The sequence below is a fragment of the Streptomyces sp. NPDC004610 genome (assembly GCF_040609715.1).
Lineage (GTDB): Bacteria > Actinomycetota > Actinomycetes > Streptomycetales > Streptomycetaceae > Streptomyces.
In genome coordinates, this window is the sequence record NZ_JBEXLA010000050.1 from 1 (window position 1) to 55519 (window position 55519).

The following is a 55519-nucleotide window of genomic DNA, read 5'->3' on the forward strand; positions in this document are numbered from 1 at the left end:
ACGGAGGAACTCCCACTCCTCATCAGACAGCTCATGACGACGTATCACCCGACCATGATCCACCACGCAAGATCAATTGAAGACACGCCCTAGGGGCGCGGGGAACTGCGCAATCTTTTGGGGGCGCGGACAGACGCCGCGATCTCCCAGGGTCGCGGGGAACTGCGCAATCCTTTGGGCACACGGGCAGACACCGGGACCTCCCAGGGGCGCGGGGAACTGCGCAATCCTTTGGGCACGCGGGCAGACGCCGGGACCTCCCAGGGGCGCGGGGAACTGCGCGACCAGCCACACCCCACCCGCACCCACCCCACAACCCGCCCCTCCCTTGATCCCGACAGATGCAGACCCCGTCCCCCACCCCTCCGGTGAAACAATCCCTGTCATGGCGGAAATCATCCAGAAGGACGGCACCTGGGAGTTCGACGGCGACGCCCTACGGCTGACACCCGGTCGGGACAAGTCCGTCGGTCTGCTGCGCAGAACCCTCGGGGAACTCGTCGTCCCGCTGGGCGCACTGGCCGGGATCTCCTTCGAGCAGGGACGCAGGTCCGGGCGGCTGAGACTACGACTGCGGGACGGCGCCGACCCGCTCCAACTCGCGACCGGCGGCCGACTGACCGAGCCGCACGACCCGTATCAGCTGGTGGTGGAGTCCGACCGATACGGGGTCGCGGAGTACTTCGTGGACGAGGTGCGCAACGCACTGCTGCTGGACCAGGTGCCGGGCGACCCGGTGGACACCTATCTGCTCCCCGGCCCCGGGGTGCCGCTGTCGTTCTCGGCGGGGGACGCCACGGCGAGCTTCGACGGGGAGCGGGTGCGGCTGGAGTGGAACTGGAAGACGGAGGAGGCGAAGTCGGCGTCTGGTACCCGGATCATCGCGATCAGCGAGATCTCGGCGGTGGAGTGGCATCCGGCGGTGGGTCTGGAGAACGGTTTCCTGCGTTTCACCGTGCGCCACGCGCCGACCAAGGCGCCACCGAAGTACGACCCCAACTCGGTCGATCTCTGGGGCTTCAAAAAGGATCCGCTGATGGCACTGATCGCGGCGGCCGTACAGTCCCGACTGGCCCATCCGACCGCCGCCACCACCACCGCCACAACCACCACCCCGGCAACCACCACCCCGCCCGACACCCGCCCGCAGCTCACCAAGGCCCCCACCCCGTCCGACGACCACGACGCACTGCTGCGACGCCTGCGCGAACTGGGCGAACTGCACCGCTCGGGGGTACTGACCGACGAGGAGTTCACCCAGGCCAAGCAGGCCGTCCTACGCCGAATGTGAGCGGCACATGAGCCGCACATGAGCCGACTGTGGGCCGAACGGGAACCCTTAACTCACCCCCCTGCCCGAAATCGGGCAGAATTCTTGCGAAACCCTCCCCCGTACTCCAGGATCAAGCGAGTGCACGACGAACTCGTAGATCACCTGACCCGCTCCACCCCCCTGAGCCGGGGTGAGGCACTGCGGGTGATCCAGGACGTGCTCGCCTACTTCGACGAGACGACCGTCGACTACGTCCGCCGCCGCCACCGCGAGCTACAGGCCCAGGGCCTGGTGAACGCGACGATCTTCGAGCGGATCGAGACGGACCTCAAGTACCGGGCGGTGGCCCCCCCGGACCTGTCGCAGCGCCAACTGCGCCGCATCGTCTACGGCTGACCCTCAACACCACCCTCGCCCCGCCCCCTCCCCCTCCTCCCCTCCCTCTACGACTAGGAACATCCCATATGTGCGGAATCGTCGGATACATCGGGAAGCGTGATGTGACCCCGCTGCTCCTGGAGGGCCTCCAGCGTCTGGAGTACCGGGGCTACGACTCGGCCGGCATCGTCGTCACCTCCCCCAAGGCCGCCGGGCTGAGGACGGTCAAGGCCAAGGGCCGGGTGCGCGATCTGGAGGCGAAGGTCCCGGCCCGCTTCAAGGGCACCACCGGTATCGCCCACACCCGCTGGGCCACCCATGGCGCCCCGTCCGACGTCAACGCCCACCCGCACCTGGACGCCGAGGGCAAGGTCGCCGTCGTCCACAACGGCATCATCGACAACGCCGCCGACCTGCGCCGCAAGCTGGAGGCGGACGGCGTGGTCTTCCTCTCCGAGACCGACACCGAGGTCCTCACCCACCTCATCGCCCGTTCCCAGGCGGAGAAGCTGGAGGACCGAGTCCGCGAGACCCTCCGCCTGATCGAGGGCACCTACGGCATCGCCGTCCTGCACGCCGACTTCCCCGACCGGATCGTGGTCGCCCGCAACGGCTCGCCGGTCGTCCTCGGCATCGGCGAGAAGGAGATGTTCGTCGCCTCGGACATCGCCGCCCTGGTCACCCACACGCGGCAGATAGTGACCCTGGACGACGGCGAGATGGCCACCCTCAAGGCCGACGACTTCCGCACCTACACCACCGAGGGCACCCGCACCACCGCCGAGCCCACCACCGTCGAGTGGGAGGCCGCCTCCTACGACATGGGCGGCCACGACACCTATATGCACAAGGAGATCCACGAGCAGGCCGAGGCCGTGGACCGGGTGCTGCGCGGCCGGATCGACGACCGCTTCTCCACCGTCCACCTCGGCGGCCTCAACCTGGACGCCCGCGAGGCGCGCGCGGTCCGCCGGGTCAAGATCCTGGGCTGCGGCACCTCGTACCACGCGGGCATGATCGGCGCCCAGCTGATCGAGGAGCTGGCCCGGATCCCCGCCGACGCCGAACCGGCCTCCGAGTTCCGCTACCGCAACGCGGTCGTGGACCCCGACACCCTCTACATCGCGGTCTCCCAGTCCGGCGAGACCTATGACGTACTGGCCGCCGTACAGGAGCTGAAGCGCAAGGGCGGCAAGGTCCTCGGCGTGGTGAACGTGGTGGGCTCGGCCATCGCCCGCGAGGCGGACGGCGGCATCTACGTCCACGCGGGCCCGGAAGTCTGCGTCGTCTCGACGAAATGCTTCACCAACACCACCGTCGCCTTCGCCCTGCTGGCCCTGCATCTGGGCCGGGTCCGCGACCTGTCCGTCCGCGACGGCAAGCGAATCATCGCGGGCCTGCGTCGGCTGCCCGCCCAGATCGCCGAGATCATGACGCAGGAACCCGAGATCGAGAAGCTCGCCCGGACCTACGCCGACGCCCGCTCGATGCTGTTCATCGGCCGGGTGCGCGGCTACCCGGTGGCCCGCGAGGCATCCCTGAAGCTCAAGGAGGTCTCCTACATCCACGCCGAGGCCTACCCGGCGTCCGAGCTGAAGCACGGCCCCCTCGCCCTGATCGAACCGGCCCTGCCCACGGTGGCGATCGTCCCCGATGACGATCTGCTGGAGAAGAACCGCGCCGCGCTGGAGGAGATCAAGGCCCGCGAGGGCAAGATCCTCGCGGTCGCCCACCAGCCCCAGGCCAAGGCCGACCAGACGATCCTGGTCCCCAAGAACGAGGACGAACTCGACCCCATCCTCCTGGGCATCCCCCTCCAACTCCTCGCCTACCACACAGCCCTGACCCTGGGCCGAGACATCGACAAGCCCCGAAACCTCGCCAAGTCGGTAACGGTGGAGTAGCCCCCTCAGCCCCGCGCGCTCTTTCCAGGGGCGCGGGGAACTGCGCAGTCTTGTCGGGGGCGCGGGGAACTGCGCAATCTTTTCGGGGACACGAGGAACTGCGCAGTCCTTCCAGGGGCGCGGGGAACTGCGCAGTCTTTTCAGGGGCGCGGGGAACTGCGCGACCAGCCACACCCCACCCGCACAGGCCACTCAACCCAAACGAGCCCCCACATGACGCCACCGTCACAGGGGGCTCGCCCCACCTCACCGGCCCACAACACCAGGCCACCCAGCGGCAGCTACCCCGTAGGGGCCACCCGCCCACCCGCCCGCCGAGGCAACACCGTCGGCCAGTGCGCGAGCACAGCCGTGGCCCCGTACCAGGCCACCGCCCCCGCAACCACCGCGACCCACCCACCGACCTTGACCAGCCCCTCGTTCTCGGCGAAGAACGCGATGGCCAGCAGCAGCATGGAGACGAACAGCAGCCCGTACGCCACCTGCCCCAACTGATCCCCACCCGCGAGGGTCAGCGTGAGGGCGACAAGGGCGAACAGCAGCAGAAACAGTCCACCCGCGTTCGCGGAGACCGGGGCGTCCCCGGCGGCGGACGCGGAGACGGACACGGCCCAGGTGAACCAGAGCGCGCCGAGCACGGTGAAGGCCGTACCGGAGGCGCTGTCGCGGTCCCGGAAGGCCAGCAGACCGGCGACGAAGAGGGCGACTCCGCCCACGTACCGGGCGATTGACACGGCGTCGGCGGCCGAGACTCCGTCGAGCACCTCGGTGTGGGCGAGGCCGAAGGCCAACAGGGTGATCCCCAGGGCGAGTCGGCCGACCACAGTGGTGGTTCCGCTTCCCGCAGAGACGGCGTTGTCCACGGCGGGCTCCCTTCAGGCATGTGCAGTTGTGGTGCCCGCTATATGCCCTTCACAAAGGCACAAACACCTCTACGCACCAGTAGATTCAGCCTCGGAACACCCCGGCAACGGCGCGAAGTCGACTACGGCAGGGCGACCACCACCGCACGGCGACCCGACTACGGAATGACGACCACGGGCCGCTTCGCCCGCTTGGCGAGCCGCCCGGCCACCGAGCCGAACATCCGGCCCACCAGCCCGTGCGTGGAGCCCACGACGATCGCGTCCGCCTCGTACTCCCGCCCGACCTCTTCGAGTTCATGGCAGATGTCCCCGCCGCGCTCGACCAGGATCCAGGGCACCTCGGCGAGATAGTCCGCGCAGGCGAGTTCCAGTCCGAGCACCTCGGTGCGGTGGTCGGGGACATCGACGAAGACGGGGGGTTCGCAGCCCGCCCAGACGGTGGTGGGCAGCCGGTTGGCGACATGCACGATGATCAGACCCGCGTGGGAGCGGCGGGCCATGCCGATGGCGTACGCGAGGGCGCGCTCGCTGGAGGTGGAGCCGTCGAAACCGACGACGACGCCGTGCTTGAAGGCGGGGTCGCACGCGTGGCGTGGCTCTTCCGCCGCCAGGGGATCGGCCGCCGTGGGGTCGGCGACGGGCCGCTTGCGGTCCGCGGGTTCAAAGAATTCGTGACCGGCCATGGCTGTCTCGGCGTTGTGATCCTTCATCGGGGAGGGACGACCGGGTCGTCCGCGCTGTGTCCGGGAATCATCTTCCCAACCCCATACCCCCAAGGGTACGGCGGCACGCCTCCTTCGCCCAGATCCCGCACGGCCGCCCGGCGGGTTTCGTGGAGCATGCACGAGGGGGCGCCCGTCACGCAATGGTTGCTGCCCCGTACAGGCGGTTTGCACAGGATTCACTGCGCGGGAGGGTGATCGCCCGGCCGCTCGCTGACAGTGACCGTCCCGGGACGCGGGCGTTGAAGTGCGTGAACCACGCCACAGGGAGCACGCCATGTCCGCACCCCGCACCGTCCCCACCGCGCCCCGCGCCACCGGCGGGGAGCCGCACCGGACCCCGGCCCCGCACAACCCCCCGCCCGCCCCCGGGACGCCCCCCACCGGGCCGGACCCGACGGCGAACCCGGCGACGGACTCCACGGCGAACCCGGCAGCGAACCCGGCAGCGGACCCGACGCAGGACCCGGCCGGGGACGTGGTCCGCTGGGCCGTATTCAGCTGCGCCCTCGTCCCCCTGGTCCTGCTCTGGTACGGCACCTCCCTGGCCGGCGCGGCCGGTACGGCGCTGGGCCTCGCCGCGGTCACCGGGGTGTGCCGACTGCTGCTGCGCCGCGCGGAACGCCGGGCCGCCGCCGCCCCGCCCGCCGACGGGGAACTCCCGCTCCCGCACCGGGAGACGGGCGCGACAGAGCCCTCGCTCCCCCCGTACTTCCCTCCGCACTTTCCCCCGTACTTCCCCCCTCACCGGAGCACGGACGGAGAGGCCCTTCCGACTGACCGGTTTCCGCACCCCGGCCCATAACTTTTCAGCCAACTTCTGCATACCGCGCATCCACTGGTCTGACGGCCCCCCACGCACCGTTCGACCTGCACGGAAAGGGTCTCAGCCCGGCTCCGCACCCTACGCGGATTGGCCACCGCGACAAGGCGCACTTCCCTGTGCGCCGCGTGAGTGCAACGCTTCGTGATCGAATGCTTTACGCCAAGTTGCCAACTCGACCTCCGCAGGGGTGCCAATCCGGTCACCTCCGTGGTGCGGGACGCAGTAGATTCGATCTTGACTGTCGTATGGCGGGGGACTCGTGCAGGACCGAGGGGAAACGTGCAGGAGCGACACAACCGAGGAGCCGCGACCACCGAGGGGGGCTTAGCAGGATGAGCCACGACTCCACTGCCGCGCCGGAAGCCGCGACCCGGAAACTGTCCGGGCGGCGGCGCAAGGAGATCGTCGCGGTGCTGCTGTTCAGCGGCGGCCCCATCTTCGAGAGTTCCATACCGCTGTCGGTGTTCGGGATCGACCGCCAGGACGCCGGCGTACCGCGCTACCGACTGCTGGTGTGCGGCGGCGAGGACGGTCCGCTGCGGACCACGGGGGGCCTGGAACTCAGTACACCGCATGGCCTGGAAGCCATCGCGCGGGCGGGCACGGTCGTCGTGCCGGCCTGGCGCTCGATCACTTCCCCGCCCCCGGAGGAGGCGCTCGACGCGCTGCGCCGGGCGCACGAGGAGGGCGCGAGGATCGTCGGGTTGTGCACCGGCGCCTTCGTCCTCGCGGCGGCGGGCCTGCTGGACGGCCGCCCGGCGACCACCCACTGGATGTACGCGCCGACGCTGGCCAAGCGCTATCCGTCCGTCCATGTCGATCCCAGAGAACTCTTCGTGGACGACGGCGACGTACTGACATCGGCGGGCACCGCCGCCGGAATCGATCTGTGTCTGCACATCGTGCGCACGGACCACGGCAACGAGGCCGCCGGGGCACTGGCCCGCCGGCTGGTCGTCCCACCGCGCCGGAGCGGAGGCCAGGAACGCTACCTGGACCGCTCTTTACCAGAGGAGATCGGCGCCGACCCGCTCGCCGAGGTCGTCGCCTGGGCGCTGGAGCACCTCCACGAGCAGTTCGACGTGGAGACGCTGGCGGCCCGCGCGTACATGAGCCGGCGGACGTTCGACCGCCGCTTCCGTTCGCTGACCGGCAGTGCGCCGTTGCAGTGGCTGATCACCCAGCGGGTGCTCCAGGCGCAGCGGCTGCTGGAGACCTCGGACTACTCGGTGGACGAGGTGGCGGGCCGCTGCGGCTTCCGCTCGCCGGTCGCCCTGCGCGGCCACTTCCGCCGTCAGCTCGGCTCGTCGCCGGCCGCCTACCGGGCCGCGTACCGGGCCCGGCGTCCGCAGGTGGACAAGTCGTCCGACCAGGATCACGGGTCGTCGCAGCCGGGTCCGCCCACGCCTTCCCATCTCCCGCCGCCGCACTCCCTGCACCCGGATTCGCCGGTGCCGCTCCAGGCCCGCCGCACCCCGGCGACAGCGAGCGCGCTCGGCGCCGGAGCGCCCCTGGCGAGCCTGCCGGGCCAGCGGAGCGGGGCATGAGCGCGGGGCGGTAGGCCGTAGGCAGGGGTTCGTCCCTCAGCGATGACGGGGGGTGGGGGTGGGGGTCGGCCGACCCACACCCCCACCCCCCGTCCGCGTTCCCGTCCCCCGTCCGCGTCCCCGTCCGCTTCCGCCGGTCCGGGGAGCGACACGGGGCACCGCATATGCCGACCTCGGCCGTAGGGTGGTCGCATGAACGATCGCATGGTGTGGATCGACTGCGAGATGACCGGCCTCTCGCTGTCGGACGACGCGCTCATCGAGGTGGCCGCCCTCGTCACCGACTCCGAGCTGAATGTGCTCGGCGACGGCGTGGACATCGTCGTCCGTCCGCCGGACGCCGCGCTGGAGACGATGCCGGAGGTGGTCCGGGAGATGCACACCGCGTCCGGACTGCTCACCGAGCTGCCCGGCGGCACCACGCTCGCCGACGCCGAGGCGCAGGTCCTGGCGTATGTGCGCGAGCACGTCAAGGAACCCGGCAAGGCCCCGCTGTGCGGCAACTCCGTCGGCACCGACCGCGGCTTCCTGCTGCGGGACATGCCGGCCCTGGAGGGCTACCTCCACTACCGCATCGTCGATGTCTCCAGCGTCAAGGAGCTGGCCCGCCGCTGGTACCCGAGGGCGTACTTCAACAGCCCCGAGAAGAACGGCAACCACCGCGCCCTCGCCGATATCCGCGAGTCCATCGCGGAGCTGCGCTACTACCGCGAGGCGATCTTCGTCCCCCAGCCCGGACCGGACTCCGACACCGCCAGGGCCATCGCCGCGCAGCACGTTCTGCCTGCCCGGTAGCGGTCGGTCGGAGCCCCGGAAAAGCCGGGCGCGAGCACCCCTTCGGACCCTGTACACTTTTTCTTGGCCGGTCGGAGAGACGCCAGTTTCCACCGCCGGTCATGGTGGGTGTAGCTCAGTTGGTAGAGCACCTGGTTGTGGTCCAGGTGGCCGCGGGTTCAAGTCCCGTCACTCACCCCACCGACCAAGGGCCGGTCCGAGACATTCGGACCGGCCCTTGGTATGTCCCCACGCACCGCCACGATGACGACACCACCCCGGGAGCCCTTGTGATCGTCCCCTTCCTGGTCGGTACGGCCATCGTCCTGGCCCTCGCCGCCACCGCGGCCTGGACCGGCGCCGCCTTCTGCCGGGAGGTCCGGGTCCGGCGGCTTCAGGGCCGCCACTTCTCCCGGTAGCCGGGCCGGTCCGCGTAGGGCAGGGCCAGCAGGCGCAGCACGTGGTCCCTGGACGGGGACGGCGGCGCGGTCAGAGCCCAGGCGAGGACGCGTCGCTTGGCGTCGGTCTCGGCCAGGACCCGTGCCGGGTCGTGGCGGACGATGTGCGCGCCCACGGCGGCGTCGACGTTCTGCGCGAGATCGATCCCGAACTGCGGCAGCTCGCCGAAGTGCCGGGTGGGCCAGGTCTCCGCGCTGCGGAGGGCCACCACGACGCCCTCGCCCAGGTCCCCGCCGTCGACCTCGGTATCACCGCCGACGTACTCCCCGCGGTCAAGGTCGGGGACGACGGTCTCGTCGGTCTCCGGGTCCTCCCAGCGCCAGCGCACCCCGCCCGGCGGACCGGGCTCACCGTGCCGGCGGCTCGCCGCCCGTGCCGTGTGTTCGTCCTCGTCCAGTCGGGCGGACAGCCAGTGTGCCAGCTCGGGTGTCGGGTCTCCGGGGGTGTTCATGCGGAGGTGCGGACGACGAGTCGCGTCGCGAGGACGACCTGGTGCCCGGCGTGGCGGGAGGGTTGCGGGGCCGGGCGGCGGGCGGCTATCTCGGTGAGCAGCAGATCGATCATGCTGCGGCCCATCTCCTCGATGGGCTGGCGGACGCTGGTCAGGGGCGGGTCCATGTGCCGGGCGATGGCGGAGTCGTCGTAGCCGACGAGGGCCACGTCGTCCGGGATGCGGCGGCCCGCCTCGCGCAGGATGTGGCGGGCGCCGGCCGCGGTGACATCGGAGGCGGCGAAGACCGCGTCCAGATCGGGGCGGCGGGCCAGCAGCGCGGTCATCGCGCGGGCGCCGCCGTCCTCCGTGAAGTCGCCGCGCTCGAGGAGGAGTTCGTCCAGCGGGCGGCCGGTGTCGCGCAGGGCGTCGCGGTAGCCGTCCAGGCGGCGCTGGGCACCGTAGACATCGAGGCGGCCGGTGATGTGGGCGATCCGGGTGCGGCCCCGGGCGAGGAGGTGCTCGACCGCGGAGCGGGCGCCGCCGTAGTTGTCGGAGTCGACGGACGGCAGAGCCTCGGCCGCCGAGCGGGGGCCGCTGATGACCGCGGGGATCTCCAGCTGGGCCAGCAGATCGGGCAGCGGATCGTCGGCGTGCACCGAGACCAGCAGGACGCCGTCGACCCGGTGGGCCGCCAGATACTGGGCGAGGCGGGCCCGCTCCCGGTCGCTGCCCGCGAAGATCAGCAGCAGTTGCATCTCGGTCTCGGCCAGTTCGGCGCCCACCCCGCGCAGCATGTCGGAGAAGTAGGGCTCGGCGAAGAAGCGGGTCTCCGGCTCGGGGACGACGAGGGCAATGGCGTCGGTGCGGTTGGCGGCCAGCGCGCGGGCGGCGGTGTTGGGGACATAGCCGAGTTCGGCGACGGCGGCCTCGACGGCGGCGCGGGTGGTGGCGCTGACCCGGGGCGAGCCGTTGATCACGCGCGAGACCGTGCCGCGGCCCACGCCCGCCCGTGCGGCGACCTCTTCGAGGGTCGGCCGCCCGGCCCCTCGGCCGCGCGTTCCCTGGCCTGCCATCGGCTCGCCCTCCCGTCGTCACCCTGGCCTGGAATGTAACAGCGGCGCCCGTCACAGGAGCGGTACGGGCCCCAACCCGCTCTCCTGGCGAGGCCCCGGCGCCCGGCTAACGGGCCGATAACTGAACGCGGCCCGTCGCGTCCGGTCCCTTGACATGCCCACCGGGAGCCACGACCCTTCAACACATCATCGATGGGAGCGCTCCCACAGCCCTCACGATACCCACGCCCTACACATCCCACACGCACTCCCGGGCGCACTTCCAGACGCACTCCCGCACGTCTTCCCGCACTCCCCATCCCGCACGTTCCCCGCCCCTCAGGGCGACAGGAGGACGCACATGCGAGCACCCGCCCCTTCCCGGATCATCCGCCGTCAGGCGCTCGTCCTCGCGGCCGTCGTGTCGCTGGGCGCCGGTCTGCTGGCCGGCTGTGCCGACGACGGCGACGACGAGTCGGACACCTCGGACGGCGGTGGCGGCAAGACCACCATCACGCTGGGGCTGTTCGGCGCGATGGGCTTCAAGGAGGCCGGTCTCTACGACGCGTACATGAAGCTCCACCCCGACATCACCATCAAGGAGAACGTCACCGAGCGCAATGAGAACTACTACCCGGCCCTGGTCAACCATCTGACCACCGGCAGCGGACTGATGGACATCCAGGCCGTCGAGGTCGGCAACATCGCCGAGGTGGTGAACACCCAGTCGGCGAAGCTGCTCGATCTGTCGGAGTACGGGAAGGAGAGCGACTACCTGGAGTGGAAGTGGCGGCAGGCCACCACCGAGGACGGCGCCACCATAGGACTCGGCACCGATGTGGGGCCGATGGCGATCTGCTACCGCAAGGACCTCTTCGAGGCGGCCGGACTCCCCTCCGAGCGGGAGGAGGTCGGCAAGCTGTGGGCGGGCTCCTGGGACACATTCGTCGAGGTCGGACGGCAGTACCAGGACAAGGCCCCCGACGAGACCACCTTCCTGGACTCCCCCGGCGGCCTCATCCAGGCCATCCTGGGCAGCGAGACCGAGCGGTTCTACGACTCCTCCGGCGAGGTCGTCTACAAGACCAACCCGGCGGTGAAGGACGCGTTCGACCTGACCGCGCGGGCCGCCGAGGACGGACTCGTCGGCAATCAGACGCAGTTCCAGCCCGCCTGGGACACCACCATCGCCAACAGCCGGTTCGCGGCGATGTCCTGCCCGCCGTGGATGCTCGGGTACATCAAGGGCAAGTCGCAGCCGGAGGCGGCCGGGAAGTGGGACGTGGCCGCCGCCCCGCAGGCCGGCAACTGGGGCGGGTCCTTCCTCGCGGTGCCGAAGTCCGGCAAGAACGCCGAGGCCGCCGCCGAGCTGGCCGCCTGGCTGACCGCGCCCGAGCAGCAGGCCAAGCTGTTCGAGGTGCAGGGCAGCTTCCCCAGCGCCCCGGCCGCCTATGAGATGCCCGCGGTCAAGGACGCCACCAATGAGATGACCGGTGACGCGCCCATCGGCACCCTCTTCGCCGAGGCCGCCAAGAACAGTCCCGTGCAGGTGATCGGCCCGAAGGACCAGATCATCCAGCAGGGCCTGACCGACAACGGGGTCATCCTGGTCGCCCAGGGCAAGTCGGCCGAGGAAGCCTGGGAGACGGCCGTGAAGACCATCGACAACAACCTGGACAAGTGACCGGTATGGCCACCCGGCACGACACCGCCGCCGTGCCCCTCTCCCCGGAGGGGGGCACGGCCCCGGCCGGCGCGAGCGCCCTCACCGGGCCCGGCCGACGGCGCCGCGCCCGGCTGTCCCGCCGCTGGCAGCGGGACATGAAGTGGAGCCCGTACGCGTTCGTCTCGCCGTTCTTCCTGCTGTTCCTGGCGTTCGGGCTGTTTCCGCTGCTCTACACCGGCTGGGCCTCGCTGCACCAGGTGGAGCTGACCGCGCCGACCGACATGGACTGGGTGGGGCTGCGCAACTACACCCGGATCCTCGACGACGACTTCTTCTGGAACGCGGCCCGCAACACCCTGACGATCGGGATCATCTCGACCGTTCCGCAGCTGCTGATGGCGCTCGGGATCGCGCACATCCTCAACTACCGCCTGCGCGCCTCGACGTTCTACCGGGTCGTCATGCTCGCGCCCTACGCCACCTCGATCGCCGCCGCGTCACTGGTCTTCGTGCTGCTCTTCGGCCGGGACTACGGCATGATCAACTGGGCGCTCGGGGTGATCGGGATCGATCACATCGACTGGCAGAACGACACATGGCCGTCCCAGATCGCCGTTTCGACCATCGTCATCTGGCGCTGGACCGGCTACAACGCGCTGATCTATCTGGCCGCGATGCAGGCCATCCCCCATGACCTGTACGAGTCGGCGGCACTGGACGGGGCGAGCCGCTGGCAGCAGTTCCTGCATGTGACGCTGCCGTCGCTGCGGCCGACCATTCTGTTCACCTGTGTCGTTTCGACCATCGGTGCATCGCAGTTGTTCGGTGAACCGCTGTTGTTCGATGCGAACAAGGGTGCGTCGGGCGGCTCCCAGCACCAGTTCCAGACGCTCGGGCTGTATCTGTACGAGCAGGGCTGGATCAATCAGCATCTGGGCCGCGCCTCGGCCATCGCGTGGACGATGTTCCTGATCCTGATCGTGATCGGACTGATCAACTACGTCATCTCGCACCGGCTGCGCGCCAGTAGTGGCGGTGGCGGTGGCAGCAGTGGCGATAGCGGTATCGGCAGCGGCAGCGGCAGCGGCAGCGGCAGCAGTGGCGGTAGTGCCCGTGGTTAGGAGACCGGCCGTGACGACGACACTGACTCCCCCCGATCAGCCGGCCGCGGCCGAACCATCACCGCGGCGGCGTCGCCCGAGGCGCCGGCTCCCCAAGGCGGCCCGCGCGGGCGGCCAGCGCCACGCCGGGCCGATCGCGTATCTGATCCTCGCGCTGTTCACCCTCGGCTCGCTGCTCCCGCTGGTGTGGACGGCCATCGCCGCCTCCCGCGACAACCAGCGGCTCGCCGAGACCCCGCCGCCGTTCTGGTTCGGCGCCAATCTGCTGGACAACCTGGAGACGGCCTGGACGGACGCCAACCTCGGCGAGGCGTTCCTGAACACCACGATCGTGGCCGGGATCGCGTCCGGGGCGGTCGTGTTCCTCTCGACCCTCGCCGGGTTCGCCTTCGCCAAACTGCGGTTCCGGGGCCGGGGCGCGCTGATGCTGATCGTGATCGGGACGATGATGGTGCCGCCGCAGCTCAGTGTGATCCCGCTCTACATGATGGTCGCCGAGCTGGACTGGACCGATCAGCTCCAGGCGGTGATCCTGCCGTCGATCGTGAGCGCGTTCGGGGTGTTCTTCATGCGGCAGTATCTGATCTCCGCGCTGCCCGACGAACTGATCGAGGCCGCCCGGGTGGACGGCGCGAGCAGTTGGCGCGTGGTGTGGCACATCGTGTTCCCGGCGGCCCGCCCGGCGATGGCGGTGCTGGGCATGCTGATGTTCGTCCAGACCTGGAACGACTTCCTGTGGCCGTTCCTGGTCCTCACCCAGACCGGCAACCCGACCGTGCAGGTGGCGGTCGCGGGCCTGGGCCGCGGTTACACGCCCGACCAGTCACTCATCATGGCGGGCGCCCTGCTGGGCACGCTGCCGCTGCTGCTCGTCTTCACGATCTTCGGCAAGCAGATCGTGGGCGGGATCATGCAGGGGGCGGTCAAGGGTTGAGGGGGGTGGGGTGGGGGCCCGCCCAGGTGCCGGTGGTGGCCGGGGTGCGGTCAGCCTGGGTGCGGGCACCCCAGGTTCCGGTGGGCCAGGTCGCCGCGGTGGCGGGCGGGCGCCCGGGGTGGCGGTTCCCGCACTGCGAGGTGCCTGCCGTCGCGAGTCCCGGCGGTCCTTGTGGCGGGCGACTCCGGACCGGGCCGGTCCCCGCTGTCGCGGTGGGCGATCGCCGGTCCTCCACAGGTGGGCCCAACCGCCGTCCGGTGGCCGTTGCCAGCCGCCACCCGGGCCTGGCCCGGCCGTCGGTCGGCCCCACGACGGCGGGCAGATCCGGCCCCTCCCCCACGTGGGCGGTCTCGGCCGTCCCTTCTGTCGCGGCGCCCGTCCGCTCTGGCGAGGGCCGCCGGGCTCTCACGGCGAGCGGTTGCCGGGGGCCTCACCCGGTGGGCACCCGGGCAGGGCCCCGGCCTACCGACGCCGGGCGGACCCGGCCCCCGCCGTCCCCCGGGCCGACCGCCATCACGCCGATCCGGGCCCGCGCACACGGGCCCGACCGTGACCAGTCACCAGTCACCAGTCACCAGTCACCGGACGCCAGTCACCGGACGCCAGTCGCCAGTCGCCAGCCACCCGACACCGCGCAGAGCCCACCCCCGCACACCGACCCCGACCCCGACCGACACACCGGACGCCCCCGCCGTCACCGCCCGGCGGACCCGCCGCGCCCGCCGCCCCGTCCCCACCCCGTCCCCTCCAACCCACCCCTCCAGCCCCAGTAGTCAACAACCCCCTCACCACCCCCTATGGGAGCGCTTCCATGCCGTCCAAGTCATCCATGTCATCCATGTCGTCCACACCGTCTATTTCGTCCACGTCGTCCACGTCGTCCATGTCGTCCACACCATCCGCCTCACCCGTGCCGACGCCCCTGCCGTCCCAGAATCCGGCCGCGTTCCCCGTGGGGTTTCTCTGGGGTGCCGCCACGTCCGCCTATCAGATCGAGGGCGCGGCGCGGGAGGACGGTCGTACTCCGTCGATCTGGGACACCTTCAGTCATACGCCGGGCCGTACGGCCGGTGGTGAGCACGGGGACGTGGCCGTCGATCACTACCACCGCTACCGCGAGGACGTCGCGCTGATGGCGGAGCTGGGGCTGAACGCCTACCGGTTCTCGGTGTCCTGGCCCCGGGTGCAGCCCACCGGACGGGGGCCGGCCGTGCAGGTGGGGCTGGACTTCTACCGGCGGCTGGTGGATGTGCTGCTCGCCCGGGGCATCAAGCCGGCGATCACCCTCTACCACTGGGACCTGCCGCAGGAGCTGGAGGACGCGGGAGGGTGGCCGGAGCGGGAGACGGCGTACCGGTTCGCCGAGTACGCGCAGTTGGTCGGGGAGGCGCTCGGTGACCGGGTGGAGCAGTGGATCACGCTGAACGAGCCCTGGTGCAGCGCGTTCCTCGGGTATGGCTCGGGCGTGCACGCGCCGGGCCGTACCGATCCGGTGGCCGCGCTGCGGGCCGCGCACCATCTCAATCTGGCGCACGGACTGGCCGCCTCGGCGCTGCGGTCGGTGATGCCGGAGCGCAACACGGTCGCGGTCAGTCTCAACTCCTCGGTGGTGCGGCCTGTGTCGGAGGACGCCGCCGATCTGGCCGCCGTCCGGCGCATCGACGATCTCGCCAACGGGATCTTCCACGGCCCGATGCTGCACGGCGCCTACCCCGGGACGCTGCTGTCGGCGACCGCGCCGCTCACGGACTGGTCGTTCGTCCGGGACGGGGACCTCGCCGCGATCCGGCAGCCGCTGGACGCGCTGGGGCTGAACTACTACACGCCCGCGCTGGTCTCCGGTCCGGTGGCCGGTGACCGGGCGTCCGGCGCGCGGGCCGACGGCCATGGCGCCAGCGAGCATTCGCCCTGGCCGGGGGCGGACGACGTGGTGTTCCATCAGACGCCGGGCGAGCGGACGGGGATGGGCTGGACCGTCGACCCGAGCGGACTGCACGAGCTGATCATGCGTTACGCGCGCGAGGCGCCCGGACTGCCGCTCTACATCACGGAGAACGGGGCCGCCTACGAGGACGCGCCGGGTCCGGACGGCCGGGTGCACGACCCCGAGCGGATCGCCTATCTGCACAGCCATCTGTCGGCCGTGCGCCACGCCCTCGCGGACGGCGCCGATGTGCGCGGCTACTACCTGTGGTCGCTGCTGGACAACTTCGAGTGGGCGTACGGGTACGGGAAGCGGTTCGGGGCGGTGTACGTGGACTTCGCGACGCTGGAGCGGACGCCGAAGTCCAGTGCGCACTGGTACGGACAGGCGGCGCGGACGGGGGTTCTGCCGGGGGTCGGGGCCGTGTAGCTGGGGGGGGTGTTCTTTCTGGGGGAGGGGGTCTCTGAGGGGGGAGGGGAAGCGGGGCGCGACACCATATGGGGGGGAGGTGTCGCGCCCCGTCGACTCCCCTCGGGGTCCGGGCGTGTCAGGGCGCCTTAGCCAGGGGAGGTCGGGGCGCCGAGGCGATGCCCTCTTGGGGGAACACATCACACGCTAGCGAAGCGGAATCCAGCACATCACCTTTAACGGGCGTTAGTCGGGATCCTTAGGGTGGGCTTAAGGAAGGGATCGGGGCCGGTTAAGCGAGGGGACCAGCCGGCGGGGCCGGCGTCTTCGCATCCCCCCGCGATGCCCCCGCCGCTCCGGTCGGCGCCCGTCGAGCTGGATCCAGATCCGCACCTCGGTGCCGCCCAGCACGGACGACCCGATCCGTACGTCCCCGCCGGTGGACTCGGCGAGGCGGCGCACGATGTCCAGGCCGAGCCCGGTCGAGCCGTCGCTGCCGGAACCGCTCCCCCGGGCCATGGCCTCCTCGGGGTCGTCGATCCCCGGCCCGGCGTCCGAGACCAGCACGATCACCGCGTCCTCCCCGTTGTGCAGGTCGACCGCGAAGGCGGTGCCCTCCCGGGTGTGCCGGAAGACATTGCCGAGCAGGGCGTCGAGCGCGGCGGCCAGTTCGGCGCGGGCCACCGGTATCCGTACCGGGGTCTCCGCCCCCGCCACCCGCCACTTGCGGCCCTCGTCCTCGGCGAGGGCGGACCAGAAGCCCATCCGCTCGCGCACCACCTCGGCCGCGTCGCACCCGGCGCCCGGCCCGGCGGCGACGGTCTGCGGCTTCGCCTCCCGGGCCGTCCGGATGATGGTGTCGACCTCGCGCTCCAGCTGGGCGACGGCCGCGCGGGTCTGCTCGGCGGCCGGGCCCTCGCCCAGCGAGGCCGCGTTGAGCCGCAGCACGGTCAGCGGGGTGCGCAGCCGGTGGGAGAGGTCGGCGGCCAGCTCCCGCTCGTTGTGGAGGAGCTGGACGACCTGGTCGGCCATCGAGTTGAACGCGACCGCCGCGAGCCGCAGTTCGGTCGGGCCCTCCTCGGGGACGCGGGCGCCGAGCCGGCCGTCGCCGAGTTCGCGCGCGCCCTCGACCAGCCGCTGGGCGGGGCGGACCATCCGGGCGCCGAGCCGGTCGGCGACCGCGACCGAGCCGACGATCAGGGCGAGGCCGACCCCGGCGAGGACCGCCCACGCCGTGCTCACCCCGCGGCTGACGGCGGCGTCGGCGACGTACACCTCGACCACGGCGATCTGGCCGGAGCTGAGCGCCACCGGCTGGAGCAGCGCGGAGCCCTCGGGGACCTCGGCGGTGGAGGCGCGGCCCAGGGTGCGGGTGGCCTCGATGTCCTCGGGCAGGGCGCGGGGCACGCCGATCCCGGCCGTGGACGTACCGCTCGCGGTCGGCAGATGGACGGCCATCCGGGCGTCGGAGCCGGCCGCGGCCATCGCCCGCCGGAGCTGCTCGCGGTCGGTGGTGATGGACAGCGCGGGGGCGATCTCGGCCGCGTCCCGCTCGGCGTTGGAGAACGCGCGGTCACGGGCCATCTCCTGGATGACCAGGCCCAGCGGTACCGCGAAGGCGACCACGACCATGGCGGTGACCGCCAGGGAGACCTTGACCAGTGCCCATCTCATCGCGGCGGCTCCGCTCCCGGTGGTTCCAGCTTCACCCCGACGCCCCGCAGGGTGTGCAGATAGCGCGGGCGGGCCGCGGTCTCCCCGAGTTTGCGGCGCAGCCAGGACAGATGGACGTCGATCGTCTGGTCGTCGCCGTAGGACTGCTGCCACACCTCGGCCAGCAGTTCGCGGCGGGGCACCACCACTCCGGGGCGGCCGGCCAGGAACGCCAGCAGGTCGAACTCCCGCCGGGTCAGGTCCAGTCGCTCGCCGTCCAGCTCGGCCTGGCGGCGCAGCGGGTCGACCGTCAGCCCGCCCACCCGCAGCACCGGCGAGGGCGGGGCCTCCCCGGCCGTGGACCGGGAGCGGCGCAGCACGGCGGCGATCCGCGCGGACAGGTGCTCCACGGAGAACGGCTTGGTCAGATAGTCGTCCGCCCCGTCGTTGAGCAGCCGCACGATCTCCGTCTCGTCGTCCCGCGCGGTGGCGATGATCACGGGTACGTCGGTGATGCCGCGCAGCATCTTGAGCGCCTCGGCGCCGTCCAGATCGGGCAGTCCGAGGTCGAGGATGACCACGTCGAAACGGAAATGGGCGACCTCGCGCAATGCCTCCAGCGCCGTACCGACGCTGCGCACGGTGTGCGCGGCCTCCGTCAGATGCCGGATGAGCGCCGAGCGTACGAACTGGTCGTCCTCGACCACGAGCACACTTGCCATGCGCGGCACCGTACGCCATACGGGCGATACCCATCGGCCGCCTGTGGACAACTCCCGGGTTGTGGAAAAGCGTCACGGCGGCGGGACACCACCGGGGCGGGTGGGGCAGTATGGCCCCCGATGCTGCGAGGTCTCGTTCATGTTCTGGCTTGGTCGCTCGCCACGGGCGCGGCGGTCACGCTGTCCTGGTGGGGTGTCCACTCGGTGATGGTGGCGACGGCCTACGACCCGCCGCGCGCCCTGCCGGTGACGGTGGCCGCCGAGGCGGACGAACGACCGGATCCGCAGGTCACGCCCACGGTGCCGGAGTCGTCGGAGCCTCCGGAGGCCAGTGATCCGGCGCCGTCCAGCGAGCGCCCGGCGGCCCCGGGCACCACCCCGCCCTCCACCGGCCCCACCACCCGGCCCGCCGCTCCGAGCACCCCGGCCACGACCCCGCCCGCCGCTTCCGGCACGGTCCGCAGCTATGACACCGAGGCCGGGCGGGCGGTGTTCGACATGGGCGCGGCCTCCGCGACACTGGTCTCCGCGAAGCCCAACGCCGACTGGTCGATGCAGGTCTGGAAGACGGAGACCTGGATCCGGGTGGAGTTCTCCTCGGGCGCCGAGCGGGTGTCGGTGTTCTGCACCTGGCACGACGGACCGCCCCGGGTGGACGTGGGGACGTACTAGCCCTGCCCCGGGCCCTGTTGGTCGGTCGCGGTACGGAAATACGGTAAGCTGATCACAGAGCAGCCCACCGGGGAAACCCGGGCAAACTGCCCTCGCGTTGGTGGTCCAAGTCAGGACGCCCCGCTTCCTGCGGGGAAATGCAGGTGCAAGCCCTGCCCAGCGCTCCAGACGACGAACCCTGTCCCCAGGTCATCCATAGGGGACGGGGTTCTTCGCGTTTTCGGCCCATCACCTCGGACAGGGCGCGCTGTTCGTGGTCGCGGCGGGCGACGCCGGGGGCGCGGGGGCGGACGCCCCACGCCCGGCGCCGGGCCATGTCACCCTCGGCGGCGCCTCCATGGCCACCCCGCATGTCGCGGGCGCGGCGGCCCTGCTGACCCAGCGCCACCTGGACTGGAGCGGCGCCCGGATCAAGGCCCTGCCGACCGGTTCGGCGGCGCCCGGCGCGTTCACGGCGTACGAGCAGGGCACCACGCTCCACCGCGACGGCAGGCTCCTCGCCACGGCGGACCGTCCCGGCGAGCGTGATCCGCTACGGCCCCGCACTCGCCCTCGGCTCCATCGCCCCGGCGGGCGGATCGGTGTCCCTGCGGGCGGTGGTCCGGGACCGGGACCGGGACGGGAACGAGGTCGCGCGGACGATCGTGGATGCGTATCGGCCGGTGTAGGCGCGGAGCGCCTCCCCAGGGCTCCGTTTCAGCGGAACACCGACGGTGGTGGTGCCGGGGACGCCACCGCCGTCGTGTCCGTGACCGGGACGGCTCCGCCGGTGAAGTCGGTCAGGGAACGGCCGTGTTCGACGCGGGCGGGGTGGGGGTCGGAGGCGGCCCGGCGGGTGAGGTCGGCGAGGGGGAGGGGGTGGTCGGAGGCGACCAGTACGGCGTTGCCGAAGCGTTTGCCGCGCAGGACCGCCGGGTCGGCGATCAGGGCGAGTTCGGTGAACCGGGCGGCGGCGGTGGCCATCTGGCCGCGCAGATGGGCCAGCGGTGGACCGTCGGCGAGATTGGCGGCGTACAGGCCCCCCGGGCGCAGGGCCCGGCGTACCTCGTCCAGGTACTCGGTGGAGGTGAGATGGGCGGGGGTGCGGGCGCCGCTGAAGACATCGGCCAGGATCAGATCGGCCCAGCCGTCGGCGACCTTGGCGAGTCCTTCGCGGGCGTCCGCCGATCGGACGCGGATGCGGGCGCCGCCGGGCAACGGGAGGGAGCGCCGGACCAGTTGGACGAGGGGGGCGTCCCGCTCGATGACCTGCTGGGTGGAGCGGGGGCGGGTGGCGGCGAGATAGCGGGCCAGGGTGAGGGCGCCGCCGCCGAGGTGCACGGCCCTGAGGGGGGCGCCGGGCGGGGCGGCGAGGTCGATGACATGGCCGAGGCGGCGCTGGTACTCGAAGGAGAGGAACGCGGGGTCGTCGAGATCGACGTACGACTGGGGCGCCCCGTCGATCAGCAGGGTCCAGGCGCGAGGCCGGTCCCGGTCGGGGATCAGCTCGGCGAGTCCGCCGTCGACGGGCTCCACGACCGCCCCGGCGGGTCGGCGCCGGGTGCCGTTCCTGGACTGTCCCGACTTCCCCATGGGGCCATTGTCACAGGGGGTCGGGGGCGGCGCCCGCGCTGGGCGCCGGTTCGCGGGGCCGGGGACGGTCCCCGGTCGCCGTCAGCGGCAGTTGTCGGCCGCCTCGATCAGCCGGGCCGCCTCGCCGAGCGCGGCGCGCAGGACGGCGGGGTCGGTGGCGAGATCGGTGCCGTGGCCGGTGTCGGCGGGGGGCAGCAGCCAGTCGGAGCCCTCGACGGGGGGTTCGGGGGCGACGCGCAGACCGCGGCCCTGGGTCTCGGTACAGGTGCTCCCGGGGACGTCCCAGGCGGCGGCGGTGCCGGGCGGGACGAGGAAGCCGAGGGTGTCGCAGCCGTTGTCGTGCAGGACCGGCCCGACGGCGTCGCAGGCGCCGCGGCGCAGGATGTCGACGGCCTCAAGTCCCTGCCGCGCGGGGACGGTCACCAGGTCCCAGGCGGTGGGCCACGCGGTCGGTGGCCCGCCCCGTGCGCCGCACATCCCGCGCGCACCGCGGAAATCGATACTCTGTCTGGTCTCCATCCCGGCCTCCACCACGAACCTCCTTGGGCATGGGGTCGGGAGTCGGGGTCTCCCGGTCCGCAGGTTCAACGCCGCGGGGGCGTCAACGGCTACGCCGGAAGTGCGCCGCAAAGGATGGCAGTTCATGGCAGATCAAGGATGAGATATCCGGTTTGTAGCCAAACGCTGCGTGGCGGACCGGCCACATTGGGTACGTTCATGCCGCCGGACCGCAAGGGAACCAACCCGACAACCGGGTCAACTCCTCTCGAATCCGGCAGGGTTCGACGCTTCGTATGAGAGGACCCGGCCATGACGTCGTCAAAGGTGACCTCGTCCCAGCCCCGACGGCCACCGCGGCCGAACCTCGCCTTCCGCCGGCTGCGCGGACGGCGCTCACCGGCCGAGTTCGCGGCGGAGGTGCGCCGCGCCGCACGGGAGATCGGCGAGCAGGTCAGCTGTGACGCACGGTACGTCGGCCGGGTCGAGGCCGGCGAGATCCGCTGTCCCAACTACGCGTACGAGCGGGTCTTCCTGCACATGTTTCCCGGCCGCACGCTGACCGACCTGGGCTTCGCGCCCCGCTCCTCGGTCCGCGGCCGGGGGGCGCGGACGACGACCGCGGTACCGGCCCCCGCACCCACCGGGGACCCGGCGCGGGGCGCCCCACGGGACCCGGACGACTGGCACCACGACTACGAGGAGAGCGACGTGCTGCGTCGCGCATTCATGACCGGCGGGAGCGCCACCGCGGCCACCGTCTCGCTGGGCCCGCTGGGCCCGCTGGCCCTGGCACCGGACGCGTCCGCCGCCCAGCGCCCCGCCACCCGCCCCGCGCGGCGGGCCGGGTCGAGCGAGGCGGGCGCTCTGGAGGAGGCGGTCCGCCGGATCCGGCTGCTGGACGACCGGCACGGCGCCGACGGACTGTACCGGCGTGCCGCGGCGCCGCTGCGGGCCGCCTACGCGCTGCTGGACGCCGGGGCGACCCGGCAGGCCACCGCCGACCGGCTGCACGCGGGCGCCGGGGAACTGGCGATCTCGGTGGGGTGGCTGGCCCACGACTCGGGCCGGTTCGACGACGCCCGGTCCCACTACGCGGAGGCGCTGGCCACCGCGCGGGTCTCCGACGACGCCGGGCTGGAGGCGCACGCCTTCTGCAACACGGCGTTCCTCGCGCGCGACACCGGGCGTCCGCGGGAGGCGGTGCGCACGGCTCAGGCGGCGCAGCGGATCGCCCGGCCGCTGGGATCGGCGCGGCTGATGTCGCTGCTGGCGCTGCGCGAGGCGGGCGGCTGGGCGGGGCTCGCCGACCGCACCGGCTGCGTCCAGGCCCTCGCCCGCGCGCAGGCCCTCTTCGAACGGGGGCCCTGTGAGGCCGATCCGGAGTGGATGACCTTCTACGGCGAGGCCGAGCTGGAGGGCCTGGAGGCGCAGTGCTGGTCGGCGCTCGGGGACTGGCCCCGCGCGGCCCGGCACGCCCGGCGCGCGGCCCACCTCCAGGATCCGCACTTCACCCGCAACATCGCCCTCTACACCGCAGAGCTGGCCGACGACCTCGCGCGCGGGGGCCACCCCGACGAGGCCGCGCAGGCGGGCCTGCGGGTACTGGAGCTGCTGGGCCAGGTCCAGTCGTCCCGCATCCAGACGATGCTGGCGGCCACGGCCCGCGTTCTGCTGCCGCATCGGCGGACGACGGGGGTGTCGGACTTCTTGGACCGGCATGGGGGGTTGCCGCGGGCTGTTTAGGGGGTGGGGGCGGGGTTGAGGGCGGGCGCGGGTGGGTGGCGTGGCTGGGGGTGGTGTGTGGGGGCGGGCCTTGCGTGCGGGGGCGGGTGGCCGCGGGCGGTGGGGTGGGGAGCGGGTCTCGGGGGCGGCCCGGGTAGTCGCGGCGGTGTGAGGGGGCGGGCCCTTGAGAGCCGGCTCGGGTAGTCGCGGCGGTGTGAGGGGCGGGCCCTTGGGAGCCGGCTCGGGTGGCCGCGAGCAGGCGGGAGAGGGCGGGCTCCCTTGGCGGCTGACCCAGGTGACACCCAGGTAGCAGCGAGCGGTGGGAGAACGGGCCCTTGGCGACGGGCTCAGAGGGCTGGGGACGGGTGTCTGGGAGCGGGCTCCCGGAGGCGGGTCCGGGTAGCCGCGAGCGGGTGAAAGGGCGGGCCCTGGGAGGGGCCCAGATGCGCCGGGCGGCGGGAGGGAGCGGCCCTTGAGGGCCCGCCCAGGTGCCTGCAAACGTCGGCAGGAGCGGGCCTCTGGGAACCGGCCCCGGGGAGCGGAGAGCGGTGCGTGGGAGCGGACACCTGAGGGCTGGCCCGGTAGCCGCAACCGGTGTGAGAGGGGCAAGCCCCTGGGAGCCGCCCCAGGTAGCCGTAGGCAGTACGGGGGGCGCGGCCCTTGGCGGCGGGCCCAGGTAGCCGCAACCGGTACGAGAGAAGCGGGCCCCTGAGAGCGGCCCCGCGTAGCCGCAGCCGGTACCAGAGGGCGGGCCCCCGGGAGCGACCCCAGGTACCCGCAAGCAGTACGGCGCGGCGCCCCGGCGGTCGGCCAGGGCACCGCGAGTCGCAGCACAGGGTGGGTCGGTCGCGGCGCGGCTAACCCATATGCCCGCGGTCGTTCCAGCTGTCGATCGCCGGTTCGCCGTAGGCCCAGCCCAGGATGGACAGGGACGTGGGGGCCAGGCGGATGCGGGCGGCGAAGTCGAGGGGGAGGCCGAGCCAGCGGGCGCCAAGGGCGCGCAGGATGTGGCCGTGGGCGAAGACCAGGACATCGCGGTCGGCGGAGCGGGCCCAGGCCACGATCTCGTCCGCGCGGGCGGTCACCTCGGCGACGCTCTCGCCGTCCGGGACGCCGTCGCGCCAGATCAGCCAGCCCGGACGGACCGCCTGGATCTCGTCCGGGGTCATGCCCTCGTAGGCCCCGTAGTCCCACTCCTGGAGGGTGTCCCAGGGGGTGGCGCGGTCGGCGAAGCCGGCGAGTTCGCAGGTCTCGCGGGCGCGGACCAGCGGGCTGGTGCGGACCTCGGCGTCGGCGAGGCCCGCGAACGGCGGCCGGTGCAGCCGCTCCCCCAGCAGCTTCGCGCCGCGCCGCCCCTCGTCGAGCAGCGGGACATCGGTCCTGCCGGTGTGCTTGCCGGCCAGCGACCACCGGGTCTGCCCGTGCCGGGCCAGCAGGATGCGCGGTGCCATGGAGACCTTGGAGACCTTTCGGGAAATGCCGGGCGTCGGATGGGTGTCCCTGTCCTTACGGGAGTCCGAAGACCGGGCGGCGTCCCTCCATCATCGCCGACGCCCATATGGGGCAACCCGGCGGGCGATCCCTGCGTCTATCGGGGCTGGAGTGCCCCATCGCTGCCGCGGGTGTACGCCGTAGAGTGACCCGACCGGTACGCCGGCGCCGCTGACAGGACGAGGGGGAGGGCGATCGGATGCCGCATTCCGACATAGCGGGCACCGGGGCGTCCCCGCCACCCCGGGCGCGCTGGTGGACGGAGCTGCTGCTGATCCTGCTGGTGTACGGCTCCTACTCGGCGGGGCGGCTGCTGGCCCGGGGTGACGAGAGCACCGCCGTCGACCACGGCCTGGCGATCCTGCGTCTGGAGAAGGCGCTGTGGCTCAACGCCGAGCACCCGCTCAACCGGCTCTTCACGCGCGAGGCGTGGATCGGGATACCGGCGGACTTCTGGTACGCCTCGCTGCACTACCTGGTCACCCCGGCCGTCCTGATCTGGCTGTTCCGCTCCCGGGCCGTGCGCTACCGCGCCGCCCGCGCCTGGCTGATGACCTCGACCTTCATCGGTCTGATCGGCTTCACCCTGTTCCCCACCTGCCCGCCCCGGCTCCTCGACCCGGCCTACGGCTTCGTCGACACGATGGCCCAGTACAGCGCGTACGGCTGGTGGGCGGGCGAGGCGAGCGCGCCGCGCGGGCTGGGCGGGATGACGAACCAGTACGCGGCGATGCCCAGCCTGCATGTCGGCTGGGCGCTGTGGTGCGGGGTGATCCTGTGGCGGTACGGCGGGAACCGGTGGACGAAGGTCGCCGCAGTGGTCTACCCGCTGGTGACCACGGTCGTGGTGATGGGCACCGCCAACCACTACTTCCTCGACGCGGTCGCGGGCGCGGCCGTGATGGGCCTCGGGCTGCTGCTGACGCCGTATGTGCTGCGGGGCGCGGAGCGGGTGCGGACGCTGGTCGTCCGCCGGATCCCGGCGCTCACTTCGGGCTCTCCGGGCGCTTCGGCCCCGGTTGTCAGTGGTGGATGCCAGACTTCCCAGGGTGAACGAATTCCACGGCAGCGAGAGTCACGTACCGGACCGGGTGCCGCCCCCGCGGACCCGGGCGACGACGATGTCGCCGGATGGGGACTCTCCCGCAGCGGCGGCGCCGAGAGCGTGGGCAAGGCTCGCTGAGCTGCGCGGCCCCGGCGTCCCCGCCAAGGCGCTGGACGCGCGCGCCCTCGCCGCCCTGGCCGCCAACCCCGGCTGCGACCGCCGCGCGATCCTGGACGGCGCGGGGGTGAACAAGGCCGAGCTGGCAAGCGCGCTCGGCTCCCCGTCGGCGTTCGGCCAGTCGCAGTTCGCCTTCGCGCGCGGCAACGCCTTCGAGGCCCGGGTCAAGGCGGACGGCGGCGCGGAGTTGCTGTCCCTGGTGCACCGCACCCTCGACCCCGGCGCCGAGCCGCCGTCCGGCGCCGAGGTCCCCGACCTCACGGCCATCGGCCCCGAGGGCCGCACCGCGCGGACGTCCCTGGCCCTGCGCGAGGCGACCGGTTCCGGGGACTCCGGGAGTTCCGGGGACTCAGGGGATTCCCGGGATGCGACGGGCTCGGGGAAGTGGACGCTGCTGGACCATCCGATGCTGGCGCTGGAGGTCGCGGGCGCACCGGCCTTCCTGGAGCCGGACGCGGTGGTGGTGCATCCGGACGGGCGCTGGACGGTGGTGGAGATCAAGTCCTTCCCCCTGCTGGACGGTTCGGCCGACCCCGCGAAGGTCGGCGCCGCGGCCCGCCAGGCGGCGGTGTACGTGCTGGCGCTGGAGGAGGTCGCCGCCCGGCTGGACCCGGCCCCCCGGGTCGGCCACCGGGTGCTGCTGGTGTGCCCCAAGGACTTCTCCAACCTGCCCACCGCCTCCGCCGTCGACATCCGCAAGCAGCGCGCGGTCACCGCGCGGCAGCTGAGCCGGCTGACCCGGCTGGACGAGATCGCCGAGGCGCTGCCCCCGGGTGCCTGCTTCGCCCCCGACCTCCCGGCCGAGCAGCTCACGGCGTCCGTCGAGGCGGTCCCAGCGGCCTACGCCCCCGAGTGCCTGTCGGCCTGCGAACTGGCCTACCACTGCCGGGCACGCGCCCGCGCGTCCGGCGCGGTCACCGCCCTCGGCCGCCCGCTGCGCGCCGAACTCGGCGCCCTGACCGACATCGACACCGTCCTGGCCACGTCCCGGGGCACCCACGGCGACCCGACGGACCCCACGGTCACCGCGCTCCGCCGAGCGGCCCGGCTGCGGGCGGAGGCCCTGGGGGGCGCGGGGTTGCCGGTGGCCGACGTGGGGGGCGCGGGATTGCCGGTGGCCGACGCGGGGGTTTCGGTTCCGGCGTCGGCGGATGCCACCGGCACGGCGGGCGAGCGGACCGGGGCGCCGCTGAGCGGCGTACACGATCCCGGCGGGGCCGGGGCGGATCGGCTCGGGGCCGCCCGCTCCGCGCCGGGCGCGGGGGCGGCGACCGGCGCGGTGGGCGAAGGAGCCTCGCGGCTCACGGACCCGTGGACCGGCCCGAGGGGCGGGCAGAGTCCGCCCCTGAGTGGTGTTGGTGGGACCTCGCCGGGCGCGGGGACCGGCCCGGTGGATCGGCAGGGTCCGCCGCTCACGGACGCCAGGAGCGGTACCGGTCGGAACTCGCCGGACGCGGCTGCCGGGACCGGCACCGCAGGCGAAGGCACCGGCGCGGTACCGGAGCGAGCCGGGCCACCGCCGCTCCTGGGCGCCGGAGGCGATACGCCAGGCGCGGAGACGGATCGGCTCCGGGCCACCTCGCCGGGCACGGGCCCGGGGACCGGCCTGGGGCCGAGCAGGGCGGTGGCCTGGTCGTCGGCGCCGGGCGCTGGCCCGGTGGGCCGGCAGGGGCCGCCGCTCAGGGACGTCCGGAGCCATGGCGGTCAGGTCCCGCCCGGCGCGGGTTCAGGGATGGGCGGGGAGGCGTCGGGATGTCGTTGATCTCCGCCTTGGGGCGGCTGGAGGCCGTACGGAGCGGGCGGGCTCAGGCCGCGGCGACCGTGCGGCACCGGCAGGTGTCCCCGCACCCCCTGGTGTTCGTGCCGCTCACCACCGCCGGTGAGGCCGGGGCGCCGCTCGGCGCGCTGGTCGGCACCGACCGGGACGCGCCCCGGCTGCTGACCGTGCCCCAGCCGCGCGACCGCGAGCTGCGGTTCGCGTTCCTCGCCGAGCTGGCCGACATCGTGCTGCCGTACATCGACGCCTACGCCGAGTCCGTGGAGGCCGCCGAGCGCACCGAGACCGACCCGGAGACCGGCAAACGCGTCAAGGTCCAGGTCGACCTGTGCGCGGACGCCCCGCAGCTGATCGTGCCGAACCGCGCGGGTATCGCGTACGTCCGGCTGCTGGGCCGTTCGACGCGGTTCCGGCGGACCGCCGAGCAGGACCCCGAGGCGCCCTATCCGGCGCCCCCGCGCGTGCCGCTGCTCGGGCGCTGGCTGACCCACTACGGGGAGCGGGCCCGGGTGCCGGGCTCCTCGCTGCTGCTCGGTATGACCGATCTGCTGGCCCGGCACTGGGCCACCGGCCAGTCGAGCATGGAGGACCAGCACCTGGGCGCGCTGCTCGCCTGGCTCGACCCGCCCGGCGGCGCGTCCGGCGCCGAGGCGGCGCTCCGCGCGGAGCTGGACCGGGACCGCGAGGGCCAGCTGCGCTGTCCGCCCGCCGGACCGGCCACCGACCCGGCGTTCGACAACAAGCTGCTCGCCCCGGCCATCGACCGCTACGACCGCGCCCGTACCGCCTTCGCCGCCGCCGAGGACGGACTGGAGGCCGACGACCGGCTCCGGGAGGTGACCGCCGCCGAGCGGGACATCCGGGCCCTGGTCGAGTCCCGGACCCGGCCCACCTGGAACGCGGTGTGGCGGGGTCTCGACCTGCTGCGGGAGCTGCCGGAGGGGGCGCGGGTCGCCGAGCGGTGGACGCGCGACCGCTGGTCCTTCACCGGCCACCGCGACCGCGTGATCGCGGGCGAGCCGCCCCAGCCGCGCCACGACGACGCGGTGACCGCCGCGAACAAACTCGCCACCCGTGAGCGTGAACAGGCCCGTCTGGAGGCCCAGGAGGCGCTGGACGATCCGCTGGTGATGGCCGGGCGGCGGCTGGCCGGGGAGGCGTTCGCGGGCGAGGTCGTGGACGTCGTCATGGCGTACAGCGAAGGCAAGCGCCCCAGTCCGCGCCCGCTGGTCACGGTCCGTACGGACGACCGGCCGTATCTGGGCGAGCGGGCCAAGGCGTTCCGCTCGCTGGGCGGCAAACCGCAGGCGGCGGAGTTCGTCGGCTACGAGGCCGATGGCGATGACGATGACGATGGGGAGGACGGGCCGCTGCTGGTCGTGGTGCGGATCGTCGACAAGATGGGGCGGGGCAAGGAGCCCGAGGAGGGGTCGGTGCCGGAGAAGGGCGACCGGGTGTGCTTCACCCTGTTCGAGCACGAGCAGCGCGGGGGTGCGCGGCTCCCGGAGCCGGAGGACACCCCCTGGACCCATGGCGGACCGCCGGACGAGACGGCCGTCCCGGCGGCCGACCCGGTCACCGAGGAGGACGTCCTGTGACCACCGCAGCCCCGGCCCCGGTGCCGCTCGACCCCGGCGCGGCGGCCTCCCGCGCGACGGACGCGATCCTCGCCGACACCCTGCGTGGCACCGAGCGCGGTGTCGTGGTCGACTCCCCGCCCGGCGCCGGGAAGTCCACCCTCGTGGTCCGCGCCGCCCTGGAACTCGCCGACGCCGGACGCCCCCTGATGGTGGTCGCGCAGACCAACGCCCAGGTCGACGATCTGGTGCTGCGCCTCGCCGACAAACGCCCCGACCTCCCGGTGGGCCGCCTCCACAGCAGCGACACCGACCCCTACGACAAGGCCCTCGACCCGCTCGACCAGGTCCGTACGTCGGCGAAGGCGGCCGATCTGGCAGGGCTGCCGGTGGTGATCTCCACGGCGGCGAAGTGGGCGCATGTCACGGTGGACGAGCCCTGGCGGCACGCGATCGTCGACGAGGCGTACCAGATGCGCTCGGACTCGCTGCTGGCGGTGGCCGGACTCTTCGAGCGGGCGCTGTTCGTCGGCGACCCCGGGCAGCTCGACCCGTTCTCGATCGTGGGCGGCGAGCAGTGGGCGGGCCTGTCGTACGACCCGTCGGCCTCGGCGGTGACGACGCTGCTCGCGCACAATCCGCAGTTGCCGCAGCACCGGCTGCCGGTCTCCTGGCGCCTCCCGGCGTCGGCGGCGCCGCTGGTCTCCGACGCGTTCTACCCCTACACCCCGTTCCGCAGCGGCACCGGCCACGACGACCGGCGGCTGACGTTCGCCGTCCCGGCCGACGGTTCCGGCCCCGACCGGGTGATCGACGCGGCGGCCGAGTCCGGCTGGGGCCTGCTGGAGCTGCCGCCCCGGCACACCCCGCGCACGGACCCGGAGGCGGTCCGCGCGGTGGCCATGGTGGTCCGGCGGCTCCTGGACCGGGGCGGGGCGGCGGTGTCGGAGCGGTCGTCCGAGCCGGTGGCACTGACGGCCTCCCGGATCGCGGTCGGCACCGCCCATCGCGACCAGGCGGCGGCCGTCCGCGCGGCCCTCGCCGAGCTGGGCGTCACCGGGGTCACGGTGGACACGGCCAACCGGCTCCAGGGCATGGAGTTCGATGTCACGGTGGTGCTGCATCCGCTGTCGGGGCGCCCGGACGCCACCGCGTTCCATCTGGAGACGGGCCGGCTGTGCGTCCTCGCCTCGCGCCACCGGCACGCCTGTGTGGTGGTGTGCCGGGCGGGCGTGGCCGACCTCCTCGACGCCTATCCGTCGACCGAGCCGGTGCAGCTGGGCACGCTGGTGAAGTTCCCGGACGGCTGGGAGGCGAACCACGCGGTGCTGTCGCATCTGGGGGAACACCGGGTGACGTGGAGACCGTGAGACGCGGGGACCTCCCTCCGGTCGGCGTCCGGCCAGCGCCGGCGGGGTGGCGCCTGGAAGCCGCCGGGTGCGGCCTACGGGGACGGCCTCGTCGGCCACCGTCGCCGGCCGACGCCCTGGGCGTCTGAGCCGTGCACCACACGGTGCTGTCCCGTCTGGGCACCACTCGGTGCTGTCCCGTCTGGGCACCACTCGGTGCTGTCCCTCTGGCGAAAACACCAGGTGACCTGGAGACCGCGCCTCCGCGCCGGGCTCCGCCGACGGCCATCGACCCGGTCGGCTGCAACGCCGCCGCCGGGCCCAACGCCCCTGGGGTGGCCCCTGGCCGCCCTGGGGTCGGCCTACGGGGGCAGCCGCGAGGGGCCATCGACGTCGCCGGGGTCCGGGTCGCCGCCCGCCCGATGCGCGGGCCCCGGCATGGCCTTTGGGGCAGTCGCGACGGGACCGGCTCCGCCCGGCCCCGGGTGATCCCCGGCCGCCCCTTGGCGCGGCTGGGGACAGTCGCGACGGCCACCGCCCCGGGCGGCTGAGAGGCGAAGCGCGCGGTGCTGTCCCCTCCGGGGGAGCACCGGGTGACCTGGAGCGCCGGGCTCTGCCGACGGCCACCCTCGGCGCCCACCGCCGTCGCCGTCGCCGTCCGGCCCAACGCGCCGGGGTGGTCCCTGACGGCCCCGCGCGCGGCGCGCTCACCCAGCCGCGACGACCACGTCGCCGATCCGGCCCGCCCGGAAGCCGTCCCCAGCCGTCCCCCGGCGGTAACCGGCCTACGCCGGTCATAGGTACCCTCGCCGCCGCGCCCCCACGCACGGCCCACTGCCCACTGCCCCGGACAGCGGCACCCGGGACAACCCCGGAAGCCCCCGCCCCGCCGCCGTGTTGTGGCGGATGTGACGTGCGGGACGGCGGGCCCTCTTGCGCTCACGCGGGACAATGGACGGTGGCCCGTGACGTTCGCGTGCGGGTGCGCCCCTCACGCAGCACGAACAGCGGACCGGAGCCCCGGACCGGCGACCCGAAACCGGGCAGCCGGACCAGCGGCCCTGGACCAGCGACCCCGAACCGGACGCCCAGACCGGGCACCCGGATCGGGCAACCAGACCGGGACCGAACCGGACACCCGAACCGGACACCCGGAGCGGGCAGCCGGAGCGGGCAGCCAACCGGGCACCCGAACCGGGACGGCACCGCAGGCCCAGGCAAGCAAGACGGACAGACCGGCACCACCGAACCGAGCGGAAACGCGAGACCGGGAGGAACGACATGGCGGAGCCCACGCCGCGCCGCAAGGAGCCGCGGCTACGCCCCGCGCCCCTGCTCTTCGAACCGATGCAGGCGGCGGCCGATCCGGAGCACTTCTTCGACCTGGAGTCGATCGACGACCCGCGGGCGCTGCTGGCGCGGGCGACGGAGCTGACCCAGGCGTTCCGGGCGGCGACCGACCGGGCGGTCGAGTTCCAGGCGATGGCGGCGGCCCAGCTGGCCGATCCGCGCCGGTTCGACCGGCTGACCCCGGCGGACATCGCCGCGCGGGCCGAGTGGACCGAGGACTACGCGAAGAAGATGGTCGAGTTCGGCCGGGACCTGATGAGCGGCGCGGAGGGCGGGCGGGAGCACGTGGATCCGGTCTGAGGGGGGGGAGGCGTCCGCGCCTCGCAGCCCCCGGCAACAAGCCCCCCGCATATGCCAGCCGGGCAAGATACCGCCCCCAGGTGGGCCCTGTCCCGATTTTCGGCAACTCATGGAGACCGGCCGCTCACAGCAGGTAGATCTGGATGTCATGAGCCGCGCCGGGAATGAACCTTTCTGCACACCCCCCACCAGCACCGCACCCAGCACCGCGTCCAGCGCCATCTTCGCCGCCTTTCCCTCCCCCCTCGGCCCCTCCGGCCCCTCCGGTCCCCCCGGTCCCTCCGGTACTGAGGACGCCGACAGCAGGCACGGTGCCGATGTCGCCGGGGTCACCCCGGACGGTGCCGCCTGGCTCGCCTCCGCCGGGGCCTATCCGCGCAGCACGCTCGCCGTCTGGCAGGAGCATCCGGACGCACCGGTCGTCCTGCCCTGCGGGGCGCCGTCTTCGACGTGGTGAGCGCGCCCGTGGTGTTCGGCCGCCGGATGCTGGACCGGCTGTGGGACGACGGGCCCGGCTCCGGGCCGGTCGCCGTCTACCGGGGCCGGGTGCTGCTCTTCGCCGCCTCCGGCACGGCCCAGCGGCTGCCGTCGCTGCTGCACTGGGAGGAGTGGGGCGCCCGCGACGGCGACGACCCGGACGGGGGCGGCCGTACCGGAGGTATTCCGCCGCTGCTGTGTCATGGCACCGGCGACGCCGTGACCGTCCCGGCGCCCATCGGCGCCGACGGCTGCCACGGCCCCTTCGACAACCGCTGGCTGGTCGCCCCGGACACCCGCCACCCCTGGCTGCCCGGCCCCGAGGTGCTGCTCTGGGCCGCCGTACGGGCCGCCCGCGCCACCGTGCGGATATCGATTTCTCCTCCTCAGGAGCAGGGTGCTAAGGTCTACGACGTCAGCAGGCGCCGCTAGCTCAGTTGGTTAGAGCAGCTGACTCTTAATCAGCGGGTCCGGGGTTCGAGTCCCTGGCGGCGCACGACATCGGTGACGGCCGGTTCGCGGAAACGCGGACCGGCCGTCATTTTGCTGTGCGCCCAGCTAGTCGGCCGGGGTGATTCTGACCGTCCAGGCCCCCGTAGGGGTCCGGTCCTCCACCTTCACCGTGACCCGCTCCCCGGGGACCGTGAAGCTCTCGCCCGGTTCGACGGGCGCGTCCGCCAGGGGCGGGTAGACGGAGCTGCGCCAGCAGGACTCCGAGCCGGGGTGGGCGTCGACGACCCGGACCGGACCGGTGCCGGAGGGGGCGTCGGACTGGACGCGGTACACCAGGACGCCCTGGCGGCAGGTGGTGGCGTCGTTGCCGACCGCGCCGCGCGCCTCGAAGGCGAGCGCGCTGTCCGGGCCGGTGCGGACCACCGCCAGTTTGGTGCCGCGGCCGGTGCCGAAGGCCGGGGAGCCGGCGGTGGCCGTCGCCGGGGTGCCGGGGCCGGTGCCGAGGGACTCCAGGGTGAGCCGGGTCGGGCCGGTGCCGGGGACACAGGCCACCTGGCGGTCGTCCAGCCAGCCCAGTTTCCACTTGTGCCAGGCGAAGAGATCCGGGGCCAGTCCGAACTGGCTGCCCATCAGATCCCAGTCGCCGACATGAGTGTCCCAGTCACCCCGGCCGTCGACCGGGCGGTGGTAGAGGTCGGGCAGATCGAAGACATGACCGGTCTCATGGGCGAGTACCAGCCGGTCCGGCGGATGCTGCTCGAAGACGGTCACCACCCGGCGGATGTCGGTGCCGTCGGCGCGCAGCGGGGTGTCCAGGTTCACCACCTTGGTGGCGTCGGAGTCCACCCCGGGGGCGTCGGGATCCGCGACGAAGTAGACGACGTCGTAGCGGGAGAAGTCGACCCGGCCGTCGGACACGGCCAGGGCGTCGCGCAGATAGGCGGCCCGATGGGCGGCGTTCCAGTCACGCTGTATGGCGTACGCGGTGGAGGGGCGCGGCATACGGATCCACTGGCGCTGCGGGTGGGCGCGCAGGGTGAAGCGGCCGTAGGAGGCGCGGGCGAAGAAGTCGGAGGTGGCGGGGAAGTGATCGGCGGTCAGTTCGGCCGGGGTGGTGCGGGGGGCCGCGTCCGGGAAGGACAGGAAGATCATCACCGCGTCCAGGGCACGGGCCGGCTTCGGATAGGCCGCGTTCCAGGTGTCCAGGCCCTCGGAGTGGTGGGCGTCGGTGCGGCCGAGGGCGCACGGGGAAGCGGCGAACGGCTCGGCGATGGAGGGAGCGGTGATGAAGGAGGTGGCGGCGACGGCCGACAGGACGGTGAACACGGCCGCGGTGCTGCGCAGTCGGGGGCGCGGAAGCGGACGCGGCACAGGTACCTCCGGGAGCGGTTCAGGGGACACCGCACCCAGCCTGTGGGAATTTCAGGTTGTATGCCCTGTTTGTCTACCCCGGCCGGGTGAGGGGCCGGTCACACTCGCCGGGTCGACACCCCGGGAATGTTCACGGTCCGTCACAATCGGTCGGTGGTTGTGGAAACCGGTCCCCGCACGGGCAGAAACGATCTGTCAGGACAGTGGAGCAATCCGCGACACTGGACAGTGGCTGGAAGGGCCGGGGACCAACCTCTATGATCGGCACACTTTCCTGACACTTTCCTGCCCGGACAGAGATCGAGCGGATCGAGTGCACTGCGGGAGCGAGCGGTGAGCGGAACGTCCGAAGGGCCGACGCCCGCGGCAGACCTCATCCGGCCGGCCGTCACAGAGAGTGAGCACAAAGAGGCTCGACGTACGGGGGGTGCCGGAGTGAGCGCTGATACTCCCGCCGGAAGCCCGCGCGGGCCCGGCGACCCCTATCGTTCGGCGTTCGTGTCGTCGCCTCTCGCCATGGCCGTGGTGGACGGCGAGGGGCTGGTGGTCAGCGCCAATGACGCGCTGGGCGAACTGCTGGGCATCGTGCCGGAGCGGCTGACCGGGAAGACGGCCGCCGAGCTGATGGACCTGACCTCCGACGCCCGCACCTGGCACGCCTACCGCGAGGTGCTGCGCGGACGGCAGGCGCGGCTGCGCTGCACCCGCCGGCTCAAGCACCCCGACGACGGACACGCGGTCTGGGTGCAGATCACCGTGGCCCCGCTGCCCGGCGATCCGCACCGCGTCCTGCTGTCGGCGGGTGACATCAGCGCCCGTCGCGAACTCCAGGGCCGGCTGCGCCACTTGCAGATGCACGACCCGGTGACCCGGCTGCCCAATCGCACCCTGTTCTTCGAGCGGCTGACCGCCGCGCTGGAGGCCGAACCTGAGGTCACCGGCGGCACCGGGCGGATCGGGCTGTGCTATCTCGACCTCGACGGCTTCAAGGCCATCAACGACACCCTCGGCCACCGCATCGGCGACCGGCTGCTGACCGCCGTCGCCCAGCGGCTCACCCGCTGCGCCAACGCCGCCGGTCACACCCGGGCCAGCGCGCCCCTGGTGGCCCGGCTCGGCGGCGACGAGTTCGCGCTGCTGGTGGAGGACTCCACCGGCACCGAGCAGCTCGCCGATCTCGCCGAGTCCGTGCTCACCGCGCTCCAGGCGCCGTTCGACCTGTCCGGGCGGCGGCTGTCGGTGTCGGCGTCGATCGGGGTGGTCGAGCGGCTCGCGGCCGGGACCAGCGCGACCGGCCTGATGCAGGCCGCCGACACCACGCTGTACTGGGCCAAGGCCGACGGCAAGGACCGCTGGACCCTCTTCGACCCGGAGCGCAACGCCCACCGGATGACCCGTCAGGCGCTCGCCTCCACCCTGCGGCCCGCGATCGAGCGCGGGGAGTTCGTCCTGGAGTACCAGCCGCTGGTGGGGATGGCGGACGGCAGGCTGAGCGGGGTGGAGGCGCTGGTGCGCTGGAACCATCCGCAGTTCGGGATGCTGACGCCGAATCGCTTCATCACCCTGGCCGAGGAGGACGGCGCGATCGTGCCGCTGGGCCGCTGGGTGCTGGCCACCGCGTGCCGCCAGGCCCGCCGCTGGCAGCTCGACCACCCCGACGAGGAACCCATCTTCGTCAGTGTCAATGTCGCGGTGCGGCAGGTGTGGGACTCGGATCTGGTCGCCGATGTGGCCCGGATCCTCGCCGAGACCGGGCTCGCCCCGCATCTGCTCCAGCTGGAACTGACCGAGTCCGCGGTGATGGGCTCCTCCGGGCGCCCGCTCCAGGCTCTCCAGTCGCTCAGCGACATGGGGGTGCGGATCGCCATCGACGACTTCGGCACCGGGTACTCCAATCTCGCCTATCTGAGCCGGCTGCCGGTGTCGGTGCTGAAGCTGGACGGCTCGTTCGTCCGGGGCTTCCAGTACGAGGAGCGGGAGGCGGGCGCGGCCGGGACCAACCCCGCCGACGAGGTGGTCGTCGAGGCCATGATCCAGCTCGCCCACCGGCTGGGGCTGACCGTGACGGCGGAGTGCGTGGAGACCTCCGCGCAGGCCGGACGGCTGCGGCGGATCGGCTGCGACACCGGGCAGGGGTGGCTGTACTCCCGGCCGGTGCCGCCGGACCGGATCGCCGAACTGCTGACCTGCCCCAGCCCCAGTCCCAGCCCGAGCACGGCGGGGTCGGGGCAGGCGGCGGTCGGGAACGGGTAGGCGGGACGGACCGGCGGAGGGGTAGGCGGATCTCACTTCCGCAACTGGGTTGCGGAAGTGAAATTCACCTGTCGCCGCCGGGGAAGCCGTAGGCGTCGGCGATCAGCGCGTAGGAGCGCAGCCGCAGGTCGCTGTCCGGGGTGTTGCCGGTGATCATCAGCTCGTCGGCGCCGGTGCGCTTCTGGACGTCGTTCAGCCCGGCCAGCACCTCGTCCGGGGTGCCGTGGACGATGTCGGCGTTCCAGGAGTCGATGAAGTCCTGCTCCATCGGGCTGAACGCGTACGCCTCCGCCTCCTCGGCCGTCGGGATCAGCCCCGGGCGGCCGGTGCGCAGCCGGACCATGCCGAGCGCGGACGCCCGGATCTGGCGGCGGGCCTCGGCCGGGTCCTCGGTGGCGAGCGCGTTGACGCCGATCAGCGCGTAGGGCTCCGCCAGGACCGGGGACGGCTTGAAGGACTCGCGGTAGAGATCGAGCGCGGGGACGGTGTTGCGGGCGGAGAAGTGGTGGGCGAAGGCGAACGGCAGGCCCAGCATTCCGGCCAGCCGGGCGCTGAAGCCGGAGGAGCCGAGCAGCCAGACCGGCGGGCGGTGCGGGGACTGGACCCCGCCGGGGGCGGTGCCCTGGACCGGGCCGGGGACCGCGTGGATCCGGCGGTAGGGGTGGCCGTCGGGGAAGTCGTCGTCCAGGAAGCGGATCAGTTCCGCGAGCTGCTGGGGGAAGTCGTCGGCGCCCTCGTTCAGGGTGTCGGTGCGGCGCAGGGCGGCGGCGGTGGGGCCGTCCGTGCCGGGGGCGCGGCCGAGGCCGAGATCGATCCGGCCAGGGGCGAGGGCCTCCAGCGTGCCGAACTGCTCCGCGATGACCAGGGGGGCGTGGTTGGGGAGCATGACGCCGCCGGAGCCGAGGCGGATACGGGTGGTGTGGGCGGCGAGATGGGCCAGGATCACGGCCGGTGAGGTGCTGGCCACGCCGGGCATGGAGTGGTGTTCGGCGACCCAGTAGCGGTGGAATCCACGGGATTCCGCGAGGCGGGAGAGGGCGACGCTGGTGCGGAGGGCGTCGGTGGCGGTGCTGCCGGCGGAGACGGTGGCGAGATCCAGCACGGAGAGGGGCACCGGGGCGGTGCCGTGGGGTGTGCCGGGGATGTCTTGTGCCACCACGGGGGCCTCCGGGGGTGCGTCGGGTTCAGTTCCCCCGGCTAACAGGGGACTGTCTCCGTTTATTCCGCGCGCTACACCTGCACGATCGGTTCGCGGGTGAAGAGGAAGCCCAGGCCCGGGGAATTGACCCGGCGGTCCGTCAGGCGCAGGGCCTCCCAGACCGTGGTCTGGCTGGTGGTGAGGACCGGGAGGGAGACATGGGCCTCCAGGGGGTCGATATGGGCCGCCGCCTGGAGGGCGGGGTCGGGGAGGAGGAGGGCCTGGGCTTCGGGGGTGAGGGCCTCGTCGGCCAGGGCGCGGAGGTCGCCGTCCGGGGTGCCGGTGGCGACCCGGGTCACCTGGAGGCCCGCGGCGGTCAGGAACTCCGTGAAGCGGGCGGTTTCCGCGTCGGGGCCGGTCGCGGCCACCGCCACCCGGGTGGCGCCCAGCTCCTTCGCCGCGTTGACGAAGGCCAGCGGGGTGGAGGAGGCGGGCATCCCGGCGGCCAGGGCCAGGGTGCGGACCTGGGCGCGGGCGGCGCCCGGGTCGGCGGGGGCGGGGCCCGTCCAGACGACGGCCTCGGCACCGGTCAGCCGGAGCCGCTCCGCCGTGGCCGTCAGACGGTCGCCGGGCTCCAGCTCGGTGAGATCGGTCGGGACGACGTCCAGCCGGATATCACTGCCGAGCAGTTGTTCGATACGCGGGTAGTCGTCCGCGGGGGCGTCGCCCGGGTGGAGGAATCCGAGTGCGGTCATGTCCAACCTTCCTGCTGCGCATCAGCGTCTCCCGCTCCACTGCCCGGGTACCCGTCCGGCACGCCGTCGCCTCCAGGGTCACCTGGTTGGCGGCGATCCGCGTTCCGGGGTGCGCGAAAACGTAAAGGTCTCATTTCGGTGACTGTTTCGTCACATCGGACCGGGTTCGGGCATAGCTTGCCGCTGTCGGGCAGGCGGAGGAACTGGTCGCGACCGGTTCACAGGCACCACATCTGGAGGCACGTCGATGTCCGTCATCCCCCATCCGTCCCGCAGGGGTTTCCTCACCAGAACGGCGGCCGTCGGTGGTGCGCTCGCGGTGCCGGGGCTGCTGACCGCGTGCAGCAAGACCGACACGGGCGGTGCGGCGGCCGGGCTGGACAAGCTGAGGGAGCAGGGCCACATCCGGGTCGCCTACGCCAATGAGGCGCCGTACGGCTATGAGGAGGACGGGCAGCTCAAGGGGGAGGCGCCGACGCTGCACCGGGAGATCTTCAAGGCGCTGGGCGTCGCCGAGCTGCGGCCGACGTTCTCCGAGTGGGACGGGCTGATCCCGGGGCTCCAGGCCGGCAAGTACGACGTGATCAGCGCCGGGATGGCGATCACTCCGGAGCGCTGCGCGAAGGCGCTGTTCTCCGACCCGGAGTTCATCTCGCCGACCGCGCTGCTGGTCAAGCGGGGCAATCCGAAGAAGCTCACCGATCTGGCGTCGGCGAAGGAGTCCGGTGCCGCCATCGGGGTGATGTCGGGCGCGGTGGAGAAGACCTACGCCACCGGCGCCGGGATCCCCGACGGCTCGCTGAAGACGCTCCAGAAGCCGCAGGACGGGGCCGACGCGGTCAAGGCCGGGCGGATCGACGCGTTTCTGCTGACCGGGATCTCGCTGAACTGGCTCGCCAAGAACAACAGCGGTCTGGAGGTGACCGAGTCGTTCGTGCCGGAGGTCGACGGGGTGAAGCAGTACAGCCCCGGTGGCGCGGTGTTCCGGCAGGGCAGCGAGGAGGTCCGGGACGCCTTCAACCGGGAGCTGAAGAAAATCGTCTCGGACCGCGGCCGGTATGTGCAGCTGCTCGGCGAGTACGGCTTCGGCGCGGACACCATCCCGCCGGCCGAGCTGAAGACCGCCGATCTGTGCAAGGCGTGACGGGGATCCGCGCGCATGGGTGACTTCTACTCCTACTTCTTCGGCCATCTGCCCGATGTGTGGTCGGGCCTCGGGGTGACCGTCGCGGCCACCGTCCTGGGCTCGGCGCTGGCGCTCGCGCTGGCCTTCGCCCTCGGGTTCATGACACGCGCCCGACCGGTGGCGGTGCGGGGCCTGTCCCGGGTGGCGGTGGAGTTCTTCCGCGGCACCTCGCTCTATGTCCAGCTGTTCTGGCTGTACTACGCGTTTCCGCTGCTCGTCGGGTACGAGCTGTCGCCGCTGCTGTGCGGGGTGGTGGCGTTCGGCCTCAACTACGGGGCCTACGGCTCCGAGGTGGTGCGGGGCGCGCTGAACGCCGTACCGAAGGCGCAGTGGGAGGCGGCGGTCGCGTTGAACATGTCTCCGGGGCAGCGGATGCGGCGGGTGATCCTGCCGCAGGCGTGGCCGCAGATGATTCCGTCGTTCAGCAATCTGCTGATCCAGCTGCTGAAGTGCACGCCGCTGCTGTGGCTGATCTCGGCGGCCGATCTGACCACGGTCGTGCAGCAGATGCGGGACCGTACCGGTGAGTCGGCGGCGGCGTATCTGACCCTGCTGGTCATGTACTTCGTGCTGGCGTACGCGCTGACGCTGCTGATGAACGCCCTGGAGCGGCACGCCAAGGCCCGGCTGACCGGGGGCAGGGACCGGCGGGCGCGGCCCGGGGTGGCGAAGGTGGGCGCGACGGCGGGAGGCGCGCGATGAACTACGACTGGGACTGGAACGCCGTACGCGACTCGCTGCCGCTGCTCTGGCAGGGGTTCCGGACGACGCTGCTGGCGACGGTGCTGGGCACGCTGGTGGCGGCGGTGCTGGGGCTGGTGGTGGCCCTCGCCGTACGGGCGCCGACCCGGCTGGTGTCGCTGCCGGTGAAGGCGGTCATGGAGTTCGTGCGGTCGACCCCGCTGCTGGTGCAGCTGGTCGGCGCCTACGCGGTGTTCAACACCGTCGATCCGCTGACCATCGGGGTGGTGGTGCTGGGCATCCACTACGCCTCGTATCTGGCCGAGGTCTACCGGGCCGGGATCGACGCCGTGCCCGCGGGGCAGTGGGAGGCGTCCCGGGCGCTGTCGCTGTCGCCCCGGCGCACCTGGCAGTCGGTGATCCTGCCGCAGGCCGTGCGCAATGTGCTGCCCGCGCTGGGCAACTACGCGATCTCCATGTTCAAGGAGACGCCCTTCCTGGCCGTGATCACGGTCACCGAGATGGTCGCCGAGGCCCGGGAGTACGGGGCGTACCACTTCGCCTACGTCGAGACCTTCACCCTCGCTGGCCTGATCTTCCTGCTGGCGAGCTACCCGACCTCGCTTCTGATGAGACGACTGGAGAAGCGCCTTGCCCACTGACGCCGACGCCACCCGAGCCACCGACCCGTTGCGGAAGACCGCCGCGCCGGCCGGCCATCTGATCGAGTTCGACCAGGTCGTCAAGCGGTACGGCGACCATGTGGTGCTCGACCGGCTGGACTTCGCCGTGGAGCGCGGCCGGCATGTGACGCTGATCGGGCCGAGCGGCTCGGGCAAGACCACCATCCTGCGGCTGCTGATGACGCTGGAGCAGGTCAGCTCGGGGACCATCACGGTGGACGGCACCCCGCTGTCCCATATGCCGGGCGGGCCGGACGGGCGGCTGAAGCCGGCGAGTGAGAAGTATCAGCGGGAGATCCGCAAGAAGATCGGGATGGTCTTCCAGCAGTTCAATCTCTTCCCGAACATGAATGTGCTGCGGAACATCACCGAGGCCCCGGTCAATGTGCTGGGCATCGAGCGCGACCGGGCCGAGGCGCGGGCCCGTGAGCTGCTGGAGCTGGTCGGGCTGAGCGACAAGGTGGACGCCCGTCCGACCCAGCTCTCCGGCGGTCAGCAGCAGCGGGTGGCCATCGCCCGCGCGCTGGCCATGAGCCCGGAGATCCTGCTGCTGGACGAGGTGACCTCGGCGCTGGACCCGGAGCTGGTGGCCGGGGTGCTGGACGTACTGCGGGACATCGCCCGCAGTACGGACATCACGCTGCTGTGCGTGACCCATGAGATGAACTTCGCCCGGGACATCTCCGACAGCGTGCTGATGTTCGACGCGGGCCGGGTGATCGAGGCGGGTCCGCCGGAGCAGATCTTCGGCGACCCGGAGCAGGCCCGGACCCGGGAGTTCCTGGGCGCGGTGCTGTGAGGACGGAGGGCGAGGGCGGCGCCCTCCGGGTGCGTACTCGCCGACAACCGCTCCCCTCCGGGTGCGGGCCGGGTGTCGCGGAGAGGATCCGATCCGCCGGACCGCCGACGGCACCCATGTCACCGGCGAGGCGCTCACCCGGCTCGGCTCCGCGCACCGGCCCCCTCGGCGGGGGCGGAAGCACTCCCGGGGAGCGGGTATTATTTTCTCTGTCGTCGGCCGCGGAAGCGGTCCGGCGGGAGTCATGCGCCGCTAGCTCAGTTGGTTAGAGCAGCTGACTCTTAATCAGCGGGTCCGGGGTTCGAGTCCCTGGCGGCGCACCGACGAAGGGCCTCTCGTGGGAGTGAGGGGCCCTTCGACGTATGTCCGGGCGTCCTCGGCGGCCGGGACGTACGGGACGGCCCGCTCGGGCAGGGGGGTCGCACGCCGGCACCGGGGAGCGGTGCCGGCGTGCGCGGGGGTCAGCCCGGCCTGCGTCAGAAGGTGACGTCCGAGCAGGCATAGAAGGCGTTCGTCGTGTCGGCGACACTCCAGACCGCCACGATGACATGCCGTCCGCTCAGGCCCGAGGGGATCGTGCCCGAGTGGGACAGGGTGGACGGCGGGCGCTGCCCGTTGTAGGGGACGGTGAGGAACGGGGTCAGGTTGAGGTCGGCCCGGGTGAGGTTGCGGGTCTGGTTCCAGCCCGGCTTGGTGATGTAGTACTTGAAGTCGCTCGTGGCGTGCATGGCGGTGAACTGCCAGCGGAAGCTGTAGCTCTGACCGCCGGTCACCCGAGTGGCGGGCCAGGCCGCACCGGACGGCGTCCTCGGCGCGCTGAGCTGGGAGAACTGCCCCAGACCCGCGTTGCAGATGGAGCCGTCGGCGGGGCCGCTGGACGGGAAGCCCTTCGGCCCCTCGACACTCTGCGGCTCCCACTGGATGTTGCCGCAGTTGGTGACGGTGCCGTTCTGGCACGCCTTCTGCCGGCTGAGGGGGAGATCGGTGTAGCCGTGGCTGGAGGCACCGCCGGACGAGAGCACGAGGGCTCCGGTGGTCGCCATTCCGACCGCGGCGGCGTACAGCTTGGTCCTAGTGCGCATATCTGCCGCTCCTGGAGAGAACGTGGGGGTGAAACGTGGGGGTGTTCCGTGAGCCGTGCAGGTCTAGACCAAGCATCAATGTATTGCCGAGAGTTGAACATGTCCATACCAATCTCGGAACCCGGGCCCAGGCAGGGCACGTGTCAGCGGCGTCTGTGCGGCACCTGTGCGAGGGCGTGACCGTGGTGGGGGGATGGTGTGGACGGGGGGTGGTGTTGCCGTGGGGAGGCCGGGGGTGGGGGTGAGGGCGCGCGAGGCGTTGTACGGGGGCGGACCCCGTCGGGCGGCGCAGGTCAGTGCGCGGTGTCGCCCCCCGCCCGGCCCGAGCAGAAGGCGACCGTCAGGTCGCGGACCAGGACCTTGCGTTCGTAGTCGTCGAGTTCCACCAGGCCGCGCATGGTCAGCCGGGTGACCGTGTCCTCGACCGAGTCGACGACCGAGGTGAGCATGGACGCCCGCTGCTGGGCGTCCAGCGCGGCGATCCGGCGGCGGTGCATCGCCGCCGCCACCTCCGGCGCGTACTCCACCCGTACCGGCTGGACCGAGAAGACCTCCAGGCCCACCGCCGCCGCGTCCGCCGAGACCAGCCGGGTCAGGGACTCCCCCGCCACCGAGGCCCGCGCGGTGCCCGGCATCTCCACCGGGACCCGGGCCAGCGCCGCCTCCACGCACTCGCGCAGATAACCCTCGTGGTCCTCGACCCCCAGGACGGCCCGCGCGGTGTCCCGTACCCGCCACACCATCAGCACCACCACCCGCAGCGCGACCCCGCCGGGCTCGGCCGCGTGCAGCGGCTCGCTGCGCCAGTGCCGCAGCCGGACATCCACCCGGCGGCGCAGCAGCAGCGGGTTCACCCACATCAGACCGGTGCGGCGGACCGTCCCGCGGTAGCGGCCGAACAGGCCCAGCACCCAGGCCCGCCCGGTCCCGCCCCGGGCCAGCCCGCCGAAGCCGAACAGCCCCAGCGCCCCGGCGCCCGCGTACGCCGCCCACTGCGCCGGACCCAGCCCGGCCCCCGCCCCGGCGGCCGGGAGACCGAGCGCCGCCCCGGTCGGCGGGGGCAGCACCCCGGCCCACCACGAGGTGGCCACACAGCCGGCCGCGCCGCACAGCCCGGCCAGCACCCCGGCCGTCGCGGGCAGCACCCGGGCCGGACGTTCGGCCAGTTCCGGATCGACCTGCGCCACCGGGCGGGCCTTCGCCGGTACCGGGCGCCGTACGCGCGGCTGCTCGCCGGTGCCCTGGCGCCGGTTCACCACCGCCGGGCGCAGCGGCACCGGCTCGGGGTCGGGGTCGTCGCGGAAGAGGAGGTGGACCGGGATCTCGGTGGTCACCTCGTTCTGGATCAGCCGGGGCGACGGACGGCCCGGCCACGGCGGCTCGGGGACCTCCGCGAGGTCCGGGGAGGGGTGATCGTCCACAGGGGTGTCGTGAGGGGTGTTCGGGGGGTTCATGAGTGCCTCCAGCCTCCGCGCCGGATGCGTCAGGACGGTGCGGATCAGGGGAAGGGGGTGGTCGGTCGGGGGCGCGTCGCGCTCAGCGGAACAGGCGGCGCCAGGTCTCCGGGCCCGGGTAGCCGTCCGCCGCCGCGCCGCGCCAGCCCTGCGCCCGCTGGAACGCCTCGACCGCGCGGCGGTCCGCCTCGCCCCAGACCGGGCCGGGGCCGGTGGTGTAGAAACGGCCGTATCCCTTCTTGACCAGCTGCTTTCCCAGCTGGGTGAGGGACGGGCTGCTCACGCCGGGGCGGAAGACCGCGCCGCCGGGGTAGGCGGGCACCCGCCCCTGCGGTTTGGCGGACGCGGGTGTGGGCCGCGCCGGGGGCTTGGACTTCGTGGGGGCCTGGGGGCCCGCCGCCGCTGCCGCCGGGATGTTCCTGCCCTTGCCCGTCACCAGCAGGTCCCAGGTCCTCGGGCCGGGGATGCCGTCGGCGGCGGTGCCCGTCCAGCCCTGGGCCCGCTGGAACGCCTGGGTCGCCCGGAGGTCGGCGTTCGTCCACACCGGGCCGGGGCCCGAGGTGTAGAACCGGCCACCGCCCCGCTTGACCAGCATCCGGCCGAGCTGGGTGACGTACTTGTTGTTGGCGCCCGGCCCGAAGGACGCCGCGCCCGGGAACGGGGTGGCCGCCGGGGCGGGGGTCTGCGGCTTGGCGGCCACGGGCTGCTTCCCGCCGGCACCGGAGCCCGTACCCGTAGCGGTACCGCTACCGGAGCCCGTGCCCGTGCCGGAGCCCGTACCGGTTCCGCTACCGGAGCCCGTGCCCGTGCCCTCTGTCACCGCCACGCCCTTGTAGCGGTACGGGACGTAACGGTCCGAGTTCGACCAGTAGGCATAGGGCGTCGACTGTTTGCGGGCGTGGGGGCGGGTGGATTCATAGGCGGTGTAGTACGTGTGGGTGTAGTCCGTCCAGCCGCCGAAAATGACGACGTGCGAGCCTTTCTCGGGGTTCGCGGGATTGTGGAAGAGCAGCATGTCGCCGGGCTGGAGTTCCTCCTTGGAAATCTTCACCCCGTACTTGTCCAGGGACCCGGTCCATTCGTTCCCGGCGAGTTTCCAGGCCATCGAGACATAGCCCGAGCAGTCCTGCCGATATCCATCGGTCCAGTACTCCGTCATGCTGTACGGCACTTTCGCCGCGACCCAGGTCTTGGCCCGGTTGATGATCTCGGCCCGGGTGATCGAACCCGGCGTGGGCTCCACCTGGGGCGCCGGACGGCCGCCGGGACCGTGCAGCGGGGCCTTGCCGCCCTGCGGGGTGTCCGGCTCGTCAGCTGCGGGAACAGCGGGCCGGCCGGGGGCCTGGGGAGCCGCGACGGCGGGCAGGGCGTGCCCGGCGCCGAGGGTGGCGGCGGCAGCGACGGCCACCACCACGGCCCGATGGGCGCCCCGCGACGCGCCCGGGGATCCATACGCTGACCGCGGGGAGAATCCCGCGAGGGGCCGCCAGTGGCGGCAGCCGGGGCAATCGCAATCGCCCGCCGGTTCGATTTCCTCGAACACCGGAGGCTTCATGCGATTCCCCTCACACTTCTGCTCGACTTCTCCGCACCTGTGCACATGATCAGCCTTTCCCAACTGTCACCCCGGCGCGCATTCTGACGGTCCGAATGATGTAATCCGGCGGTCCGGGAGGGGGCGGGGAGCGCCGCGGGACGGCCGTCCGTGGCCGTCCATGGCCGTCCGCGGTAGGGAGCACCCCCGGCGGTCCGGTAAAGTTTCCGGGGTCAGCAGGCGCCGCTAGCTCAGTTGGTTAGAGCAGCTGACTCTTAATCAGCGGGTCCGGGGTTCGAGTCCCTGGCGGCGCACGACACGAGCAGGCCCCCTCCATCCGGAGGGGGCCTGCTCGCTTTCCCCGTTCGCACGGAACACCGCACGGAACACCGCGGACACCGCACGGAACACAGCTGCCCGGCTCCGCACCCATATCACTTTCATCACACATGACCGATAAATACCGGGTAGAGCGTCTTGCGATCATGCTGAACGCCGTAGAACCCTGGCAGGGAAGAGGCGGCGGAGGCGCGCCTGTTGGGGGGCGGGGCATCCGGTTGCCGTTCGGCACGGGAGAGGGCACGGGAGAAGGGGGCCCGTATCTGAACCGATGCCGAGGGGGGCATCATGCAACCGACAGGGCGCTGCGCCATGTCTATAAAGTGTGGACGACGTGGTGACGTGGCCCACCACACACACGTCCGTGAAGGTCGAGGGGGACCGAGCGGACGGCAGACGAACCGACAGACACGCGGGTGACCCGCGTGTGGGGGGATGACTCATGACGTCGAGGCCGACGGGCGCCCGGGACGACTCGGACCCGTCCCAGACCACCCAGCTCAGGGTGGACTCGCTCCGCACCGGCAACACGGGTGCCTTCCGCCGCATCAAGAAGACCCTGCCCCGGTACGACTACGAGCACTACAGCCGGCTCGCGGGCCCCCTCACCCAGCCCGACCCCGCCAAGCCCTACAAGGTCCAGTACCGGTCCCTGATCTCGCAGGAGCCGCACCGGATACGCGTGGCCCTGATGCTGGCCGCGGCCCCCCTGCTGTCGCTGGTCCTGCTGGCCTGGCTGCTCCAGCCCTCGCACTGGACCGAACGCGACTACCCGGCCTACGACTTCCTGCCGGCCCTCGATGTCGTGATGCTGGTCTCGATCGGTCTGATCGAGTTCTTCCGCTGTATGAACGTGCTGTCCAACGCGCACGCCACCCTGGTCGCCCGGGACCCGGTCCCGGTGGTGCCGGAGACCGGCACCCGGGTGGCGTTCCTCACCTCCTTCGTGCCCGGCAAGGAGCCGCTGGAGATGGTGACCAAGACCCTGGAGGCGGCCGTCAAGCTGCGCCACCGGGGTCTGATGCATGTCTGGCTGCTGGACGAGGGCGACGACCCGGATGTGAAGGAGGTGTGCGCCCGGCTCGGCGTCCACCACTTCTCCCGCAAGGGCATAGCCAAGTGGAACCAGGCCAAGGGCCCGCACCGCGCCAAGACCAAGCACGGCAACTACAACGCCTGGCTGGAGGCGCACGGCGACGACTACGACTTCTTCGCCTCCGTCGACACCGACCACGTCCCGCTGCCGAACTATCTGGAGCGGATGCTCGGCTTCTTCCGCGACCCGGACGTCGGCTTCGTCATCGGCCCCCAGGTCTACGGCAACTACGACTCCTTCGTCACCAAGGCCGCCGAGTCCCAGCAGTTCCTGTTCCACGCCCTGATCCAGCGGGCGGGCAACAAGTACGGCGCCCCGATGTTCGTCGGCACCTCCAACGCGGTCAGGATCAAGGCGCTCAAGCAGATCGGCGGGCTCTACGACTCGATCACCGAGGACATGGCGACCGGGTTCGAGATCCACCGGGCGAAGAACCCGGCCACGGGCCGCAAGTGGCGCTCGGTCTACACCCCGGACGTCCTCGCGGTCGGCGAGGGCCCGAGCGCCTGGACCGACTTCTTCACCCAGCAGATGCGCTGGTCGCGCGGGACGTACGAGACGATCCTCAAGCAGTACTGGAAGGGCTGGTACTCGCTGCCGCCGAGCAAGCTCTTCAACTACACCATGATGATCATCTTCTATCCGATGTCCGCCCTGAACTGGATCCTGGCCGCGCTCAGCTGCGCCCTGTTCCTGGGCCTGGGCGCCTCGGGTGTGAACATCGACCCGGTGGTGTGGCTGATGCTCTACGGCAACGCCTCCGCGCTCCAGATCGGCCTGTACGTCTGGAACCGCCGCCACAATGTCTCCCCGCACGAGCCCGAGGGCTCCGGCGGGGTGGCCGGGATGGTGATGTCCGCGCTGTCGGCGCCGCTGTACGCGAAGGCGCTGATCGACTCGGCGCTGCGGCGCAAGAGCAAGTTCGTGGTGACGCCCAAGGGCGACTCGGCCAGCCCGGACCGCTGGTTCGGGACGTTCCGCTACCACTGGTACTTCATCCTGATCTTCGGTGCGTCGATCGGCGCCGGTTTCGCCTTCGGCCATGCGCACCCGGCGATGATCATCTGGGCGATCTTCGCCATGCTGATCACCGCGACCCCGATCTTCGCGTGGCGCTGGTCGCTGCGCGAGGCGAAGAAGCGGCCCCCGGCCCCGGCCCCGGCCGACCCCCAGGAGACAGGGGCGGGCGCGGGCGTACCCGTCCCGGGACCGCACCAGCAGTACCAGCCGCAGCCGCTGCCCACGGGGGGCCAGGGGACCCCCCGCCATGGCGCGCACACCGCACCGTACGGATCGCACGGGTCGTCCGGGTCGCACCCACCGCAGCAGCGGCCTCAGTGGGCCGCCGCCTCCGGTCAGCAGCCGGGCGGTGGCGACCAGGGCGCGCCGGGCCCGCAGGGTGGCCCAGGTGCACCGGATGCACCGAGTGCCACCGGCACGGCCGCGAGCAATGACCAGACCATGCAAATCGCCCTGGGTGGACTTGGGGGACGTAAGGAATGAACGACCGTGGAGGCCGCCGTCGCGCCCGTCGACTCGCGATAGGCACGGTGGTGGTACTCGCGCTGGCCGGGATGAACGGGCCGTGGCTCTACCGCTTCGGCTCGGAGAAATACCACCAGTACCAGATCAACCGACCCGAGTACAAAGCCGAGAACGGCAAGTGGGAGGTCGTCGAGTTTCCCGACGAGTACAAGCAGAACACCATCCACGCGGCCCTGCTGCGGACCGGAAAGGTGCTGCTGGTCGCCGGGTCGGGCAACGACCAGGACAACTTCGACGCGAAGAAGTTCGACACCCGGATCTGGGATCCGGTGAAGGACACCATCAAGAAGGTGCCCACCCCCACCGATCTGTTCTGCACCGGGCACACCCAGCTCGCCAACGGCAATCTGCTGATCGCCGGCGGCACCAAGCGGTACGAGAAGCTCAAGGGCGATGTCACCAAGGCCGGTGGCCTGATGGTCGTCCACAATGAGAACCCGGACAAGCCGATCACCCTGCCCGCGGGCACCAAGTTCACCGGCAAGGAGAACGGCAAGACCTTTGTCTCCAAGGACCCGGTGCTGGTGCCGCGCGCGGAGAAGGTCTTCGACCCGGAGACCGGCGCGTTTCTGCGCAACGACCCCGGGCTCGGCCGTATCTATGTCGAGGCGCAGAAGTCCGGCAGCAAGTACGAGACCGGCACCCAGGACAACTACCGGGTGCAGGGCCTGAACGGTGCCGACTCGCGGAACACCTATGGCATCGCGGAGAAACTCGCACTGGACAAGAAGGATTTCCAGGGCATCCGGGACGCCTATGAGTTCGATCCGATCGCCGAGAAGTACATCAAGGTCGATCCGATGAACGAGGCCCGCTGGTATCCGACGCTCACCACGCTGAGCGACGGAAAGGTGCTGAGTGTCTCCGGGCTCGATGACATCGGGCAGCTCGTCCCGGGCAAGAACGAGGTCTATGACCCCGAGGAGCAGACCTGGACGTACACCGAGGAGGTCCGGCAGTTCCCGACCTATCCCGCGCTGTTCCTGATGCAGGACGGGAAGATCTTCTACTCGGGCGCGAACGCCGGATACGGACCGGACGACGTGGGGCGCGACCCCGGTATCTGGGACGTGGACACCAATGAGTTCACCAAGGTGCCCGGGATGAGCGACGCGAACATGCTGGAGACCGCGAACAGTGTGCTGCTGCCTCCGGCGCAGGACGAGAAGTACATGGTCATCGGGGGTGGCGGGGTCGGTGAGTCGCAGCTGTCCAGCGAGAAGACCCGCATCGCCGATCTGAAGGCCGACGACCCCGAATTCGTGGACGGGCCCTCGCTGGAGAAGGGGACGCGCTATCCGATGGCGTCCGTCCTCCCCGACGACTCCGTGCTGATCTCGGGCGGCTCCGAGGACTACCGGGGGCGCGGCGACTCCAACATCCTCCAGGCCCATCTGTACGACACCGCGTCGAACTCGATGGAACGGGTCGCCGATCCGCTGGTCGGGCGGAACTACCACTCCGGGTCGATTCTGCTGCCGGACGGGCGGGTGATGTTCTTCGGTTCCGACTCGCTCTACGCGGACAAGGCGAACACCAAGCCGGGGGAGTTCGAGCAGCGGATCGAGATCTATACGCCGCCGTATCTGTACCAGGGGGCGCAGCCGTCGTTGTCCGGCGGGCCGGACCGTATCGAGCGGGGGGAGTCGGCGACGTTCACCTCCCAGCACGCTTCTTCGCTGAAGAACGCGCGGCTGATCCGGCCCAGCGCTTCCACACATGTCACGGATGTGGATCAGCGGTCCATCGCGCTGGACATGGAGGTGTCCGGGGACGAGGTGACGGTGACCGTGCCGGAGAGCCGGAATCTGGTGCAGGCGGGGTGGTACATGCTGTTTGTCACGGATGATCAGGGGACGCCCAGCAAGGCTCAGTGGGTTCAGATTCCGTAGCGGAGAACAGAGCGCTCCCGCGGCCAGTGGATCGGCTGCGGGAGCGTTGTGGTTTCTCGCGCGGTTGCTTGCGGGGTTGCTCGCCGGGATTCTCGCGCGGTTTCTCGCGCGGTTTCTCGGGCCCCTAACCCGGCGTTGTGGCCTGCGCCAGTTTCATGGCGTAGTCCGGCCACCATTCGCCCGCCTTGGGGCCGCCCTTGCATTCGCCGTCCGATTCTCCGGGGCGCTTGACCCAGACATAGGCGTCCACCAGCGGGTCGGCCGTTTTGGTGGTCGGGGTTTCGCCCAGGGCCCTGCCCGGGGGGTTGCACCAGCGTTCGCCGGGGTCGCCCTCGGTGTAGGGGCCGTTGCCGTTGCGGCTGGTGTCGATGACGAAGGGCTTGCTGCCTATCTTGGCCGAGAGCTGCTTGCCGTACGCGATGGAGGCGTCGGTGGTGTAGAAGTTCGAGACATTCACCGAGAAACCGTCGGCCTGGGCGATTCCGGCCCGGTTCAGGGGGTCGAAGATCTGGTCGGGGTGGCCCCAGCCCGCGTTGCCCGCGTCCAGGTAGACCTTGGTGGCGGAGAGGCCGCCGAGCTTCTCGATGGCGTAGTTGAGGAGGTCGTAGCGCTCCTCGTGGAACTCGCCCGGGGTGCAGCCGTCGACCAGGTGCAGGACCGCGTCCGGCTCCAGGATGACCGTCGCCGGGCGGGACTCGATGCCGGCCGCCACCCCGTCGATCCAGGCGCGGTAGGCGTTGCCGTCTGCGGCGCCGCCGCCCGAGTACTGGCCGCAGTCGCGGTGCGGGATGTTGTAGAGGACCAGCAGGGCTTCGCGGTCGGCCGCAGCCGCCGCCTCGGTGAAGCCGCGGGCCTGGTCCTCGGGGCTCTCCGGGCTGATCCACTCACCCGTCGGGTACTGCGCGATCTTGCGGATCTCGTCCGCCTCGCTCTGCTTGCCGTCCTTCTCATAGGTGGCGACCTGCTCCGCCGCGTTGCTGTCCGGGTTGACCCAGAACGGGTCGGCGCCCTTGGGCTGCTGTGTGATCCCGCCGCTCGGTTCGTCGCCGTCGCTCCCGGACGAACAGCCCGCGATCAGCAGCGCCGCGCCCAGTGCCGCGACGGGCGCGCGCAACCGGCCTGCCCCCCTGCTGCCGTACATGCAACTCCCCCTTGGGTGCACTCGTCCAAGAGGCCCAATCCTGACATACGTCCCGGTCCGCCCACGAGGCCGGTCGTGGGCTGTCCCGGAGCTGTTACAGCCGCTGTCCGGCCGGGGTCAGTCGCGGGTGCCGGTGAGGTAGGCGGAGACGATGACGTTCGTGGTGCAGCCGCGGGCCGTGCGGTCGTCGGTGCCGCCGCAGGTGATCAGCCGCAGTTCGGCCCGGCCGGAGGTGCGCGGGCCGTACGCCTGCCGGGCGTCGAAGCGGTCGCGGCCGAGGACCTGGACGTCGTCGACGGTGAACTCGGCGACCGTGCCGTCGGCGCGGGCCACCCGGAGCGGGTCGCCGGGCTGGAGGGTGCCGAGTTTGTGGAAGACGGCGGGGTGGGTGCCGGTGTCGGCATGGCCGACCAGCAGTGCGGTGCCGACGGCGCCCGGCTCGACGCCGGCCGCGTACCAGCCGACCGTGCCGGGCCGGTCGTGGGGCGGGGGGTCGATGGCGCCGTCGCGGTCGAGGCCGCGGGCGACGACCGGGGCGCGGACGGCTATGCCGGGGATGTCGAGGCGCTGGGGGGCGGCGCCGGTGAGGGGGCGCGCGGGTGGGGGGAGTGCGGCGGTGGCGGGGCGGCCGACGGCGGCGACATCGCCGGTGGTGGGGGCGGATATGCCCTGGCGCAGATCGGTGACCTCGCGGCCCCAGAGCCACAGGCCGAGCAGCAGCAGGACGCAGGCGACGCCGGTCAGCAGTCGGCTGGTGCGTTCGGTGCGTTCGGTGCGTTCGGTGCTCGCGGTGCGTTCGGTGCGTTCGTGGTGTTCCTCGTCCGGCATGGTCCGGCCGCCTCAGGGGGTACGGCGGCTCTTGCGGGCGCCGCGCAGTATGACGGCGACCGCGGCGGCTCCGGCCAGCAGCAGTCCGGTGATGGCGTGGGCGGCGCCGGGGCCGCCGTCCCGGTCGGGCTTTGCCCCGGTGGCGAGGTGGGCCGCGGAGCCGCCGCCGCCCGCGTGGCCGGGGGCGGTGGGTGAGGCGGGGGCGGGGCGCTCCTGGGCGCCGGGGTCCGTCACGCGGACGCTGCCGTCGGTGGTGCGCCCGCCGCAGGTGATCCGGACGGCGTGGGCGCCCGCCTCGGCCGCGGTGCGGATCCGGGTGCGGCCGGTGAGGGTGCCGTCCGAGCCGCTGAGGCGGGCCGCGGAGGCGAAGGCCGACGAGACGGCGGTGGCGGAGGCGGCCCGGCAGCCGGTGACGCGCAGGGCGATGTCCCCGCCGGGGGCCGGGGCGGAGGGACTGACCGTGACGGTACCGGCGTCGGCGTCGGAGCCGGTGCCGTCCGCCGCGTGGGCCGACGGGGCCGGGGTGAGGGGCAGGGCGGTCAGGAATGCGGCGGAGAGCCCGGTGCGGAGAGCGAGACGGGGATTGATGCGGAGAGCGGGGTAGCGGAGAGTGACGTACGGAGAACCCATCGTGAACCTCCCGATGTCTGGAGGTTCCCCCGCGCGGCCGGACCACGCATCCTGACGCGCGGTCCGGCTGCTCCGTACGGGTTGTTTCCGGGGCGGCGGAGGTTTCGGCGGCCGGCCCGGGGGCGGGTCAGACCAGGTCGACCAGGTCCGCGATGGAGTCCACGACCTGGGAGGGACGGTAGGGGAAGTCCTCGATCTGGGCGGGGGTGGTCAGCCCGGTCAGCACCAGGAAGGTGCGCATCCCGGCCTCGATGCCCGCGAGGACGTCGGTGTCCATCCGGTCGCCGATCATCGCGCTGGTCTCGGAGTGGGCGCCGATGGCGTTCAGCCCGGTGCGCATCATCAGCGGGTTGGGCTTGCCCGCGAAGTACGGCTGCTTGCCGGTGGCCTTGGTGATCAGCGCGGCCACCGCGCCGGTCGCCGGGAGCGGGCCCTCGGCGGACGGGCCGGTCTCGTCCGGGTTGGTGCAGATGAACCGGGCCCCGTTGTTGATCAGCCGGACGGCCTTGGTCATCGCCTCGAAGGAGTACGTACGGGTCTCACCCAGCACGACGTAGTCGGGGTCGTGGTCGGTGAGGATGTAGCCGATGTCGTGCAGCGCGGTGGTGAGGCCGGCCTCGCCGATGACGTACGCCGAGCCGCCCGGCCGCTGGTCGTCCAGGAACTCGGCGGTGGCGAGGGCCGAGGTCCAGATGTTCTCCACCGGCACGTCCAGGCCCATGCGGTTGAGGCGGGCGTGCAGGTCACGGGCCGTGTAGATGGAGTTGTTGGTCAGCACCAGGAAGGGCTTGCCGGACTCGCGGAGCTTCTTGACGAACGCGTCGGCGCCGGGGATCGGCACGCCCTCGTGGATGAGGACGCCGTCCATGTCGGTCAGCCATGAGTCGATGGGCTTGCGGTCTGCCATGTGGGTCGTTCACTCCTGGTGCCTGTCACGTCGTGCGGGACGTGGGTGGACGGGGGCGCCGGAACCACGGCGTACCGACGCCACCAGGGTAATCAGGAAGTGCCGGGCTTCACCCGGCCGATCACGGGGTATCGCGCGCAGCCGGGGGCGGCTGCCGGGGGCGGGGAGGTCAGCGGCGCCTCCGGGCCAGGAGGAGCGCGGTGCCGGCCACCACCAGGGCGACGGCGAGGGCGAGGGCCTGACTCGGGGAGCCCAGGCCGGTGCGGGCGAGTTCGTCGGCGAGGGTGGTGGGGGTTCGGGGGGAGGGGGTGGTTTCCGGTGCGGCGGCGGACGCGGATGGTGGAGCGGACGCCGTGTCCCTGTCGGGTCGTGCGGCGGTCTCCCCCCGTCGGCTCGTCTCCCCCACCACCCGGAACCGATAGGCGTTCGACTCCCCCACCCAGTCCCCGTCGTCGCCCTGCCGCTGGACGACGGCGGCGGTCGCGGTGATGTCGTTGGGCACGGTGTCGGAGGTGACCGACAGCCGGACCTCGACCCGGGTCGTGCGTCCCGCCCCGATGGTGAACCCCCGGAAGCCGCCGGCCTCGAAGGGGGCGACGATCTCGTCCGCGTCGGTCGCCTCGAAACGGACCGGATGCGGTCGCCGCCCCTCGTAGAACTCCAGCCGGGGCTGGGCGGGGGTCAGTTCGCGGTCCTGGTCGACGAGGACGACGACCGGGTGGATCCCGGAGCAGGCGCGGTCGGTGGTGTTGGTGACGTCGACGTACCAGGTGCCGGGGTCGCCCCCGGCGGCGTAGGTGTCCGGGCCGCCGTGGATGCGGGTGGTGAGGGGGAAGCCGTGCGCGTCGGCGTCACCGCAGGCGGGGGCGGGGGCGGGGGCCGCCTGGGCGGGGGCGGGCAGCGGGGACAGCAGGGCGGTGGTGAGGAGGCAGAGGGCGGCAGGGGTGACCGGTCGCATGAGCACATGACATGACGGACGGGGGTCGCGGGTGGCGGCTGCCACGCCGGGCGGGCGGCCCGCACCGCCCGATCGGCCCACCCCCCCCCACCCCCCCCCACCTGCCCCCACCCCCGAGCTAC

44 protein-coding genes, 4 tRNA genes and 4 pseudogenes are annotated in these 55519 nt (G+C 72.2%); 32 read left to right on the forward strand and 20 right to left on the reverse strand.

What is annotated here, in order from left to right:
• Positions 1–385: 385 nt before the first annotated feature.
• The 3 genes from ABZX40_RS37355 (at position 386) to glmS (ending at position 3555) form a co-directional block, all read left to right on the forward strand.
• Positions 386–1291, forward strand: coding sequence for a DUF4429 domain-containing protein (locus ABZX40_RS37355; RefSeq protein WP_355738828.1), 906 nt, complete (start codon positions 386–388; stop codon positions 1289–1291).
• 120 nt (positions 1292–1411) lie between these two features.
• Positions 1412–1669, forward strand: a complete 258-nt coding sequence (locus ABZX40_RS37360; protein WP_355738825.1) for a hypothetical protein — start codon at positions 1412–1414, stop codon at positions 1667–1669.
• Between the two features lie 68 nt (positions 1670–1737).
• Positions 1738–3555, forward strand: a complete 1818-nt coding sequence (gene glmS / locus ABZX40_RS37365; protein ID WP_355738822.1) for a glutamine--fructose-6-phosphate transaminase (isomerizing) — start codon at positions 1738–1740, stop codon at positions 3553–3555.
• A 281-nt stretch (positions 3556–3836) separates the two neighbouring features.
• Here the strand turns inward: glmS and ABZX40_RS37370 are convergent, their stop codons facing one another.
• Complete coding sequence (locus tag ABZX40_RS37370) at positions 3837–4418, reverse strand: GPR1/FUN34/YaaH family transporter (RefSeq protein ID WP_355738819.1); 582 nt, start codon at positions 4416–4418, stop codon at positions 3837–3839.
• Between the two features lie 158 nt (positions 4419–4576).
• On the reverse strand, positions 4577–5104 hold the full coding sequence (locus tag ABZX40_RS37375) for a universal stress protein (protein WP_355738882.1): 528 nt from the start codon (positions 5102–5104) through the stop codon (positions 4577–4579).
• 517 nt (positions 5105–5621) lie between these two features.
• Here ABZX40_RS37375 and ABZX40_RS37380 point away from each other — a divergent pair.
• The 5 genes from ABZX40_RS37380 (at position 5622) to ABZX40_RS37400 (ending at position 8709) form a co-directional block, all read left to right on the forward strand.
• Positions 5622–5948 (forward strand): hypothetical protein, encoded by a 327-nt coding sequence (locus tag ABZX40_RS37380; RefSeq protein ID WP_355738879.1) that lies wholly within the window; start codon positions 5622–5624, stop codon positions 5946–5948.
• A gap of 353 nt (positions 5949–6301) precedes the next feature.
• Positions 6302–7516 carry a helix-turn-helix domain-containing protein gene (locus tag ABZX40_RS37385; protein ID WP_355738816.1) on the forward strand — a complete coding sequence of 405 codons (1215 nt, stop codon included), beginning with the start codon at positions 6302–6304 and terminating at the stop codon, positions 7514–7516.
• A gap of 192 nt (positions 7517–7708) precedes the next feature.
• Positions 7709–8311, forward strand: coding sequence for an oligoribonuclease (gene orn, locus ABZX40_RS37390; RefSeq protein ID WP_355738813.1), 603 nt, complete (start codon positions 7709–7711; stop codon positions 8309–8311).
• Between the two features lie 104 nt (positions 8312–8415).
• A tRNA-His gene (locus tag ABZX40_RS37395) sits at positions 8416–8491 on the forward strand.
• Between the two features lie 89 nt (positions 8492–8580).
• Entirely contained in the window at positions 8581–8709 is a 129-nt protein-coding gene (locus ABZX40_RS37400; protein ID WP_355738810.1) for a hypothetical protein, read from the forward strand.
• On the opposite strand, the gene ABZX40_RS37405 is transcribed toward ABZX40_RS37400, so the two are convergent.
• Positions 8685–9200: a DUF6221 family protein gene (locus tag ABZX40_RS37405; protein WP_355738808.1), complete on the reverse strand. Its 516-nt coding sequence runs from the start codon at positions 9198–9200 to the stop codon at positions 8685–8687. The genes ABZX40_RS37400 and ABZX40_RS37405 overlap by 25 nt on opposite strands.
• The gene (locus tag ABZX40_RS37410) at positions 9197–10255 is read right to left on the reverse strand and encodes a LacI family DNA-binding transcriptional regulator (protein ID WP_355738806.1); all 1059 of its coding nucleotides are present in this window, start codon (positions 10253–10255) and stop codon (positions 9197–9199) included. Before ABZX40_RS37410 ends, ABZX40_RS37405 begins: the two co-directional genes overlap by 4 nt.
• 340 nt (positions 10256–10595) lie before the next feature.
• Between ABZX40_RS37410 and ABZX40_RS37415 the strand changes: the two genes are divergently transcribed.
• The 4 genes and pseudogenes from ABZX40_RS37415 to ABZX40_RS37430 all read left to right on the forward strand — a co-directional run bounded on the left by ABZX40_RS37415 (position 10596) and on the right by ABZX40_RS37430 (position 16308).
• Positions 10596–11918: an extracellular solute-binding protein gene (locus tag ABZX40_RS37415; RefSeq protein ID WP_355738803.1), complete on the forward strand. Its 1323-nt coding sequence runs from the start codon at positions 10596–10598 to the stop codon at positions 11916–11918.
• A gap of 5 nt (positions 11919–11923) precedes the next feature.
• Positions 11924–12931: pseudogene (locus tag ABZX40_RS37420) on the forward strand (sugar ABC transporter permease); the annotation flags it as partial.
• Positions 12932–13031: 100 nt separating this feature from the next.
• Positions 13032–13955 (forward strand): carbohydrate ABC transporter permease, encoded by a 924-nt coding sequence (locus ABZX40_RS37425; protein WP_355738801.1) that lies wholly within the window; start codon positions 13032–13034, stop codon positions 13953–13955.
• An 883-nt stretch (positions 13956–14838) separates the two neighbouring features.
• Entirely contained in the window at positions 14839–16308 is a 1470-nt protein-coding gene (locus tag ABZX40_RS37430; protein WP_355738798.1) for a GH1 family beta-glucosidase, read from the forward strand.
• Between the two features lie 249 nt (positions 16309–16557).
• Here ABZX40_RS37430 and ABZX40_RS37435 read toward each other — a convergent pair whose 3' ends face one another.
• Together ABZX40_RS37435 and ABZX40_RS37440 are read right to left on the reverse strand one after the other, a co-directional pair.
• Positions 16558–17961, reverse strand: a complete 1404-nt coding sequence (locus ABZX40_RS37435) for a HAMP domain-containing sensor histidine kinase (protein ID WP_355738795.1) — start codon at positions 17959–17961, stop codon at positions 16558–16560.
• Positions 17958–18662, reverse strand: a complete 705-nt coding sequence (locus ABZX40_RS37440) for a response regulator transcription factor (RefSeq protein WP_355738793.1) — start codon at positions 18660–18662, stop codon at positions 17958–17960. Before ABZX40_RS37440 ends, ABZX40_RS37435 begins: the two co-directional genes overlap by 4 nt.
• 120 nt (positions 18663–18782) lie before the next feature.
• Here ABZX40_RS37440 and ABZX40_RS37445 point away from each other — a divergent pair, with 120 nt between their 5' ends.
• The 3 genes and pseudogenes from ABZX40_RS37445 (at position 18783) to ABZX40_RS37455 (ending at position 20002) form a co-directional block, all read left to right on the forward strand.
• Positions 18783–19334 carry a hypothetical protein gene (locus tag ABZX40_RS37445; RefSeq protein WP_355738790.1) on the forward strand — a complete coding sequence of 184 codons (552 nt, stop codon included), beginning with the start codon at positions 18783–18785 and terminating at the stop codon, positions 19332–19334.
• Positions 19335–19587: 253 nt separating this feature from the next.
• Positions 19588–19758 (forward strand): annotated as a pseudogene (locus ABZX40_RS37450) (S8 family serine peptidase); the annotation flags it as partial.
• 100 nt (positions 19759–19858) lie between these two features.
• Positions 19859–20002 (forward strand): hypothetical protein, encoded by a 144-nt coding sequence (locus ABZX40_RS37455; RefSeq protein WP_355738787.1) that lies wholly within the window; start codon positions 19859–19861, stop codon positions 20000–20002.
• A gap of 28 nt (positions 20003–20030) precedes the next feature.
• Here ABZX40_RS37455 and ABZX40_RS37460 read toward each other — a convergent pair whose 3' ends face one another.
• Together ABZX40_RS37460 and ABZX40_RS37465 are read right to left on the reverse strand one after the other, a co-directional pair.
• Positions 20031–20906, reverse strand: coding sequence for a fused MFS/spermidine synthase (locus ABZX40_RS37460; protein WP_355738785.1), 876 nt, complete (start codon positions 20904–20906; stop codon positions 20031–20033).
• 81 nt (positions 20907–20987) lie between these two features.
• Positions 20988–21383: a hypothetical protein gene (locus tag ABZX40_RS37465; protein WP_355738876.1), complete on the reverse strand. Its 396-nt coding sequence runs from the start codon at positions 21381–21383 to the stop codon at positions 20988–20990.
• Between the two features lie 333 nt (positions 21384–21716).
• On the opposite strand from ABZX40_RS37465, the gene ABZX40_RS37470 reads away from it, so the two are divergent.
• Positions 21717–23150, forward strand: a complete 1434-nt coding sequence (locus ABZX40_RS37470; protein WP_355738782.1) for a tetratricopeptide repeat protein — start codon at positions 21717–21719, stop codon at positions 23148–23150.
• Between the two features lie 836 nt (positions 23151–23986).
• Here the strand turns inward: ABZX40_RS37470 and ABZX40_RS37475 are convergent.
• Complete coding sequence (locus tag ABZX40_RS37475) at positions 23987–24580, reverse strand: histidine phosphatase family protein (protein WP_355738780.1); 594 nt, start codon at positions 24578–24580, stop codon at positions 23987–23989.
• A gap of 239 nt (positions 24581–24819) precedes the next feature.
• On the opposite strand from ABZX40_RS37475, the gene ABZX40_RS37480 reads away from it, so the two are divergent.
• The 7 genes and pseudogenes from ABZX40_RS37480 to ABZX40_RS37510 all read left to right on the forward strand — a co-directional run bounded on the left by ABZX40_RS37480 (position 24820) and on the right by ABZX40_RS37510 (position 33168).
• Complete coding sequence (locus ABZX40_RS37480) at positions 24820–25803, forward strand: phosphatase PAP2 family protein (RefSeq protein ID WP_355738777.1); 984 nt, start codon at positions 24820–24822, stop codon at positions 25801–25803.
• A pseudogene (locus ABZX40_RS37485) lies at positions 25742–26911 on the forward strand (hypothetical protein); the annotation flags it as partial. The gene ABZX40_RS37480 and the pseudogene ABZX40_RS37485, both read left to right, overlap by 62 nt.
• A gap of 683 nt (positions 26912–27594) precedes the next feature.
• Positions 27595–29217 carry a hypothetical protein gene (locus ABZX40_RS37490; RefSeq protein WP_355738774.1) on the forward strand — a complete coding sequence of 541 codons (1623 nt, stop codon included), beginning with the start codon at positions 27595–27597 and terminating at the stop codon, positions 29215–29217.
• Positions 29214–30566, forward strand: a complete 1353-nt coding sequence (locus ABZX40_RS37495; RefSeq protein WP_355738771.1) for an AAA domain-containing protein — start codon at positions 29214–29216, stop codon at positions 30564–30566. The genes ABZX40_RS37490 and ABZX40_RS37495 overlap by 4 nt, the downstream gene beginning before the upstream one ends.
• Positions 30567–31826: 1260 nt before the next feature.
• On the forward strand, positions 31827–32195 hold the full coding sequence (locus tag ABZX40_RS37500) for a hypothetical protein (protein ID WP_355738768.1): 369 nt from the start codon (positions 31827–31829) through the stop codon (positions 32193–32195).
• 220 nt (positions 32196–32415) lie between these two features.
• Positions 32416–33104 (forward strand): annotated as a pseudogene (locus ABZX40_RS37505) (hypothetical protein).
• A tRNA-Lys gene (locus tag ABZX40_RS37510) sits at positions 33095–33168 on the forward strand. Before ABZX40_RS37505 ends, ABZX40_RS37510 begins: the two are co-directional and overlap by 10 nt.
• 62 nt (positions 33169–33230) lie before the next feature.
• On the opposite strand, the gene ABZX40_RS37515 is transcribed toward ABZX40_RS37510, so the two are convergent.
• Positions 33231–34496: a M6 family metalloprotease domain-containing protein gene (locus ABZX40_RS37515; protein ID WP_355738765.1), complete on the reverse strand. Its 1266-nt coding sequence runs from the start codon at positions 34494–34496 to the stop codon at positions 33231–33233.
• Positions 34497–34829: 333 nt separating this feature from the next.
• On the opposite strand from ABZX40_RS37515, the gene ABZX40_RS37520 reads away from it, so the two are divergent.
• A complete protein-coding gene (locus ABZX40_RS37520) occupies positions 34830–36749 on the forward strand; it encodes an EAL domain-containing protein (protein WP_355738762.1) in 1920 nt (639 codons plus the stop codon).
• A 64-nt stretch (positions 36750–36813) separates the two neighbouring features.
• On the opposite strand, the gene ABZX40_RS37525 is transcribed toward ABZX40_RS37520, so the two are convergent.
• Together ABZX40_RS37525 and ABZX40_RS37530 are read right to left on the reverse strand one after the other, a co-directional pair.
• Complete coding sequence (locus ABZX40_RS37525) at positions 36814–37908, reverse strand: LLM class flavin-dependent oxidoreductase (RefSeq protein ID WP_355738759.1); 1095 nt, start codon at positions 37906–37908, stop codon at positions 36814–36816.
• Between the two features lie 71 nt (positions 37909–37979).
• Positions 37980–38642 (reverse strand): decarboxylase, encoded by a 663-nt coding sequence (locus tag ABZX40_RS37530; RefSeq protein WP_355738756.1) that lies wholly within the window; start codon positions 38640–38642, stop codon positions 37980–37982.
• A 247-nt stretch (positions 38643–38889) separates the two neighbouring features.
• Between ABZX40_RS37530 and ehuB the strand changes: the two genes are divergently transcribed.
• The 5 genes from ehuB (at position 38890) to ABZX40_RS37555 (ending at position 42311) form a co-directional block, all read left to right on the forward strand.
• On the forward strand, positions 38890–39786 hold the full coding sequence (gene ehuB / locus ABZX40_RS37535; protein ID WP_355738753.1) for an ectoine/hydroxyectoine ABC transporter substrate-binding protein EhuB: 897 nt from the start codon (positions 38890–38892) through the stop codon (positions 39784–39786).
• Between the two features lie 15 nt (positions 39787–39801).
• The gene (gene ehuC / locus ABZX40_RS37540) at positions 39802–40530 is read left to right on the forward strand and encodes an ectoine/hydroxyectoine ABC transporter permease subunit EhuC (protein WP_355738750.1); all 729 of its coding nucleotides are present in this window, start codon (positions 39802–39804) and stop codon (positions 40528–40530) included.
• A complete protein-coding gene (gene ehuD / locus ABZX40_RS37545) occupies positions 40527–41171 on the forward strand; it encodes an ectoine/hydroxyectoine ABC transporter permease subunit EhuD (protein ID WP_355738747.1) in 645 nt (214 codons plus the stop codon). The genes ehuC and ehuD overlap by 4 nt, the downstream gene beginning before the upstream one ends.
• A gap of 28 nt (positions 41172–41199) precedes the next feature.
• A complete protein-coding gene (ehuA, locus tag ABZX40_RS37550) occupies positions 41200–41991 on the forward strand; it encodes an ectoine/hydroxyectoine ABC transporter ATP-binding protein EhuA (RefSeq protein ID WP_355738873.1) in 792 nt (263 codons plus the stop codon).
• Between the two features lie 246 nt (positions 41992–42237).
• Positions 42238–42311: transfer RNA gene (locus tag ABZX40_RS37555), tRNA-Lys, on the forward strand.
• Between the two features lie 156 nt (positions 42312–42467).
• Here the strand turns inward: ABZX40_RS37555 and ABZX40_RS37560 are convergent.
• The 3 genes from ABZX40_RS37560 to ABZX40_RS37570 form a co-directional block, all read right to left on the reverse strand.
• On the reverse strand, positions 42468–43073 hold the full coding sequence (locus ABZX40_RS37560; RefSeq protein ID WP_355738744.1) for a lytic polysaccharide monooxygenase: 606 nt from the start codon (positions 43071–43073) through the stop codon (positions 42468–42470).
• 293 nt (positions 43074–43366) lie between these two features.
• Positions 43367–44527: an SPFH domain-containing protein gene (locus ABZX40_RS37565; RefSeq protein WP_355738741.1), complete on the reverse strand. Its 1161-nt coding sequence runs from the start codon at positions 44525–44527 to the stop codon at positions 43367–43369.
• A gap of 82 nt (positions 44528–44609) precedes the next feature.
• Positions 44610–46082: a peptidoglycan-binding protein gene (locus tag ABZX40_RS37570; protein WP_355738738.1), complete on the reverse strand. Its 1473-nt coding sequence runs from the start codon at positions 46080–46082 to the stop codon at positions 44610–44612.
• A 219-nt stretch (positions 46083–46301) separates the two neighbouring features.
• Here ABZX40_RS37570 and ABZX40_RS37575 point away from each other — a divergent pair.
• The 3 genes from ABZX40_RS37575 (at position 46302) to ABZX40_RS37585 (ending at position 50933) form a co-directional block, all read left to right on the forward strand.
• Positions 46302–46375 (forward strand) — tRNA-Lys (locus ABZX40_RS37575).
• Positions 46376–46842: 467 nt separating this feature from the next.
• Positions 46843–48999 (forward strand): glycosyltransferase family 2 protein, encoded by a 2157-nt coding sequence (locus tag ABZX40_RS37580; protein ID WP_355738735.1) that lies wholly within the window; start codon positions 46843–46845, stop codon positions 48997–48999.
• Positions 48996–50933: a kelch motif-containing protein gene (locus ABZX40_RS37585; RefSeq protein WP_355738733.1), complete on the forward strand. Its 1938-nt coding sequence runs from the start codon at positions 48996–48998 to the stop codon at positions 50931–50933. Before ABZX40_RS37580 ends, ABZX40_RS37585 begins: the two co-directional genes overlap by 4 nt.
• A 124-nt stretch (positions 50934–51057) precedes the next feature.
• On the opposite strand, the gene ABZX40_RS37590 is transcribed toward ABZX40_RS37585, so the two are convergent.
• From ABZX40_RS37590 to ABZX40_RS37610, 5 genes are all read right to left on the reverse strand, one after another.
• Positions 51058–52074, reverse strand: a complete 1017-nt coding sequence (locus tag ABZX40_RS37590) for a glycoside hydrolase family 6 protein (RefSeq protein WP_355738730.1) — start codon at positions 52072–52074, stop codon at positions 51058–51060.
• 117 nt (positions 52075–52191) lie between these two features.
• A complete protein-coding gene (locus ABZX40_RS37595) occupies positions 52192–52902 on the reverse strand; it encodes a class F sortase (RefSeq protein ID WP_355738728.1) in 711 nt (236 codons plus the stop codon).
• Between the two features lie 12 nt (positions 52903–52914).
• Complete coding sequence (locus ABZX40_RS37600; RefSeq protein ID WP_355738725.1) at positions 52915–53532, reverse strand: hypothetical protein; 618 nt, start codon at positions 53530–53532, stop codon at positions 52915–52917.
• 127 nt (positions 53533–53659) lie between these two features.
• The gene (locus ABZX40_RS37605) at positions 53660–54439 is read right to left on the reverse strand and encodes an HAD-IIA family hydrolase (RefSeq protein WP_355738722.1); all 780 of its coding nucleotides are present in this window, start codon (positions 54437–54439) and stop codon (positions 53660–53662) included.
• 169 nt (positions 54440–54608) lie between these two features.
• A complete protein-coding gene (locus tag ABZX40_RS37610; protein WP_355738719.1) occupies positions 54609–55397 on the reverse strand; it encodes an LPXTG cell wall anchor domain-containing protein in 789 nt (262 codons plus the stop codon).
• Positions 55398–55519: the final 122 nt, after the last annotated feature.

Bases quoted from the DNA above. Each gene is read 5' to 3' on its own strand.
- glmS (WP_355738822.1), top strand. From the start codon at position 1,738: ATGTGCGGAATCGTCGGATACATCGGGAAGCGTGATGTGACCCCGCTG.
- ABZX40_RS37440 (WP_355738793.1), bottom strand. From the start codon at position 18,662: ATGGCAAGTGTGCTCGTGGTCGAGGACGACCAGTTCGTACGCTCGGCG.
- ABZX40_RS37595 (WP_355738728.1), bottom strand. From the start codon at position 52,902: ATGCCGGACGAGGAACACCACGAACGCACCGAACGCACCGCGAGCACC.
- ABZX40_RS37475 (WP_355738780.1), bottom strand. From the start codon at position 24,580: ATGGCACCGCGCATCCTGCTGGCCCGGCACGGGCAGACCCGGTGGTCG.
- orn (WP_355738813.1), top strand. From the start codon at position 7,709: ATGAACGATCGCATGGTGTGGATCGACTGCGAGATGACCGGCCTCTCG.
- ABZX40_RS37415 (WP_355738803.1), top strand. From the start codon at position 10,596: ATGCGAGCACCCGCCCCTTCCCGGATCATCCGCCGTCAGGCGCTCGTC.
- ABZX40_RS37405 (WP_355738808.1), bottom strand. From the start codon at position 9,200: ATGAACACCCCCGGAGACCCGACACCCGAGCTGGCACACTGGCTGTCC.
- ABZX40_RS37410 (WP_355738806.1), bottom strand. From the start codon at position 10,255: ATGGCAGGCCAGGGAACGCGCGGCCGAGGGGCCGGGCGGCCGACCCTC.
- ehuD (WP_355738747.1), top strand. From the start codon at position 40,527: ATGAACTACGACTGGGACTGGAACGCCGTACGCGACTCGCTGCCGCTG.
- ABZX40_RS37480 (WP_355738777.1), top strand. From the start codon at position 24,820: ATGCCGCATTCCGACATAGCGGGCACCGGGGCGTCCCCGCCACCCCGG.
- ABZX40_RS37445 (WP_355738790.1), top strand. From the start codon at position 18,783: ATGCTGCGAGGTCTCGTTCATGTTCTGGCTTGGTCGCTCGCCACGGGC.
- ABZX40_RS37560 (WP_355738744.1), bottom strand. From the start codon at position 43,073: ATGCGCACTAGGACCAAGCTGTACGCCGCCGCGGTCGGAATGGCGACC.
- ABZX40_RS37530 (WP_355738756.1), bottom strand. From the start codon at position 38,642: ATGACCGCACTCGGATTCCTCCACCCGGGCGACGCCCCCGCGGACGAC.
- ABZX40_RS37355 (WP_355738828.1), top strand. From the start codon at position 386: ATGGCGGAAATCATCCAGAAGGACGGCACCTGGGAGTTCGACGGCGAC.
- ABZX40_RS37590 (WP_355738730.1), bottom strand. From the start codon at position 52,074: ATGTACGGCAGCAGGGGGGCAGGCCGGTTGCGCGCGCCCGTCGCGGCA.
- ABZX40_RS37500 (WP_355738768.1), top strand. From the start codon at position 31,827: ATGGCGGAGCCCACGCCGCGCCGCAAGGAGCCGCGGCTACGCCCCGCG.
- ABZX40_RS37465 (WP_355738876.1), bottom strand. From the start codon at position 21,383: ATGTGCGGCGCACGGGGCGGGCCACCGACCGCGTGGCCCACCGCCTGG.
- ABZX40_RS37605 (WP_355738722.1), bottom strand. From the start codon at position 54,439: ATGGCAGACCGCAAGCCCATCGACTCATGGCTGACCGACATGGACGGC.
- ehuB (WP_355738753.1), top strand. From the start codon at position 38,890: ATGTCCGTCATCCCCCATCCGTCCCGCAGGGGTTTCCTCACCAGAACG.
- ABZX40_RS37580 (WP_355738735.1), top strand. From the start codon at position 46,843: ATGACGTCGAGGCCGACGGGCGCCCGGGACGACTCGGACCCGTCCCAG.
- ABZX40_RS37600 (WP_355738725.1), bottom strand. From the start codon at position 53,532: ATGGGTTCTCCGTACGTCACTCTCCGCTACCCCGCTCTCCGCATCAAT.
- ABZX40_RS37490 (WP_355738774.1), top strand. From the start codon at position 27,595: ATGTCGTTGATCTCCGCCTTGGGGCGGCTGGAGGCCGTACGGAGCGGG.
- ABZX40_RS37470 (WP_355738782.1), top strand. From the start codon at position 21,717: ATGACGTCGTCAAAGGTGACCTCGTCCCAGCCCCGACGGCCACCGCGG.
- ABZX40_RS37385 (WP_355738816.1), top strand. From the start codon at position 6,302: ATGAGCCACGACTCCACTGCCGCGCCGGAAGCCGCGACCCGGAAACTG.
- ABZX40_RS37610 (WP_355738719.1), bottom strand. From the start codon at position 55,397: ATGCGACCGGTCACCCCTGCCGCCCTCTGCCTCCTCACCACCGCCCTG.
- ABZX40_RS37435 (WP_355738795.1), bottom strand. From the start codon at position 17,961: ATGAGATGGGCACTGGTCAAGGTCTCCCTGGCGGTCACCGCCATGGTC.
- ABZX40_RS37565 (WP_355738741.1), bottom strand. From the start codon at position 44,527: ATGAACCCCCCGAACACCCCTCACGACACCCCTGTGGACGATCACCCC.
- ehuC (WP_355738750.1), top strand. From the start codon at position 39,802: ATGGGTGACTTCTACTCCTACTTCTTCGGCCATCTGCCCGATGTGTGG.
- ABZX40_RS37570 (WP_355738738.1), bottom strand. From the start codon at position 46,082: ATGAAGCCTCCGGTGTTCGAGGAAATCGAACCGGCGGGCGATTGCGAT.
- ABZX40_RS37460 (WP_355738785.1), bottom strand. From the start codon at position 20,906: ATGGGGAAGTCGGGACAGTCCAGGAACGGCACCCGGCGCCGACCCGCC.
- ABZX40_RS37375 (WP_355738882.1), bottom strand. From the start codon at position 5,104: ATGGCCGGTCACGAATTCTTTGAACCCGCGGACCGCAAGCGGCCCGTC.
- ABZX40_RS37585 (WP_355738733.1), top strand. From the start codon at position 48,996: ATGAACGACCGTGGAGGCCGCCGTCGCGCCCGTCGACTCGCGATAGGC.
- ABZX40_RS37430 (WP_355738798.1), top strand. From the start codon at position 14,839: ATGTCGTCCACACCATCCGCCTCACCCGTGCCGACGCCCCTGCCGTCC.